The organism is Planosporangium flavigriseum (genome assembly GCF_011947225.1).
In the GTDB taxonomy this organism is placed as follows: Bacteria; Actinomycetota; Actinomycetes; order Mycobacteriales; family Micromonosporaceae; genus Planosporangium; species Planosporangium flavigriseum.
In genome coordinates this window covers 57,672-113,988 of the sequence record NZ_JAATVW010000001.1, presented here as the reverse complement: position 1 = coordinate 113,988, position 56,317 = coordinate 57,672, and the positions used below count along the sequence as shown (strand labels likewise).

At 69.9% G+C, this 56,317-nt stretch carries 56 protein-coding genes, 2 pseudogenes and 1 riboswitch (1 of these 59 running past the window's edge); of the genes and pseudogenes, 37 read left to right on the top strand and 21 right to left on the bottom strand.

Annotated elements, in window-relative coordinates; translation table 11 throughout:
- From HC028_RS00495 to HC028_RS00475, 5 genes are all read right to left on the bottom strand, one after another.
- Positions 1-163: the 5' end (the start) of an AGE family epimerase/isomerase gene (locus HC028_RS00495; protein ID WP_168071717.1), read on the bottom strand. Its footprint begins 1,052 nt before the window's first position; the window shows 163 of its 1,215 coding nt (coding positions 1-163); it begins with the start codon at positions 161-163; its stop codon lies off the left edge, out of view.
- 124 nt (positions 164-287) lie between these two features.
- Entirely contained in the window at positions 288-920 is a 633-nt protein-coding gene (locus HC028_RS00490; RefSeq protein WP_168071716.1) for a response regulator transcription factor, read from the bottom strand.
- Positions 917-2,062 (bottom strand): GAF domain-containing sensor histidine kinase, encoded by a 1,146-nt coding sequence (locus tag HC028_RS00485; RefSeq protein ID WP_168071715.1) that lies wholly within the window; start codon positions 2,060-2,062, stop codon positions 917-919. Before HC028_RS00485 ends, HC028_RS00490 begins: the two co-directional genes overlap by 4 nt.
- 156 nt (positions 2,063-2,218) lie before the next feature.
- Complete coding sequence (gene mctP / locus HC028_RS00480) at positions 2,219-3,922, bottom strand: monocarboxylate uptake permease MctP (protein ID WP_239075383.1); 1,704 nt, start codon at positions 3,920-3,922, stop codon at positions 2,219-2,221.
- A gap of 3 nt (positions 3,923-3,925) precedes the next feature.
- Entirely contained in the window at positions 3,926-4,399 is a 474-nt protein-coding gene (locus HC028_RS00475; RefSeq protein WP_168071714.1) for a DUF3311 domain-containing protein, read from the bottom strand.
- Positions 4,400-4,788: 389 nt separating this feature from the next.
- Here HC028_RS00475 and HC028_RS00470 point away from each other — a divergent pair, with 389 nt between their 5' ends.
- From HC028_RS00470 to HC028_RS00380, 19 genes are all read left to right on the top strand, one after another.
- Positions 4,789-5,043 carry a hypothetical protein gene (locus HC028_RS00470; protein WP_168071713.1) on the top strand — a complete coding sequence of 85 codons (255 nt, stop codon included), beginning with the start codon at positions 4,789-4,791 and terminating at the stop codon, positions 5,041-5,043.
- 82 nt (positions 5,044-5,125) lie between these two features.
- Positions 5,126-6,166 (top strand): glutathione S-transferase family protein, encoded by a 1,041-nt coding sequence (locus HC028_RS00465; protein ID WP_168071712.1) that lies wholly within the window; start codon positions 5,126-5,128, stop codon positions 6,164-6,166.
- 9 nt (positions 6,167-6,175) lie between these two features.
- Positions 6,176-6,313: an EAL domain-containing protein gene (locus tag HC028_RS00460; RefSeq protein ID WP_168072159.1), complete on the top strand. Its 138-nt coding sequence runs from the start codon at positions 6,176-6,178 to the stop codon at positions 6,311-6,313.
- A gap of 34 nt (positions 6,314-6,347) precedes the next feature.
- The gene (locus HC028_RS00455) at positions 6,348-7,493 is read left to right on the top strand and encodes an inorganic phosphate transporter (RefSeq protein WP_168071711.1); all 1,146 of its coding nucleotides are present in this window, start codon (positions 6,348-6,350) and stop codon (positions 7,491-7,493) included.
- 270 nt (positions 7,494-7,763) lie between these two features.
- Positions 7,764-9,338, top strand: coding sequence for a PucR family transcriptional regulator (locus tag HC028_RS00450; RefSeq protein ID WP_168071710.1), 1,575 nt, complete (start codon positions 7,764-7,766; stop codon positions 9,336-9,338).
- A 118-nt stretch (positions 9,339-9,456) separates the two neighbouring features.
- A complete protein-coding gene (locus HC028_RS00445; RefSeq protein ID WP_203981215.1) occupies positions 9,457-10,746 on the top strand; it encodes an aminotransferase family protein in 1,290 nt (429 codons plus the stop codon).
- Positions 10,747-10,813: 67 nt separating this feature from the next.
- Positions 10,814-11,965, top strand: coding sequence for an FAD-dependent oxidoreductase (locus tag HC028_RS00440; RefSeq protein WP_168071709.1), 1,152 nt, complete (start codon positions 10,814-10,816; stop codon positions 11,963-11,965).
- Entirely contained in the window at positions 11,965-13,575 is a 1,611-nt protein-coding gene (locus HC028_RS00435) for an amidohydrolase (RefSeq protein WP_168071708.1), read from the top strand. Before HC028_RS00440 ends, HC028_RS00435 begins: the two co-directional genes overlap by 1 nt.
- A gap of 175 nt (positions 13,576-13,750) precedes the next feature.
- The gene (locus HC028_RS00430) at positions 13,751-14,683 is read left to right on the top strand and encodes an ABC transporter substrate-binding protein (RefSeq protein WP_168071707.1); all 933 of its coding nucleotides are present in this window, start codon (positions 13,751-13,753) and stop codon (positions 14,681-14,683) included.
- 232 nt (positions 14,684-14,915) lie between these two features.
- Positions 14,916-15,800 carry an amino acid ABC transporter permease gene (locus HC028_RS00425; RefSeq protein WP_203981216.1) on the top strand — a complete coding sequence of 295 codons (885 nt, stop codon included), beginning with the start codon at positions 14,916-14,918 and terminating at the stop codon, positions 15,798-15,800.
- Positions 15,797-16,558, top strand: coding sequence for an amino acid ABC transporter ATP-binding protein (locus tag HC028_RS00420; RefSeq protein ID WP_275408228.1), 762 nt, complete (start codon positions 15,797-15,799; stop codon positions 16,556-16,558). Before HC028_RS00425 ends, HC028_RS00420 begins: the two co-directional genes overlap by 4 nt.
- Positions 16,559-16,568: 10 nt before the next feature.
- The gene (locus HC028_RS00415; protein ID WP_168071705.1) at positions 16,569-18,029 is read left to right on the top strand and encodes an aldehyde dehydrogenase family protein; all 1,461 of its coding nucleotides are present in this window, start codon (positions 16,569-16,571) and stop codon (positions 18,027-18,029) included.
- 3 nt (positions 18,030-18,032) lie between these two features.
- Positions 18,033-18,998, top strand: coding sequence for a 2-hydroxyacid dehydrogenase (locus HC028_RS00410; protein ID WP_168071704.1), 966 nt, complete (start codon positions 18,033-18,035; stop codon positions 18,996-18,998).
- A 34-nt stretch (positions 18,999-19,032) separates the two neighbouring features.
- Entirely contained in the window at positions 19,033-19,749 is a 717-nt protein-coding gene (locus HC028_RS00405) for an RraA family protein (protein ID WP_168071703.1), read from the top strand.
- A complete protein-coding gene (locus tag HC028_RS00400; RefSeq protein ID WP_168071702.1) occupies positions 19,746-20,966 on the top strand; it encodes a CaiB/BaiF CoA transferase family protein in 1,221 nt (406 codons plus the stop codon). Before HC028_RS00405 ends, HC028_RS00400 begins: the two co-directional genes overlap by 4 nt.
- Before the next feature lie 109 nt (positions 20,967-21,075).
- Entirely contained in the window at positions 21,076-22,248 is a 1,173-nt protein-coding gene (locus tag HC028_RS00395) for a hypothetical protein (RefSeq protein WP_168071701.1), read from the top strand.
- Entirely contained in the window at positions 22,245-24,293 is a 2,049-nt protein-coding gene (locus HC028_RS00390) for a CoA transferase (RefSeq protein ID WP_168071700.1), read from the top strand. Before HC028_RS00395 ends, HC028_RS00390 begins: the two co-directional genes overlap by 4 nt.
- An 8-nt stretch (positions 24,294-24,301) precedes the next feature.
- Positions 24,302-25,933 carry an acyl-CoA dehydrogenase family protein gene (locus HC028_RS00385; protein ID WP_168071699.1) on the top strand — a complete coding sequence of 544 codons (1,632 nt, stop codon included), beginning with the start codon at positions 24,302-24,304 and terminating at the stop codon, positions 25,931-25,933.
- Between the two features lie 9 nt (positions 25,934-25,942).
- Positions 25,943-26,551, top strand: coding sequence for a helix-turn-helix domain-containing protein (locus tag HC028_RS00380; protein ID WP_168071698.1), 609 nt, complete (start codon positions 25,943-25,945; stop codon positions 26,549-26,551).
- A gap of 32 nt (positions 26,552-26,583) precedes the next feature.
- Here HC028_RS00380 and HC028_RS00375 read toward each other — a convergent pair whose 3' ends face one another.
- Positions 26,584-26,964 (bottom strand): STAS domain-containing protein, encoded by a 381-nt coding sequence (locus HC028_RS00375; RefSeq protein WP_168071697.1) that lies wholly within the window; start codon positions 26,962-26,964, stop codon positions 26,584-26,586.
- A 203-nt stretch (positions 26,965-27,167) separates the two neighbouring features.
- Between HC028_RS00375 and HC028_RS00370 the strand changes: the two genes are divergently transcribed.
- Positions 27,168-27,692: a 2'-5' RNA ligase family protein gene (locus HC028_RS00370; RefSeq protein WP_168071696.1), complete on the top strand. Its 525-nt coding sequence runs from the start codon at positions 27,168-27,170 to the stop codon at positions 27,690-27,692.
- Positions 27,693-27,737: 45 nt separating this feature from the next.
- Here the strand turns inward: HC028_RS00370 and HC028_RS00365 are convergent, their stop codons facing one another.
- The gene (locus HC028_RS00365) at positions 27,738-28,508 is read right to left on the bottom strand and encodes a motility protein A (protein WP_168071695.1); all 771 of its coding nucleotides are present in this window, start codon (positions 28,506-28,508) and stop codon (positions 27,738-27,740) included.
- 120 nt (positions 28,509-28,628) lie between these two features.
- On the opposite strand from HC028_RS00365, the gene cds1 reads away from it, so the two are divergent.
- Complete coding sequence (gene cds1, locus HC028_RS00360) at positions 28,629-29,744, top strand: L-cysteine desulfhydrase Cds1 (RefSeq protein ID WP_275408229.1); 1,116 nt, start codon at positions 28,629-28,631, stop codon at positions 29,742-29,744.
- 83 nt (positions 29,745-29,827) lie between these two features.
- Positions 29,828-30,118 carry a PGPGW domain-containing protein gene (locus tag HC028_RS00355; protein ID WP_168071694.1) on the top strand — a complete coding sequence of 97 codons (291 nt, stop codon included), beginning with the start codon at positions 29,828-29,830 and terminating at the stop codon, positions 30,116-30,118.
- A gap of 37 nt (positions 30,119-30,155) precedes the next feature.
- Here the strand turns inward: HC028_RS00355 and HC028_RS00350 are convergent, their stop codons facing one another.
- The 4 genes from HC028_RS00350 to zwf all read right to left on the bottom strand — a co-directional run bounded on the left by HC028_RS00350 (position 30,156) and on the right by zwf (position 34,927).
- Positions 30,156-30,476, bottom strand: a complete 321-nt coding sequence (locus tag HC028_RS00350) for an STAS domain-containing protein (protein ID WP_168071693.1) — start codon at positions 30,474-30,476, stop codon at positions 30,156-30,158.
- Positions 30,477-30,978: 502 nt separating this feature from the next.
- Positions 30,979-31,602, bottom strand: a complete 624-nt coding sequence (gene eda, locus HC028_RS00345; RefSeq protein ID WP_168071692.1) for a bifunctional 4-hydroxy-2-oxoglutarate aldolase/2-dehydro-3-deoxy-phosphogluconate aldolase — start codon at positions 31,600-31,602, stop codon at positions 30,979-30,981.
- Positions 31,599-33,455 (bottom strand): phosphogluconate dehydratase, encoded by a 1,857-nt coding sequence (edd, locus tag HC028_RS00340; protein WP_239075384.1) that lies wholly within the window; start codon positions 33,453-33,455, stop codon positions 31,599-31,601. The genes eda and edd overlap by 4 nt, the downstream gene beginning before the upstream one ends.
- Positions 33,452-34,927 carry a glucose-6-phosphate dehydrogenase gene (zwf, locus tag HC028_RS00335; RefSeq protein WP_168071691.1) on the bottom strand — a complete coding sequence of 492 codons (1,476 nt, stop codon included), beginning with the start codon at positions 34,925-34,927 and terminating at the stop codon, positions 33,452-33,454. The genes edd and zwf overlap by 4 nt, the downstream gene beginning before the upstream one ends.
- 146 nt (positions 34,928-35,073) lie before the next feature.
- Between zwf and HC028_RS00330 the strand changes: the two genes are divergently transcribed.
- Positions 35,074-36,297, top strand: coding sequence for an ROK family transcriptional regulator (locus HC028_RS00330; RefSeq protein ID WP_203981217.1), 1,224 nt, complete (start codon positions 35,074-35,076; stop codon positions 36,295-36,297).
- A 9-nt stretch (positions 36,298-36,306) separates the two neighbouring features.
- On the opposite strand, the gene HC028_RS00325 is transcribed toward HC028_RS00330, so the two are convergent.
- Positions 36,307-37,836, bottom strand: a complete 1,530-nt coding sequence (locus HC028_RS00325) for an alpha/beta hydrolase family protein (protein ID WP_168071690.1) — start codon at positions 37,834-37,836, stop codon at positions 36,307-36,309.
- A gap of 206 nt (positions 37,837-38,042) precedes the next feature.
- Between HC028_RS00325 and HC028_RS00320 the strand changes: the two genes are divergently transcribed.
- Together HC028_RS00320 and HC028_RS00315 are read left to right on the top strand one after the other, a co-directional pair.
- Complete coding sequence (locus HC028_RS00320) at positions 38,043-38,945, top strand: SIS domain-containing protein (RefSeq protein ID WP_168071689.1); 903 nt, start codon at positions 38,043-38,045, stop codon at positions 38,943-38,945.
- Between the two features lie 94 nt (positions 38,946-39,039).
- A complete protein-coding gene (locus HC028_RS00315; protein WP_203981225.1) occupies positions 39,040-39,393 on the top strand; it encodes a (2Fe-2S) ferredoxin domain-containing protein in 354 nt (117 codons plus the stop codon).
- 3 nt (positions 39,394-39,396) lie between these two features.
- On the opposite strand, the gene HC028_RS00310 is transcribed toward HC028_RS00315, so the two are convergent.
- Entirely contained in the window at positions 39,397-39,858 is a 462-nt protein-coding gene (locus tag HC028_RS00310; protein WP_168071687.1) for a MarR family winged helix-turn-helix transcriptional regulator, read from the bottom strand.
- A 91-nt stretch (positions 39,859-39,949) separates the two neighbouring features.
- Here HC028_RS00310 and HC028_RS00305 point away from each other — a divergent pair, with 91 nt between their 5' ends.
- The 3 genes from HC028_RS00305 (at position 39,950) to HC028_RS00295 (ending at position 42,633) form a co-directional block, all read left to right on the top strand.
- Positions 39,950-40,840, top strand: coding sequence for a pirin family protein (locus tag HC028_RS00305; protein WP_168071686.1), 891 nt, complete (start codon positions 39,950-39,952; stop codon positions 40,838-40,840).
- A 52-nt stretch (positions 40,841-40,892) separates the two neighbouring features.
- Positions 40,893-41,741 (top strand): Rieske (2Fe-2S) protein, encoded by an 849-nt coding sequence (locus HC028_RS00300; RefSeq protein WP_168071685.1) that lies wholly within the window; start codon positions 40,893-40,895, stop codon positions 41,739-41,741.
- A gap of 184 nt (positions 41,742-41,925) precedes the next feature.
- Positions 41,926-42,633 (top strand): DUF2470 domain-containing protein, encoded by a 708-nt coding sequence (locus HC028_RS00295; RefSeq protein ID WP_168071684.1) that lies wholly within the window; start codon positions 41,926-41,928, stop codon positions 42,631-42,633.
- Positions 42,634-42,705: 72 nt separating this feature from the next.
- Here the strand turns inward: HC028_RS00295 and HC028_RS00290 are convergent, their stop codons facing one another.
- From HC028_RS00290 to HC028_RS00275, 4 genes and pseudogenes are all read right to left on the bottom strand, one after another.
- On the bottom strand, positions 42,706-43,293 hold the full coding sequence (locus tag HC028_RS00290; protein WP_168071683.1) for a TMEM165/GDT1 family protein: 588 nt from the start codon (positions 43,291-43,293) through the stop codon (positions 42,706-42,708).
- Between the two features lie 353 nt (positions 43,294-43,646).
- Positions 43,647-44,213: a TetR/AcrR family transcriptional regulator gene (locus tag HC028_RS00285; protein WP_168071682.1), complete on the bottom strand. Its 567-nt coding sequence runs from the start codon at positions 44,211-44,213 to the stop codon at positions 43,647-43,649.
- 122 nt (positions 44,214-44,335) lie between these two features.
- On the bottom strand, positions 44,336-45,004 hold the full coding sequence (locus HC028_RS00280) for an HAD family hydrolase (protein ID WP_168071681.1): 669 nt from the start codon (positions 45,002-45,004) through the stop codon (positions 44,336-44,338).
- 68 nt (positions 45,005-45,072) lie between these two features.
- Positions 45,073-45,783 (bottom strand): annotated as a pseudogene (locus tag HC028_RS00275) (CDP-alcohol phosphatidyltransferase family protein); the annotation flags it as partial.
- A 94-nt stretch (positions 45,784-45,877) separates the two neighbouring features.
- On the opposite strand from HC028_RS00275, the gene HC028_RS00270 reads away from it, so the two are divergent.
- The 7 genes from HC028_RS00270 (at position 45,878) to HC028_RS00240 (ending at position 52,462) form a co-directional block, all read left to right on the top strand.
- Positions 45,878-46,858, top strand: a complete 981-nt coding sequence (locus tag HC028_RS00270; protein WP_168071679.1) for a zinc-dependent alcohol dehydrogenase — start codon at positions 45,878-45,880, stop codon at positions 46,856-46,858.
- Between the two features lie 5 nt (positions 46,859-46,863).
- Complete coding sequence (locus HC028_RS00265; RefSeq protein WP_168071678.1) at positions 46,864-47,262, top strand: 6-pyruvoyl trahydropterin synthase family protein; 399 nt, start codon at positions 46,864-46,866, stop codon at positions 47,260-47,262.
- Positions 47,259-48,293: a glycosyltransferase family 4 protein gene (locus tag HC028_RS00260; RefSeq protein ID WP_168071677.1), complete on the top strand. Its 1,035-nt coding sequence runs from the start codon at positions 47,259-47,261 to the stop codon at positions 48,291-48,293. Before HC028_RS00265 ends, HC028_RS00260 begins: the two co-directional genes overlap by 4 nt.
- Positions 48,290-49,099: a class I SAM-dependent methyltransferase gene (locus tag HC028_RS00255; RefSeq protein WP_168071676.1), complete on the top strand. Its 810-nt coding sequence runs from the start codon at positions 48,290-48,292 to the stop codon at positions 49,097-49,099. Before HC028_RS00260 ends, HC028_RS00255 begins: the two co-directional genes overlap by 4 nt.
- Before the next feature lie 65 nt (positions 49,100-49,164).
- On the top strand, positions 49,165-50,160 hold the full coding sequence (locus HC028_RS00250; protein ID WP_168071675.1) for a lysylphosphatidylglycerol synthase transmembrane domain-containing protein: 996 nt from the start codon (positions 49,165-49,167) through the stop codon (positions 50,158-50,160).
- Positions 50,161-50,172: 12 nt separating this feature from the next.
- Positions 50,173-50,835 carry a GTP cyclohydrolase II gene (locus tag HC028_RS00245; protein WP_168071674.1) on the top strand — a complete coding sequence of 221 codons (663 nt, stop codon included), beginning with the start codon at positions 50,173-50,175 and terminating at the stop codon, positions 50,833-50,835.
- Positions 50,789-52,462, top strand: coding sequence for an alkaline phosphatase family protein (locus HC028_RS00240; protein WP_168071673.1), 1,674 nt, complete (start codon positions 50,789-50,791; stop codon positions 52,460-52,462). The genes HC028_RS00245 and HC028_RS00240 overlap by 47 nt, the downstream gene beginning before the upstream one ends.
- 114 nt (positions 52,463-52,576) lie before the next feature.
- Here the strand turns inward: HC028_RS00240 and HC028_RS00235 are convergent, their stop codons facing one another.
- From HC028_RS00235 to HC028_RS28315, 4 genes are all read right to left on the bottom strand, one after another.
- Positions 52,577-53,371 (bottom strand): TerC family protein, encoded by a 795-nt coding sequence (locus HC028_RS00235; protein WP_168071672.1) that lies wholly within the window; start codon positions 53,369-53,371, stop codon positions 52,577-52,579.
- Positions 53,372-53,436: 65 nt separating this feature from the next.
- The gene (locus HC028_RS27220; protein WP_168071671.1) at positions 53,437-53,751 is read right to left on the bottom strand and encodes a cupin domain-containing protein; all 315 of its coding nucleotides are present in this window, start codon (positions 53,749-53,751) and stop codon (positions 53,437-53,439) included.
- Between the two features lie 100 nt (positions 53,752-53,851).
- A complete protein-coding gene (locus tag HC028_RS28035; RefSeq protein ID WP_275408230.1) occupies positions 53,852-53,980 on the bottom strand; it encodes a hypothetical protein in 129 nt (42 codons plus the stop codon).
- On the bottom strand, positions 53,965-54,711 hold the full coding sequence (locus HC028_RS28315) for an SDH family Clp fold serine proteinase (protein ID WP_205860902.1): 747 nt from the start codon (positions 54,709-54,711) through the stop codon (positions 53,965-53,967). The genes HC028_RS28035 and HC028_RS28315 overlap by 16 nt, the downstream gene beginning before the upstream one ends.
- A 135-nt stretch (positions 54,712-54,846) precedes the next feature.
- On the opposite strand from HC028_RS28315, the pseudogene HC028_RS00220 reads away from it, so the two are divergent.
- Together HC028_RS00220 and HC028_RS00215 are read left to right on the top strand one after the other, a co-directional pair.
- Positions 54,847-55,092 (top strand): annotated as a pseudogene (locus HC028_RS00220) (S-4TM family putative pore-forming effector); the annotation flags it as partial.
- Positions 55,093-55,250: 158 nt separating this feature from the next.
- Entirely contained in the window at positions 55,251-55,619 is a 369-nt protein-coding gene (locus tag HC028_RS00215; protein ID WP_168071670.1) for a hypothetical protein, read from the top strand.
- Positions 55,620-56,129: 510 nt separating this feature from the next.
- A riboswitch (cyclic di-AMP (ydaO/yuaA leader) is annotated at positions 56,130-56,272 on the top strand.
- Positions 56,273-56,317: the final 45 nt, after the last annotated feature.

The following is a 56,317-nucleotide window of genomic DNA, read 5'->3' as shown; positions in this document are numbered from 1 at the left end:
TCATCCGGGCGTTGGCGTAGAGCGGGCGCGGCAGGGACGGGTCGACCGCGCCATTGACGTCGAGCCAGCCGAATCCGCCTTCAGGCAGGGCGCTGCCCCGCGCGAACGCGATAAGCCGGGCCGCTTCGGCAGTGCGCCATTCGGCTGATCCTGGTTGATTCACCGGCGTTCCGTTCTATCTATGGTGAGTGCTGGCAAGCAACTCCCATACCTGGCGAAATCCTGTTCTAGCAGCTTAGGCGCGTCTCAATTGGCGGACCTGTGGAGGTCGCCGCTCGCCGGCACGGTCAGAGAATGCCGAGCTGGTTGGCGCGCGCCAGAGCTTCCACCCGGTTGTGGGCGCCGAGCTTCTGCATGGTCCGTTGCAAGTACGTCTTGACCGTGTTGCGGGTCAATCCGAGCGCTGTAGCGATTTCGGGGTTGGTCTGGCCCATCGCCACATGGCGGAGGATCTCGTACTCGCGGCGGGTCAGCCCATGCTCGCGCAGCTTACGGTGGAGGATGTCTCCTCCGTCGTGCCCGGTGTTGGCGTAGACCACACGTTCGCCGGCGGCGACCCGCCGGATCGCGTCGACCAGATCGGCCTGCTCGATGTCCTTTACGACGGCGCCGTGTGCTCCGGCGGCGAGGGCGGCATCCAGTGCGGCGTGGTCGGGGTACGCGGTAAATATGATGATCTTGATCGTGGGATCCTGGGCCAGCAGCGCTCGGATCGTCTCGGGGGCCAGCATGTCGGGTAGCCGCAGGTCGAGCAGGACCACGTCAGGATGGGATTGGCGCGCTGCTTCGATCGCTTCTGAAGCGCTGCGGGCGTAGCCGGCGACCGTGACGAACATGGTGCGCTGGAGGGCCAGCGCCACCCCGTCGAGGACCACCGGATGGTCGTCGACGACCAGGACGCGTAGGGCTGGAGTACTCATGCGGGTACCCAGGCCTGCACCGTCACCCCACCGTCGTCGTTTTCGGTGACGCCGAGCGTGCCACCGACTCGCGCGAGCCGATCGGTGACCGCAGCCAGCCCAAGCCCGTCATGGCAGGTCTGGTCGGCGGCGATGCCCTCGCCGTCGTCGGAGACGGTGACCATGACGCCGTCGCGGGTCGCGAAGGCGCTGACCACCACGGATTGCGCCCGGGCGTGCTTTTCCGCGTTGAGCAGCGCCTCCCGCGCAGCGTCGGCGAGCGCGCGGAGGCGGGCGGGGGCGAGGCCAGGTAGCTCGGTCAGGGTGATCATCCGGGCGATGACGCCGGTACGCTCGGAGAACGCCCGGCAGTGTTCGCGCAGTGCGACGCCCAGGGCAACCTGCTCGGGTGGCGCACTGAGCACGTGGAGAGACCCGCGCAGAGCCGCGATGGCTTCGCTGGCCTGCTGGTCGATCATGGCCAGTCGGGCGCGTACCGTGTCGTCGAGGTTTGGCTCGTCGTGCAGTCGCCGGATGCCGGCTCCCAGAGTGAACAGCATCGCGCCAACGGTGTCGTGCAGTTCGAGGGCCATCCGGCGGCGTTCCTCGTGGGCGGCCACCTCGGCGGCGTGCCGGGAGCGCTCGGCGATGACCTGAGCGGCGGCCATCCTCGCCGCTACCTGCTCAAAGGCGTGAATGGTGCGGTCGTCGAAACGGTGCCTGTATCGGTCGGCGCCGTAAAGCACACCGAGTAGGCGGCCGTCGTGGAGGATCGGCGCGGCGATCATCGCGTGCACCCCCTCGGCGGTTACGTGGGGCATGAAGTCCAGGCCGATTTCGGGCGATTCCCGATAGTCGCTGACCCACAGCGGGCGGCGAGCCATCAGGACCTTGCCGCCCAGACCTGCGCCGGCTGGCACGACGAGCCCGTTGGCCACGCCGGTGTAGTCGTTCACGAAATCGCCGAGTACGAGCTGTTGCGAGCCACGGGGCGAGCCGACGAAGGCGACCTCAACACCCGTCAACTTCGGCACGGCGGACGACAGGCGGCGCATCGCCGTGTGGTGGTCGAGCAGCGCCAGGATTTCGGTGTACTCCTCGTTCAGCTCGGCAAGCACGTCGAGCCGGGGACGACCGTTTCTGCGGCAACCCGCATCGGACATCTGGCCACGGCCTCCGATCGAAGATCCAACTGCCGGAGCCGGCAGGTACTGGCCGGCGGCGGGTTGGTGGGGCACCCTGAGGCGTCATTCTTAACCCGCCCGCCTGCTGCGTGGTACCTCCGGATGGAGGAGATCTTCGGCGGCGTCCGCGGGGGCTTATCCAAACCGCGCAGCGCCGGCCCCCTCGCCTCCGAACCGGGCAGCAACGGCTCCCTCGCCACCGAGGGGTGCGGGGAGTTCGTCGGCTCGCGGATCGGCCGCGTCGGCGGTGTAGTCCTCCGGACGCGTGCGGTCATGTCCCGCCGGGACGCCAGCGATCCGGAGTACGACAGTGGCGGCGACGGCGACGGCGAGATTAATCAGCAAAGCCGCGAAGCCGGCATAGACCGTCACTTTCGTGTCAAAGCCGAAGTGCCACAGTGGATAGGAGGAGCCGCCCCAGTGGGGCCGGACGATGGTGGCGCCGTTCGGGCCGCCCCGCTGGGGAATCTGGTAGATCATGACGATGCCGGCGACCAGGCCGGCGACCAGGCCGGCCACCAGTCCCCAACGGTGCAGCCACCGGGTGTAGAGGCCGAGGAAGACCGCAGGTACCACCTGCATGATGACGACCCCTCCGATGAGCTGCACGTCGATGGAGAACTGGGGGTCGAGAAAGAGGATGAGCGACACCGCCCCGAACTTCACCAGCAGCGAGACCAGCTTGCTCACTCGCGCTTCCTCCGCGGCGCTCGCCCTGGGGTGGATGAACTCCCGGTAGACGCTGCGGGTGAACAGGTTCGCGGCACCGATCGCCATGATGGCGGACGGCACCAGAGCCGCGATACCGATCGTCGCGAACGCCACTCCGGTGAACCAGGGCGGCCCGATCCGGTCGAACAACCGCGGAACCACGGTGTTGAGGTCGCCGACCTTACCGTGCGCGGCGTCGGCGCCGACCGGCTGGATGCCCTCCGTCAGGGCGATGTAGCCGAGCAGGCAGAGCAGCCCGAGCAGGATCGAGAACACCGGGAGGGCGATCATGTTGTGTTTGATGGTCGTCCGGCTGCGGGCTGCCAGAAACCCGGTCGTGGCGTGTGGGTACATGAATATGCCCAGAGCCGAGCCGATCGCCAGGGTGATGAAGTTGAGCTGCTGGTTGGAGTTCAGTAGTAGCCCGTCGAATGCGGACGACGTCTCGTCGAACCTGGCGGCGGCGCGCTGGAACACGTTTCCCCAGCCGCCCTGGGTGAACGGCAGCACCAGGACCGCCGCGACGATCGTGAAGCAGACCAGGGCGTCCTTGACGAGCGCGATCAGTGCGGGCGCGCGCAGCCCGGCGTGGTAGGTGTAGAGGGCCAGTACCACGAAGGCGAGGGTGACCGGCCACGGCCCGGTCACGCCCATGGTCTTGAACACCGCCTCGATGCCGACCATGTTCAGTGCGACGTACGGAATGGTGGCGGCGATCCCGGTCAGCGCCACGAGCAGGGCAAGGGTGGGCGAGCCGAACCGGGCACGCACGAAGTCGGCGGTGGTGACGAACCCGTGTACGTGCGACACCGACCATAACCGCAACAGCGGTAGGAAGAGCAGCGGATAGGCCATGACCGTGTACGGCACGGCGAAGAAGCCCACCGCGCCGGCGCCGTACATCAGAGCCGGCAGCGCCACGAAGGTGTACGCGGTGTAGAGGTCGCCGCCGAGCAGGAACCAGGTGTTCCAGGAGCCGAAGCTGCGCCCGCCCAACCCCCACTCGTCCAGCGAATCCATCGACTGCGGCCGGCGCCACCGGGAGCTGGCGAACCCGAGCACGGTCACCGTCGCGAAAAGGATCATGAAGATGACCAACTGCGTGTAGTGGTCTTGAAGCCGGGGCATTGGTCACCGCCCTCGCTTCGTCGCGAGGTGCACGGTCAACATGCATGCCGTGGCGAGCAGGTTCAGTGACAGGGGAAACCAGTAGAAGAACGGCATACCGCCGAACTCCGGCTCCATGCGGTTGTAGAAAGGGACGAGCAGCGACATGACGATCGGTACGAGCAGCAGCAAGTGCCACCCGCTACGGCCGTTGTGGCGCTGGATTGCGGTATTGGTGTGCCGGTGCCCAGAACCGGCATCGCGGACCGGCTCCCGCAGCCCCCACGTGTCAGGTGATCGCTGATAGCCAAGCTCGGCGCTCGCGCCGTAGCGGTGTCGCCCGTCGGGCGCCGCTGGCGGTTGCTGTCCAGGACGGGACGCGAGCGGAGGCACCGGCGCTACCCCGGTCGGTCGATGCACCGGCGCAGTTCCAGCGGCGGGGCTGTCGGCCCCGTGCGTTCTTGATGCCTGGCCGGTCGGGCGAGGGATGTCGTACATGGCGGGCGGTCTCTTTCGGAGCGAGGTGAGCGACGTCGGACCGGGGAGTCCGGAGCGCGGCGATACCAAGCCGAGGTGGGGTAGGTCAGCGGGCACGGTGGGCGGTGCTGGCCGAGGATTCGGGGTGTGGATCGTCGGCCGGGCGTCGTGGCGAGGGCTTAAGCCGTCATCGTCGCGCAGATCATGTTGCCGCGACATCTCCGTGTGGAGACCTCCCTATGGGGTCTCTGACTACCGAGGCCCGTGCCGCCGACCAGGTCACGGGGCATGCGACGCTGGTGGCGCGACCGTCTCCAGGTGGAGATGTCCGCGGCGCGGTGGTTCGCCGAATGGCAACTTCGTGCAGTGGCCGGTGACACTGCGAGCCTCGCGCCCTACAGTGTGCGTCGATGGATGCACCCATAGCGATGGACTCCTCGCTGCATGTCACCGTCGGTGGCCTTTACGCCGGGCTCGTTATCGGGTTCGGAGGGGGCTGGTTGTATGCGGTGTGCCGGCGGGCGTGGCGGGATCTGGCCGGGGCGAAGAGTACGGCTGCGGCGGCGGGAAAGACCGCATGGGCCCGGACGTTGGACCTGATCGTCTTGGGATTCCTCCTGGCTGTGGCCGCGGCATTGATGCTCGGCAATATCGGTGGCGGGTAGACCCCTGGCCAGGGGTGGCCGGCACCCCGCCGGTCGGGGGGTGCCCTGCATACCCGCCGACAGAACCGGGAAAACTAGCACCATGGTCGAGACGGCAACCGGCGGCGACGCGAGACCGGCCGGCGAGTTCAAGCGGGATTCGAACTACATCACCACCCGTATCACCGCCGACGGGCGCGACGGGTACCCGGTGGAGGCCGGGCGGTATCGCCTGGTGGTCAGCCGGGCCTGCCCGTGGGCGAACCGAGCGATCATCGTTCGCCGCCTCCTGGGTCTGGAGGACGCGCTGTCCATGGGCGTGTGCGGGCCGACCCACGACAAGCGGAGTTGGACGTTCGACCTCGACCCCGGCGGGCGCGACCCGGTGCTGGGCATCGAGCGGATCCAGGACGCCTACTTCGCTCGCTTCCCCGGCTACGAGCGGGGCATCACCGTCCCGGCGCTCGTCGACGTTCCCTCCGGCCAGGTCGTCACGAACGACTACGCGCAGATCACCCTCGACCTGTCCACCGAGTGGCGGGCCCACCACCGACCAGGCGCGCCCGACCTGTACCCCGAACGCCTGCGCGACGAGATCGACGACGTCAACCGCGTCGTGTTCGCCGACGTCAACAACGGCGTGTACCGGTGCGGCTTCGCCGGCACCCAGGAGGCGTACGAGGCGGCCTACCGTCGCCTGTTCGACCGGCTCGACTGGCTCGCCACCCGCCTCGAGCGGCAGCGTTATCTCGTCGGCGACACCATCACCGAGGCCGACGTCAGGCTGTTCACCACCCTCGTGCGCTTCGACGCCGTCTACCACAACCACTTCAGATGCAACCGGAGCAAGCTCACCGAGATGCCCGTGCTGTGGGCGTACGCCCGCGATCTGTTTCAGACGCCCGGCTTCGGTGACACCATCGACTTCGACCACATCAAGCGCCACTACTACGAGATGCACCGGGACATCAACCCGAGTGGCATCGTGCCGGTCGGCCCCGACCTGGCGGGATGGCTGAGCCCACATCGCCGGGAAGCGCTCGGCGGACGCCCCTTCGGCGCCGGAACCCCGCCGCAGCCACCGAAACCAGACGAAACGGTTTCGGCAGAGCACACACCTGCCGGCTGGGCATCCCGACGCTGACGGCCCACCATCGCCACCGCCGTGATCCACGTGGCGAAGGCTCTGCGCCTGGACGTCGTCGCCGAAGGCGTCGAAACCTCCGAGCAGGCGAGCCGGCTGCGTCTGCTGGGATACCGGAACGGGTGGGGGATGTTCCTCGGCTGTTAGCCATCCGGTCATCTGCGCAGGGAAGGCGCCAGGGATGTCGCTGATGCTCGCGGCGACCATCGGTGTCGTCGTCCTCGCGCTGGTTTTCGACTACACGAACGGCTTTCACGACTCCGCGAACTCGATCTCGACCGTCGTGGCCACCGGCGTCCTGCGTCCGCGCTGGGCCGTCGCGTGGGCGGCGCTGTTCAACTTCATCGCGTTCCTGTTCTTCGGTACGGCCGTGGCCAACACGATCGGCCAGACCGTCAAGCTCGGCGTCGCCGGTACGGCCGTGGTCTTCTCGGCCCTGCTCGGCGCGGTGACGTGGAACTACCTGTCGTGGTGGATGGGGCTGCCGACCTCGTCGTCGCACGCGCTGATCGGCGGCCTGGTCGGGGCGGGCATCGCGGCCGGCGGGCTGAGCGCGATCCACTGGGGCAGCGTGCGCAAGGCAGCCCTGTTCATGGTTATCTCGCCACTGGCCGGGCTGATCCTGGCCGTCCTGCTGGTGCTCATGGTCCAAGGCATCCTGCGGGTCACCAGGTCCGACGGCAGCGGACGACCGATCAAGGGCCTGCAACTGCTGTCGTCGGCCGCCGTCTCGCTCGGGCACGGCACCAATGACGCGCAGAAGACGATGGGCGTCATCGTCGCCCTGCTCATCGCCAACGGATACCTGCACCAGTCCGGGGACAAGCTGCGGATCCCGCTCTGGGTGGTACTGGCGGCACATGCCGCGATCGCCGCCGGCACCCTCTCGGGCGGGTGGCGCATCGTGCGTACGCTCGGCACCCGCATCACCCGGTTGCGCCCGGCGGACGGCTTCGCCGCGGAGGCCTCGGCCGCGACGGCGCTGTTCACCTCCACCGCGCTCGGCGCGCCCGTGTCCACCACCCACACGGTCGCCGGCGCGGTCACCGGCGTCGGCGTGGCGAAGGGCGCGGTGCGCTGGAACACGTTCGGCGCGATGGCGGTGGCCTGGGTGGCGACGATTCCGGCGGCGGCGGTGGCGTCCGCCGCGGTGTACGGGCTGGTGAGGTTGCCAGGGCCGGTGTCGGCGATCTCCGTCTTCGCGGTACTCGCCGCGCTGGCCGCCGCGATCACGGCCGCCACGCGCCGCACGCTCCGCGCCGCGGACCTGGAACGCGAGATCAGCGAAACCGGCCGTCGATCAGCCCCAACCGCGACGCCGGTGTGACGGTTCATTTCTACGTCACCGAGCGTGAACTCGGCGCGGCTCTAACGGTGAGAAGGCTAGCGGCCCGACGTCGCCCGGGTCTTGCGCGCAGTAATCGTTGATCTTTAAAGTTCCGCCACCGGTGGTCGGGTGCGGCGGCGGCCTGGCCTGCGTATGCGGTGACCTGGGTGCGCGCTTGCCTTGGCGGTCCGGGTGTCGCAGTCGACCCTCGGCTGGAACTCGCCATGGACGGCATCTCCATATGGTCCCCATGTCCACCCGGGAGCGGTCGTGACGAAGCGGTCAAATGCTACAGAGGGCGCTTTCCTGCTCGGAGATCTCCTGGCCCACCCGGAGTTCAAGACGCAGCTCCTGACAGGGGCGGAACAGGGTCTTCTCCGCCCGGTCGCCGGCGCGCACGCCATGGAGACCGAGAATCCGTCGTCATGGGTGCCCCGTGACTGGATCATGCTGACGACAGGGATCCGGCTGCGAGGTCGCGCGGACGCGCAGCGGGCGCTGGTGCGTGATCTGAGCGAGGGCGGAATGGCCGCGCTCGGGTACAGCACCGGGGTAGCCACCAAGAACGTGCCGCCCGCCATGGTCGAGGAGGGCGAGCGGCTGGGTTTCCCGATCTTCTCGATCCCGTTCGAGATCCCTTTGCGCTCGGTGGTCACGTTCGTGCAACGGGTCGTGCTCGCGGAGGATCCCGAAGTCGTCCGGCGGGTGATGGCGACCCAGGACTACCTGCTCGACGTGGCCGGGAGTGCGGACCTGGGGGTGGGGCAGCAGGCGCCGGAGAGTTTGATCCTGACCCGGTTGAGTTCTCTGCTCCGTCTCGGAGTCGCGATCCTGGACGTCGACGGGACGCCGCTCTTCGCCGAGGGGTTCGTCGAGCCCAAGGACCTGAGTAAGCTGCTGAGGCGCGTCCCGTCAACCGCGCCGAGCGAGGTGTCGACGAGCACCGGGCGGCTGCTCGTGCTGCCCATTCGTTCCGGGGAACGTACGACCGGATGGCTGGCGGTGTCGCTGCCGCGTGCCGGGGATGCGAAGCCTACGACCATGGTCGTCGCACAGTCCGCGGCGCGGCTGTTGGGTCTGGTCACGATGAGCCGGGAGTCCGGTCCGCAGCGCCGCGAGATCCTGGGCGCGCAACTGCTGGCCCAGGCGCTGCAGGAGTCCGCGACCGGTGAGGACTCGCTGGAGGCTCCCCGGGGCCAGGACGACCTGGAGATACGGGCCCGGGACCTGGGGATCAGCTTCAGCGAGCCGGCTTTCGCGCTGGTGATTCCGGGTGATCGGGACGTCGCTCCGGAGCCGTGGCGGTACGTGGTTCGCGCGTTCAACGAGACAAAAGCACCCTATCTCGTTCTCAAGAACAGAACAGAGTGGATCGTTCTCATGCAGGGCAATGAGGATCAGGTGTACGACTTCGCCACGTCGCTCGGCCGGTTGGTCGGGATCGGGCGCCCGGTGAATGGAGTCCGCGCCTTTCGCCGATCCGTTGCGGACGCACGTTTCGCGCTGGTACGCCATCGATCTGACCGCGCCAAGAGTCTTGTCGCGCGGTTCACGTCCCTGCCACTGGCGCACTGGCTCATCGGCACCGCGTCAGGCGGTGATTTCGAGGAGATGTGCGAGCGGGTGCTGGCGCCGCTGACGGATCAGCAGTTACTGCTGGAGGCGGTTATCGCGTACCTGGCCGCGGAGCAGGACATTCTTCGCGCGGCGAACAGCCTGCACCTGCACCCCAATTCGCTGCGCTATCGGCTATCCAAAGTAGAAGAGCGCATCGGGGCGCCGCTGCGGCGCCCGGAGACTGTCTTGAGCCTCTACGCGGCGCTCTCCGCCCGTGGATACGTTTGAGTCAGCTTCTCGCATCGCACGATCGCGGCCGCGACTCTTTTGACAATCTCCAAATATGGATTCCTTGGTGCTCGCGCAAACTGGTGGCCACTCAGAAAACGGCACCAAGGAGGAAGTAGTGCGGCTACCCGATGGTCAAACGAAGGGCGCTCAGGGCGACACCGCGCTCTGGCATCCCTTCGCCGACATGCACGCGGTGCGCCGCGACGAGTTCATCGTGGACCGTGCTGACGACGTCTGGGTATACGACACCGAAGGCCGGCGATACCTCGATGCGACCGCATCACTCTGGTACTGCAACATCGGACATGGGCGGCGGGAAATCGCCGAGGCTGTCGCGGCTCAGCTGACGCGGCTCGAAGCCTACTCGGTATTCGGGGACTACTCGAACACCCCGGCGAGAGAGCTCGCGCACCGGCTGGCGGGGTACGCGCCGATGGCTGACGCCAAGGTGTTTCTCACCTCGGGCGGCGGTGACTCGGTCGACACCGCGGTGAAGATCGCCCTGACGTACTGGCGGCATCAGGGACGGCCGGAGCGCACTCACGTCATCAGCCGGGTTGGCTCGTACCACGGTATGCATGGAATCGGCACCGGGCTCGGGGGAATTGACGCCAACCGCAACGGCTTCGACGGAGTCTTCCCGACGGCCAGTCGGGTGGCCAACAACGACGCGGCGGCGCTCCGCGCGGAGATCGAGCGGCTGGGGGCGGACCGGGTGGCCGCGTTCATCGCCGAACCGGTGATCGGGGCCGGCGGGGTCGTGCCGCCCGCACCGGGCTACCTGGAGGCCGTGGCCGGCATCTGCGAGCAGTACGGGGTGCTGTTCGTCGCGGACGCCGTGATCTGCGGCTTCGGCCGGCTCGGAACCTGGTACGGGGTTGAGCGCTGGGGCCTGCGCCCCGACATGATCACTTTTGCCAAGGGCGTCACCAGCGGATACCTGCCGCTCGGCGGGGTGGTCGCGTCGGGCGACGTGGCCGCGCCGTTCTGGGACGAGCCGGGGCGCCCCTTCCGGCACGGACAGACGTACGCGGGCCACGCGACATGTGCCGCCGCGGCGATGGCGAACCTCGACATCATGGAGGCCGAGAACCTCCTTGACCGGGCCCTGAAACTCGAGACCGAACTGCACACGGCGCTGCTCGAACTAACCGGGCACGACGCGGTCACCGAGGTCCGGGGAGGAATCGGCGTCCTGTCCGCGGTCGAGATTCATCCGGACGTGCTGGCCAGGGACCCGGGCGTGCTGGGGAAGCTGCACCTCGCGGCCCGCCGGCGCGGCGTCCTGATCCGACCGCTGATCACCTCGCTGGCGATTTCGCCACCTCTGACGATCAGTTCCGAATACTTCGCCCACATCACGGAGGTCATCGCAGACGCTCTGGATGAAGTCACGGTCCCGTGACGCGTGATGACGGTAGTGGGCCCGATCAAACCAAGTAAGCACAGTGGACGGCAGGAGTGGGAGCGCAATGACGACTGAGGCGGTAGTGGCTGGTGCCGGTATAGCCGGGCTCACCGCGGGCTTGGCCCTGGCACGTCGCGGGGTGAAGGTGACCGTGTTCGAGCGGAGCAAGGATCCGCGCGAGTTCGGTGCGGGCATCTACCTCAAGGAGAACAGCCTCCCCGTCCTGGAGCAGTTGGGTGTCCTGGACAAGGTGATCGCGAACGGCGTCCCCCTGAAGGCGGCCCGCATCGTTGACGAGCGCGGGGAAGTCATCGTCAACCGGCGGTTCACCGAGGAAAGAATGATCACGGTTCTCCGTCGGGAACTGCACAACAGTCTGCGGGAGGCGGCGGTCGACGCCGGCGTCGAACTGGTCACCGACAAGATGGTGGTCGCGGCGAAGCCCGAGGGCGTCCTGGTCTTCGCCGATGGTTCCCAAGTGCGCGCCGACCTTGTCATCGGCGCGGACGGTGTGCGGTCGAGGGTGCGGGAGTCGCTCGGCCTGACCAAGTCCTACCGGACCATGGAGGACGGGGCGACGCGCCTGCTGATCCCCCGGCAGGAAGAGCCGATGGGGACCGAGTACTGGGCCGGTAACAAGCGGATCGGCGTCGCCCCCTGCTCGCCTGACCAAACGTACGTCTTCATGATCGGCCCTGAGCAGGACCGCCAACTCCGCCGGCTGCCGGTCGACACCGAGTACTGGAGCACGTTCTTCCCCCAGCTGGGGCACGTGTTCGACCGCATCACCGACGATGCCGGGGTCCACCACGTGCACGAGCACGTCGTGTGCAAGCGTTGGGTTGACGGGCGCGTGGCGATGATCGGCGATGCCGCGCACGCCCAGCCGCCGAACCTCGGCCAGGGCGCCGGGCTCGCCATGGTCGCGGCGTGGGAGCTGGCGCGGACGGTCGCCGAATCCCGGGACGTGCCCAGCGCGCTGCTCGACTGGGAAAGGCGGGTGCGGCCGGCTGCCGACCGGGTCCAGAAGCTCACCACGCTGTACAGCCACACCGGCTACTACTGGCCGGCGCCGCTGCTCGGCGCGCGCGCGAAGTTTTTCCACTTTCTCTCGGTCGTTCCGGTGACCTCCCAGGCCTGGGAGTTCTGGTGGCGGGGCGGCACGTACGCTCCCGCTCCCCGGTCGAACGCGATCACGGGCCCAGAAACCGACTGATGCGCGCCGACGTGGTGCTGCGGAACGGTCGGATCGTCACGATGGCAGACGACACCCCTGCCGCCTCGGCGATCGCCATCCGTGGAGACCGGATTCTGGCCGTCGGCAGTGACGGCGACCTGCTGCGCACCGCCCACGACGACACGAGGGTCATCGACCTCGGTGGGCGCACCGTCGTGCCCGGCCTGATCGACGCGCACACCCATCTGGAGTTGGCCGCGTACGCCAGGCACCGCTGGACGGACGTACGCGGTCTCTCCCGCGCCGAGGTCCTCGGCCAGGTACGGGAAAAGGTGGCCGGCTCCGCGCCCGGCACGTGGATCGTCATGCAGGGCACTTTCGGTCAGGACTTCCCGGACCGGGCTGAGCTCGACAAGACCGCGCCGGACAACCCGGTCGCCGTCCGGTGGACGATGCACAAGTTCCAGTTGAACTCGTGCGCCCTGGAGCTCGCCGGCATCGACCGGACGACGGTGGCGCCACCGGGCGTGCGGATCCACCACGGTGCGGGCGGTCATCCGACCGGACTGATCGAAGAGGGCTGGGATCTGCTGAACTGGCCCTCGCCCATGGGGGACGCCCTCGCGGACGAGATCGCCGAGACGGCGCGGGAGCTGTTCCTCCAGCACGGCGTGACGACGATCCACGACATCGCCGCCAGTGCGGCAGGGGTCGGCGCCTACACCCGGCTTGCCGGCTCTCCCGCGGTGCTGCCCCGCATCGGCCTGGCGTTCACCGCCGAGCCAGGGCACCAGCCGCTCATCCGGACGCCCGAGTTCGTACGCACGGGGCTGCGTACGGGGTTCGGCGGCCCGATGCTCCGGCTGTCCGCCATCAAGATCTTCGTCGACGGCGGACGGGACGGCGCCTTCCGCTCGACGGGCCTGGGCTCGCGGGGCGACCAGTGGGGCCTGCCGACGAGAACGCCGCAGGGGCTCGCGCGCGAGATTACGGCGGCCGTGGCCGCCGGCACCCAGGTGTGGGTGCACGCCATCGGCGATCTCGCCCAGGAGATGACGATCAGTGCGATCGAGCAGGCCGTCCGGGCGAACCCCGGGGTCGACCACCGCACCAGGATCGAGCACTTCGGCAACGAGATCTACGACGCGCGAAGCCTCCAGCGGCTGGTGCGGTGCGGCGGCATTCCCGCGCCGAACCCCAGTTTCCTGTACGCCGAGCCGGACGACCCGGACCGGCGGATCCCGCCGGGCGTCCAGAAGTACGGGCTGCGCACATTGCTGGAGGCGGGCACCCGGCCGCCCGGCAACTCGGATACGGCAGGCGCTCAGCCACGGGCGTGCAATCCCTGGTTCACGATGCAGCGGATGGTCGAGCGAAGGAACCAGCACGGCACGGAGATCGACGCGGGCCAGCGGATAAGCGTCGCCGAGGCGCTGCGTTCCTTCACCGTCGACGCCGCGGTGGCCACCTTCCTCGAGCACGACCGTGGATCCCTCGTGCCGGGCAAGCTCGCGGACCTCGCCGTCCTGAACAAGGACCCGTTCTCGGTTAGAGAGTCCGAACTGGAGAGCGTGACCAGCGTTCTCACCGTTGTCGGGGGAAGGGCGGACGGAGGTGAACTCTGGAATGACGAACTAGCGCGGACCTGACGATCCCCCGGGCCTGACGGAGCCGTCGCTTGAGCGGCGCGGGAACGTCGTTGGCCGCTTACCCCGAATAGCTGGCGCCGCGCTGGCGCCTCGCGTTCTCCCGCAAGCAATGACGAGACCAGGTGGAGAACCGCTTACGTCCCATCGCCAACGCACTCTTCGTCAAGGAGTTCATGTGACCACTTCCGCAACCCGACCTCGTCGGGCAATCTTCTGCGCAGCCTTCTTAGCCGTCACGGCCGCTCTGGCGAGCGCCTGCGCCTCATCGACGGAGAGCAACTCCGGTGGTTCGTCGGACACCGCGTCCGCCGGATCGTCGGCGGGTGGCGGCGCCCTCAACTCCAAGCTGCCGGCCGACCTCCGCGGCAAAGACAGCATCGACGTGGCTATCGTCACCGACTACCCGCCGATGAGCTACATGGACAAGGACCGCAAGATCATCGGCTTCCACGTCGACCTCCTGAACGCGATAGCGGGGGCCCTCGGCACCAAGTTCAACTACAAGGACACGTCCTTCGCCTCCTTGATCCCTGAACTTCAGAGCGCTCGGGTGCCGATGGCACTCGGCGGCACCACGGACACCGACAAGAACCAGGCCGTCGTCACCCTCGTGGACTACGCGTTCCAGTCGTCCAGGCTGACCGTCATCCCCGGCAACCCCGCGAACATCCAGGGACTCGACACCGCCTGTGGCAAGAGGGTCGGAGCGCTGGCGGGGTCGCCGGTCGTCCAGGATCTGCTGGATACGGCGTCCGCCGAGTGCGTGAAGGCGGGCAAGCCGAAGATCGACTGGAGCGCCTTCAAGAGCGCCGACCAGTCGGCCCTCGCGCTGACCTCTGGCCGGGTGGACGCGACGCTGGACAGCACGTTCGGGCAGACGTACCGGGTCAAGGAGGGCCAGAAGATCGAGATCGTCGGGCCCAAGTACCTCCAGCTCCCCATCGGCATCCAGGTGGCCAAGGACAATCTCGAGCTCGCCAAGGCGCTGCACGCCGCGCTGCAGAGCCTGATCGACAGCGGCGAGTACAAGAAGATCCTCGAGAAGTGGGGCATCGCCGACGCGGCCATCCCGGCAGCCACGATCAACGCCGGAAAGATCAAACCCTAGGGGCGATATTCGCCGGGTGCGAGCCGGTGCTCCAGGGAGGTCCGTGGAGCACCGGCCGCTCAATCTGGATCGTCTCTAGCCGCGAAGGGGCAGCTGTCCGATGCAACCAAAACTGACGAATCCCGAAGCTGATCGGTCCGAACGTGTCTCGCCGGTCGACGATGACGACGTCATAACGCCCCCTGGGCGAGTCCGGAGGCTCCTTCGGGCACAGACGCCAGCCCACTGGGCCGTGAGCGCCGTACTCGTCCTCATCGGCATTCAGATGGCTATCTCTGTCGCCCGGAACAGTAACTTCCAATGGGACGTCGTCGGCGACTACATGTTCTCCCGGCCGATCCTGACGGGCCTGGCGCGTACTCTCGAACTGACGGCCATCAGTGCCGTCGTGGGGTACGCGTTGGGGGCGCTGCTGGCCGTCATGAACCTATCGGGCGCCTACCTGCCGGCAGCCGTCAGCCGCGCGTTCGTCTGGTTCTTCCGGGGCACGCCCCTGCTGGTTCAGCTGCTCTTCTGGTTCAACCTGGGCGCGCTGTACCGGTCCATCAGCGTGGGGGTGCCGTTCGGGGGCCCGACGTTCTTCAGTGTGGACTCGAACTCGGTGATCACGCCCTTCACCGCGGCGATCCTCGGCCTCGGACTCAATGCGGGCGCCTACTTCTCGGAGGTCGTCCGCGCCGGGATCCTGTCGATTCACCACGGTCAGGTGGAGGCGGCCAGCGCGCTCGGGCTGAGCCGGACACAGACGCTGCGAACGGTGATCATGCCGCAGGCCATGCGCGTGATCATTCCCCCGGGCTTCAACGAGATCATCGGTATGTTGAAGTACTCCTCGATGGTCAGCGTCCTGGCCGTTCCCGAGTTGCTCTACACCGCCGAACTGATTTACGCGCGTACTTTCCAGACGATTCCGATGCTGATCGTCGCGAGCATCTGGTACCTCATCCTGACGACGATCCTGAGCATCGTGCAGCACTACATCGAAAAGCACTTCGGCAAGGGATTCCGCAATCCGAAGGTGAGCGATCGAGCCGGGGATCGGGCGACGGCGTACCAGCTGGAGGGCCCACCCGAAGGCGAACGGATGCTCGGCGGCGAGTCGGGAGGAAATCGATGACCGAGATGGTGATCGCGAAGAAGATCCGGAAGCGGTTCGGCGACACGGAGGTCCTGCACGGTCTGGATCTGACCGTCCAGGCCGGCGAGGTCGTCTGCCTGATCGGACCCTCCGGATCGGGCAAGAGCACGCTGCTGCGCTGCATCAACCACCTGGAGCGCCCGAACGGCGGAACCGTCACCGTGAACGGCGAGCTGGTGGGCGTGGTCCGCAAGAAGAGTGGACTGACGCCGATGCGCCCGGCGCAGCTGTCCAAGCAGCGCACCGACATCGGCATGGTCTTCCAGAGCTTCAACCTGTTCGCGCACAAGACGGCGCTCGAAAACGTCGCGCTGGCGCCCCGGCTCGCTCGCCGCGAGTCCCGCGAGGAGGCCGTTCGGCGTGCGGAAAAACTGCTCGCACAGGTCGGGCTGGCGGCGTTCCACAACTCCTACCCGGCCGAGATGTCCGGCGGGCAGCAGCAGCGGGTCGCCATCGCGCGTGCGCTGGCCATGCTCCCCAAGGTGATGCTCTTCGACGAGCCGACCAGTGCGCTCGACCCCGAGCTCGTCGGCGAGGTACTCGACGTCATCCGCACCCTCGCACGGCACGGGATGACGATGATCATCGCCACCCACGAGTTGAGCTTCGCGCGCGACGTGGCAGACCGGGTGGTCTTCATGGACGCGGGTCAGATCGTGGAGTCGGGGCCGGCGCGAGAGGTGCTGGCGCAACCTCGGGAGGAGCGCACCCGTGCCTTCCTGAGCAGGATCTTGTGAGGAGCGAAATATGAGCGTCCGGGAAGTAACCGAACGAAAAGAACTGGCCAACTTCATCGGCAACACGTGGCTCGCCAGCAAGGGGGACGAGGTGCTCTGCCGGGACCCGGCAGCGGAGGACCGCGTCGTCGGTGCCGTTCCCGACTCGACGGACGAAGACGTCGACGCGGCGGTCGCGGCTGCCGCGGCAGCGGCGGCCGAGTGGGCGGCTCGCCCGGCGCCCGAGCGAGGCGACCTGTTGAGCCGGTGGCGCGAGTTGATCGCGGAGAACGCCGACGAGCTCGCCCTCCTCATGACCCGCGAGATGGGCAAGCCGCTGAGCGAGTCCTACGCGGAGCTGGGACGCGCCCGGGGCGAGCTGGACTACACGGCCGGGGAGGGGACGCGGATCCTGGGCGACACCATCCCCAGCCGCGTGGCCGGCCAGCTGGTCTACACGCTGCGCGAGCCACTCGGTGTGGTCGCCGCCATCACCCCCTGGAACTTCCCCGCGGTCGCGCCCATCCGCAAGATTGCGCCGGCGCTGGTCGCGGGGAACACGGTGGTGCTGAAGCCGGCCCTCGAGACGCCGTTGACGGCGCTGGCCCTGGCCACGCTGCTGCGCGACGCCGGGGTACCCGAGGGCGTCCTCAACGTCGTGTGTGGACGGGGGAGCAGCGTCGGCTCCCGGCTCATCGCGGATCGAAGGGTCAACGGCGTCTCGTTCACCGGGTCCACGGGCGTCGGGCGCACCGTCGCCGAGACGGTGGCGCGGCGTTTGGGCAAGGTGCAGCTCGAGCTCGGCGGAAAGAACGCCGCGTACGTACACAGCGCCGCCGACCTGCGCCGCGCGGTGGACCACATCGCGACAGCCGCGATCCAGGCCACCGGCCAGCGCTGCACCGCCGTGAGCCGGGTCCTGGTGCAGGACGAGATCGCTGACGACGTCGTCGAGCTCCTGAGCGGCCTGTACTCGTCCTACCGGGTGGGCCCGGGAGTCGACCCCGACACCCAGGTCGGGCCCCTCATCAACAAGGCCCAGTTCGAGCGGGTGAGCGGGTACATCGAGACCGGCCTCGAGGAGGGGGCGGTACGGACGACGGCGCGGCGCAGCCTGCCCGACGGACTGTACGTCGAGCCCACCGTCCTCGACCGGGTCACCCGGGACATGGTCGTGGCGCGCGAGGAGATCTTCGGCCCCGTCATCAGCGTGCTCCGGGTCTCCGATGTGGATGAAGCCATCTCGATCGCGAACGACTGCGACTACGGCCTCGCATCCGTCGTCTTCAGCGAGCGTCTGGACGTGGCCATGCGGTACACCCAGGGGGTGCAGGCCGGCATGGTGCACGTGAACCACGGGACGATCAGTCAACCGCATGTGCCGTTCGGTGGCGTGAAGGACTCCGGCTCCGGGGCGTTCTCCATCGGCTCCACCAACCAGGACTTCTTCACGAACACGAAGACCGTCTACCTCAGCCCCACGGTGATCTGACGCATGCGAGTCGTCGTCACGCAGCCCATTCACCGGGAGGCCAGCGAGAAGCTGCGCTCCGCCGGCCTCGACGTCGTCGAGTCAGCCCAGGCCCGGCCCGTCGGGGGGCAGGAGCTCGCCGACCTCTGCGCCGGCGCCGCCGCGGTCATCACGCACCTGACCGACCGGGTCGACGCGACCGTGTTCACGGCGAACCCGCAGCTTCGCGTGGTGGCCAACGTGGCAACCGGTTACGACAACATCGACGTGGCGGCGGCCAGCGGTGCCGGAGTCGCGGTCACCAACACCCCCGACGTCCTCACGGACGCGACCGCCGATCTCACTCTCGCGCTCATGCTGGCCGTCGCCCGCCGGATACCCGAGGGCGACGCGATGCTGCGCCGCGGCGAGTACACCGGGTGGCAGCTGATGCAGCACCCGATGGGTCTGGACGTCTCCGGGAGGACGATCGGCATCGTCGGCATGGGCCGCATCGGCAGGGCGGTCGCGCGACGTGCGCACCTGGGCTTCGGCATGCCGGTGCGGTACGTGGGGCGGTCACCCGGGCATCCGGCGGACGACGCGGAGATCGGCGCCCGGCGCGTGGGCCTGCCGGAGCTGCTCGCCCAGTCGGACTTCGTGAGCCTGCACTGTCCGCTCACACCGGAGACCCGGCACCTCATCTCCGCCGCGGCGCTCCGGGCGATGAAACCGACCGCGGTACTGGTGAACACCGCCCGTGGCCCACTCGTCGACGAGCGGGCACTGGCCCGGGCGCTCCGGGCGGGTGAGATCGCGGGAGCGGGGCTGGACGTCTTCGAGCGTGAACCCGAAGTGGAGAGCGAGCTGCTCGACCTGCGGGAACGGGTGGTCCTGATGCCACATGTGGGCAGCGCGACCGAGTCGACGCGCCGCCGGATGAGCGAGGTGGCGGTGGCGAACGTCCTGTCCGTGCTCGCCGGCGACCCACCCATCAATCCGGTTTCCTGACGAGAGTTTTCTGACGCGAGCGTGAGGAAGGCGCATGCCTGCTGACTGCTATGTCCACCCAGCCACCCCGTTACCCCCGCGCGGCCTCATCGAGCGCGCGGAGCGGCTGTCGACATCGTTGATCTCCGACGTCTTCGGCCGGTGGGCGGGGGCGCCCGGCATCCTCCCGATCACCGGCCTCGCCGCCGGTCAGGTGGTGGCCGGTCCGGCCTTGACCGTCCGGACCCGACCAGGGGACAACCTCGTCGTCCACAAGGCCCTTGACGTCGCCCGCCCCGGCGAGGTTCTCGTGGTCGCGGCCGGGGGGACGATGGAGCGCGCCACCCTGGGGGGCCTGATGGGTCAGTACGCGCGAACGAAGGGCCTGGCCGCGCTCGTCGTCGACGGCGCCGTTCGGGACCGCTCGGACCTCGAGGCGGCCGCGCCGCCGGTCTTCGCCGTCGGCGTCAGCCAGCTGGGGCCTTACAAGGACGGCCCCGGTGACCTGCGCTGCCCGGTCTCCCTGGCCGGAGTGGTCATCGAGGACGGCGACCTCGTGGTCGGCGACGAGTGCGGGATCGCGGTCATCCCGCGGCACCGAGCCGAGGACGTGATCGCGGCGGCCGAGGCGAAACGCGTCGCGGAGGAGGCCGAGAGCCGCGCGATCGCCGAAGGCACCTGGGACCGCGAATGGATCGACCGCTCCCTGCGGATTCACGACGTCCCGGCGGTCGCAGCCGCTGAATCCCGTACGCGAGGAGACTTTTCGTGAGCGCGAACCTGCCGCTGTCCGGGCTGCGCGTCCTGGACCTGTCGCACCTGGCGGCGGGGCCCTGGTGCACGATGGTCCTCGCCGACCTGGGCGCCGACGTCGTGAAGGTCGAGCGGCCCGGTAGCGGAGACATGTCCCGGCAGGCGGGCAGCGTCTACGCCGGCGGGGAGAGCGCCGTGTTCCTCGCCCTCAACCGCAACAAGCGCAGCATCGCGCTCGACCTCAAACGCCCCGAGGCGCGCGAGGTGCTCCAGCGGCTGGTCGGGACGGCCGACATCCTGGTCGAGAACCTGCGGCCGGGAAAGACCGCCGAGCTGGGCGTCGACTACGACACGGCCGCTGCCGTCAACCCCGGCATCGTGTACGCGTCCATCTCCGCGTTCGGCCAGAGCGGCCCGTACGTGGACATGCCCGGCAACGATCCGATCATCCAGGCGATGTCGGGCGTCATGAGCATCACCGGCGACGCCGACGGCCCCCCGGCGCGCCAGGGCGTCAGCGTCCCGGACTTCGGCGCGGGCATGATGGCCGCGTTCGCGATCCTCGCCGCGGTGGTCGGCCGCACGCGTACCGGCCGGGGCGCGCATCTGGACCTGAACCTGCTGGACGTGGAGGTCTTCGCGCTCGGCCCGCGGGCCCAGGAGTACCTGATCAACCGGGAGGAGCAGCCCCGCCTGGGCAGCGCGCACCCGCGGTTCGCGCCCTACCAGGCCTACCGCTGCAAGGGCGACCGGTACCTGTACATAGCGGCGATCAACGACAAGTTCTGGCAGAAGCTGTGCCTCGCGATCGGGCGACCGGAACTCGCCGACCATCCGGACTTCGCCACGAACGTCGAACGGACGAGGCGCCGGGAGGAGCTGGTCGCGTTGCTGGAACCGATCCTGCTGGAGCGCGACCGGGACGAGTGGCTGGAGCGGATGCACGCGCACGGCGTGCCGTGCGGTCCGGTGAACGACCTGGGTGAGGCGCTGTCGGACCCGCAGGTGATCCACAACGAACTCGTCCAGCGGATGCGCCATCCCGCGGCGGGTGACCTCGACACCATCGGCCTCCCGATCCGCGTCGACGGAGCGGCGATGCCGGTGCGCTCGGCTCCGCCGCTGCTCGGTGAGCACACAGTGGACGTACTGGCCGAGTGCGGGTTCTCGCCGGAGCTGACCGCGTGGCTGTTGACGTCCGGGGTCGCCGCCGCGGCGCGCGACTCGGTCGAGTGAGCGTGAGCGGGCGTCGCGGAACGGCGTGGGCGTCGCGGAACGGCGCGGGCATCGCGGAACAACCGAGAAAAGGACGGGAATGGCAGAGGCGACCGTTGACCAACGGGACATGGCGAGAGTCGATGCGGCACGTCGCGCCATGGAGCGGGTGCGCTCCGGCTGCGAGCCCGTACTCGACCTGCTGGAGCAGGCTCCTGCCGGCGCCGTACCGAAGTTCAGCTACCTCACCGGCGGGTACACGCTGGACACCGAGTACCGGCCGGACGCGTGGGCCACGTTCCAGTGGACCGGGTTTCTCGCCGGCCGGCTCTGGCTCGTGGCGCGTCATTTCGGCGACGACAGGGTCGCGGCGGCGGCCGGCAAGCTGACGCGTACCGTCGCCGACCGCCTGCGTCAGCGGCCACCCGGGTTCTCGGCCGCCGGCAGCGACCTGTTCTACGCGGTCTGCCTCGGTAGCCGCTGCGTGGAGGACACGGCGCTGGTCGAGGCCGGGCTCGACGCGGTCGACCGGTACGCGGAGAACTTCGACCCCCCACTGGGGATCTTCTTCCAGGTGCCCGGCGTCAACCGGGCGGTGATCGACACGGGGCTCAACCTGCTGCCCTTCTACTGGTCGGCCGGCTTCCGGCCGGGCGGGGCGCGGATCGCCGTCGACCACAACACAAACCTGCTGCGATACGGGATCGTCCGGCCGGACGGATCCACGTACCAGGCGATCGAGTTCGACCTCGCCTCCGGTGAGCCGGCCCGGCGGTGGAACATGCAGGGGTACTCCGACGAGTCGACGTGGGCGCGGGGGCAGTCGTGGGCCCTGCACAACTACGTCAACGTGTACGAGGCGAGCGGCGACCCGCACTTCCTCGACGTGGCACGGCGTGTCTGCCGGTGGTACGTCGAGAACCTGCCCGCCGACAGCGTCCCGTTCTACGACTTCGCCGACCCCGCCGCGCCGGGCGTCCCGCGGGACTCCTGCAGCGCGACCATCGCCGCCAACGCGTTGCTGCGGCTGGCGCGGCTGGACCCCGAGTCCGCGGCCTGGGCCCGCTCCGCCGGCGAGGCCATCGTCGACGAGCTGCTGGCGAACTACCTGTCGCCGGGCGGCGTCCTGCTGCACAGCAGCTGGGGCCGGCTGCCCCCGGAGAAGGCCGGAGCGGGCATCTCGCGGTTCCCACTCGAGGACGTCATGCCGTACGGGAACTACTGGATCGTCGAGGCGCTCTACCGCCGGCTCCATGACGACTGGGGACTGCTGTCCTTGAGCCCGGAGAAGCGAACGGTATGACGGCACCGTTCACCGGCATCACCGTCCTGGACCTTACGCACTTCGTGGCCGGTCCCTGGTGCACGATGCTGCTCGCGGATCTCGGCGCGAATGTCATCAAGGTCGAACCACCGGGGCGGGGCGAGATCGCCCGGACCATGGGCAGCGTCTTCGCCGGCGGCGAGAGCGCGATCTACCTAGGTTTCAACCGGAACAAGCGCAGCCTGGCGCTCGACCTGAAGACCGACGAAGGGCGCGAGGTCGTTCACCGCCTGGTCCGCACGGCCGACGTGCTCGTGCACAACCTGCGCCCCGGTACCGCCGAGCGCCTCGGCGTGGGGTACGAGCAGGTGGCGGGGCTCAACTCCGACCTGCTCTACTGCCACATCTCCGCCTTCGGCCAGACCGGGCCGTACGCCGACCAGCCGGCCAACGACCCGATCATCCAGGCGATCAGCGGCGCGATGCTGGCCGGACTCGCCGACGGTGCGGCACCGGTCCGGATGGGGGTGAGCCTGCCGGACTTCGCGGGTGGTGGCCTCGCCGCGGTCGGGATCACGGCCGCCCTGTACCGCAGACTGCGCTCCGGGATGGGCGGCAGCGTCGACGTCAGCCTCCTCGGCGCGCAGATGTTCGCCCAGCTCGACCTCTTCGCGGGCCGGCCTTCCGACGCGTCGCGCGCCGTCGCATGTGGAGGCGGTACGTTCCTCGTCGCCGACGTCGGCCCGCACGTGGCGTCGGAGCTGGCCGGCGTCTCCCGCGACGAGGCACTGGCCCTGCTCCGCGCGAGCGGCGTCGCCTGCGCCCCGGTCAACACGCTCCCCGAGGTGTTCGCCGAGCCCAACCCGCACACGGTGCCGGTGCGCCACCCGACGGTCGGGGACCTCGCCCAACTGCGGAGCCCGTTCACGGCCGCGCCGTCGTGGCCCGTACGCGTGGCGCCGCCGCCGTTGCTCGGTGAGCACACCAGCGAGGTACTGGCCGAGTTGGGGTACAGCGCCGAAGCGATCGAGGACTTCGCCCGTCGCGGGGTTACCGGGGACCCGTCGTCGCCGCCGTGGCGGGTTCTCCTAGCGCCGGACAAGTTCAAGGGCACGCTCACGTCGCGGGAGGCGGCCGACGTCATCGCGGCGGAGGCGGAGCGGCTGGGCGCGGTGGTGCGCACGCTTCCGATGGCGGATGGGGGAGAGGGCACCGTCGAGGCCTTCGGCGGACCGAACCGGTACTCCGTGGTGACGGGCCCACTCGGTACGCCGGTGCGGGCGGGCTGGCGGCTGGTGGACGGTCTGGCCGTCCTCGAGTCGGCGGCGGCCTCCGGTCTCGTCGTCGCCGGCGGGGCTGCCGCCAACGACGCCTGGGCGGCGACGAGCGCCGGCACCGGGGAGCTGATCCGGGAGGCTATCGACGCCGGCGCCGACGAGGTCATCGTGGGCATGGGCGGGTCGGCGACGACGGACGGCGGTGCGGGAGCGCTCGCGGCCCTGGCGGGCTACCTCCCCTTCCGGCCGGGACTGGTTCGGGTGATCACCGACGTCGCGACGCCGTTCAAAGACGCGGCACGGGTCTTCGGCCCGCAGAAGGGCGCCGACGCCCGCCAGGTAGCGCTGCTCACCCGGCGGCTGCGGCGAATCGCGGACGAGTTGTCGGCCAAGTACGGCGTGGACGTGTGGGATCTGCCGCGGTCGGGCGCCGCTGGCGGCCTTGCCGGCGGTCTCGCGGCGGCGGGGGCGGTGCTGTCGGATGGCGCGTCCGTGATCGCCGAACGCCTGGGCCTGGCGGAGCAACTGGACTGGGCGGACCTGGTCGTCACCGGAGAGGGACGGTTCGACGCGACCTCGCTGCTGGGCAAGGCGCCCGGCCTTGTCGTACGGGAGTCGCTCCGGCGGGGACTGCCCGTCCTCGTGCTCGCCGGTGCGGCCGACGAGGGGCTCGACACCGACGCGCGGGTCGTCACGCTGGTCGAAACCGCCGGAGACGTCGCGGCGATGGAAGACCCGGCGGCCAGCCTGGCCAAGGCAGCCAGATCAGGCCTTCATGCGATGTCGCCAACGCGGCAGGAGAGGTGATGGTGACGATGGAGCACACACGAGCGTTGATCGCGGCCGCCCGGGCGGTCGTGGATCAGGGGATCCTGCGGCTGGCGAACGACTGCCGGGGAACGGACGGGCGCGTCGATCTGGCGGCGCTGGACCGCGAACAGGCGTACGCGTACGACCTGGCCGCGGCGGCGTGTCTCGTCGGGGCGGCCGAGGCGATGCTCCCCTGGGGCGACTCCGGTCCGCTGCAGGAGATGTTGACGGCGGCGTTCACCGGGCACGTCGTTGCGGAGATCGGCGCCATGCTGCAGGGGCGGGAGCGCCACTGGAGCGCTACCGGACTTCCGTGGCACAGCGGAGAGCTGGCGGAGGCGCTCGCCCGGGCTCGGTCACCTCAGCTGCTCAGCGCGGTAGGCGAGCAGGTCGCAACGGTCGGGCTGCCGTCGGTTCCGTTACCGGAAGAACTCGACCTGGCGCGACGCGTCTTCCGTGACTTCGCCACGACGAAGGTGGCCCCGCTGGCGGAAGAGGTGCACTCTCGGGACACCGACATCCCCGAGGAGATCATCCGCGAGTTCTCCCGCCTGGGTCTGTTCGGCATGGGTATCCCGGCCGAGTACGGGGGTTCCGCGTCGGGCGGGCCGTCCGGCTACAGCGAAGACGATCTGCTCGCCATGCTCGTGGCCACCGAGGAGATCACCCGTGGCTCCATGGGACTGGCCGGCCCGTTCATCACGCGACCGGAGATCCTGGCCACCGCCGTCCTCACCGGCGGTGTCAAGGAACAGGCGGCCCGGTGGCTGCCCGGGGTCGCCGCCGGGGACCTCATGGTGGCCGTGGCGGTGACGGAGCCGGACTACGGCTCCGACGTCGCCAATCTGACGGTCCGGGCGACGCGCGACGGCGACTACTACCGGATCAGCGGGGTCAAGACGTGGTCGACGTTCAGCGGTAGAGCCGACCTGCTTCTGCTGCTGGCTCGAACGGGCACACGCGAGGACAAGCACCGGGGACTGTCGCTGTTCGTGATCGAGAAGCCGCCCTTCCCGGGACATTCCTGGAGCTACGAGGGCGAGCACGGGGGACGCATCGAGGCGCGGGCGATCAGGACGATCGGCTACCGGGGCATGCACAGTTTCGAGATCAGTTTCGAAGACTTCGTCGTGCCGGCGGCGAACCTGATCGGCGGCGAGGCGGGGCTCGGCAAGGGCTTCTACCTGCAGATGAAGGCCTTTGCGAACGGCCGGATGCAGACGGCGGCGCGCGCGGTCGGCCTCATGCGGGCGGCGTTCGAGGCGGCCGCCGGTTACGCCCGGGAGCGTCACGTGTTCGGCGCGGCCCTGGCCGACTACCAGTTGACGAAGGTGAAGCTCGCCAGGATGGCCTTCCTCCTCGCCGGATGCCAGGCGTACACGTACGCATGCGCCCGCCTGATCGCGTCGGGCGGAGGACAGCTCGAAGCCTCGATGGTCAAGTCCCTCAGTTGCCGGGCGGCCGAGTGGGTGACCCGGGAGGCACAGCAGATGCACGGCGGATACGGCTACGCCGAGGAGTACCCGGTATCGAGGTTCTTCCTCGACGCTCGCGTCCTCTCGCTCTTCGAGGGTGCCGACGAGACGCTCGCCCTGCGCGTCATCGCGCGAGGCCTCGTCGACAATGCGCCCAGATAGCGGCGCGCTATGGCGCATGACGGGGTCTCCATTGCCACCGATGAGGCGGTGGGTCCGGCTTCGGTCGGCACCGCCATCCGCGCGGCCCGGATGCGCCGGCGGATGACGCTGCGGCAGCTGTCCGCGGCCACTGGCCTGTCGGAGAGCTTCCTGAGTCAATTCGAGCGGGGGTTGAGCCAGGCGAGTGTCGCCTCGCTGCGCCTCATCACGAGCGCTGTGGGGATCACTCTCGCGGACGCCTTCAGCGCCAACGCCACCGCAGCCGTACGTGTCATGCGGGAGTCCTGGCGGCCGACGTTGCCATTCGGCAGCAGCGCCATGAAGTTCCTCCTGACGCCGCAGCCGCTGCGGCGTCTCGAGGTGTTCGCCATCAAACTGGAGCCCAACGGATCGACCGGCGAGACGCGATACGCACCCGGCGATTCCGAAGAGTTGCTGCTCGTCACGTCCGGCGCGGTGAAGGTGGAACTCGCCTCGGACCTCTTTCTCCTGGAAGCCGGCGACTCGGTCGTTTTCTGCAGTGACACCCCGCACCGGGTCGTCAACGTCAGCCCGGGCCGGTCGGAGGTCCTCTGGGTGATCAGTTCGTCGGGCGATCGAGGGGCGTACCGGCCGTAAGGTCGCCGGCGGTGCCGTCCAGGCGCGTCGGCTCAGTCAGCACCGGCCAGGGCGGCGGTACTGAGGTGGGCCGGTGGTAGTCCGTGCATGACGTCCACGCCGAGCGTGCTGAGGAGGTGGGCGGCGAAGGCGCTGACCGCGGTCAGCCGGAGCCGAACGCCTGCCTGCGCGCTGATGCGTTGGGCGATCACGATGGTGCCGATGCCGGTGGAGTCGATGGAGTTCAGCCGGCGTAGGTCCAGGCCGATGGTGCGGACGCCCTCGCGGTTGAGGATCGCCGTGATCGCGGTTCGGAGTCGGTGGGCGGTCCCGGCGCCGAGTTTGCCGCCTACGGTCATGATGACTTCGTCGCGCCCGGCAGGCTCCACCCCGATCTGGAGCTTTGCCTGATCTCCAGGGACTACGTTGTCCATTTTCGGCCATCCTTCTCATCCGACGCACAGGACGTATGAACAGGATGATCAGGCACGTTCCAAAATGGAAGGCGTAAAAAGCGGTTTAAAGTAAATGCTAAGAATGACTTAATAATGTTATTGCTAACCATCGATGGTGATGGGTGCCGTCCTGTTCCGGGCGTCGGCGGGCGTACGGGTCGGCCCTGTGCATACTGTCGCTCGTGGCCTTAGCCGTGTGTCTGCTCTTCGACGGCCGCACCGAGCGCGCCCTGCGCAGCCTGTGGGACAAGCTCGAACAGCGGGGCGTGGCGACGCTCCGCTCGCACACGCACGGGCGGCACCATCCCCACCTGTCGTATGTGGTGCTGTTGCGGTGGCGGCTCGACGCGGTGCGGGAGGCGGTGGCTGCGCTGCCCGACCGGGGCTCGTTCCCGTTGGTCTTCGACGCGCTCGGTGCGTTTCGCCGTGGCCGGGTCTGTCTCGTTCCCGGGGTGCCGGCCGATCTCGTGCCCCGTCAGGAGGTCGTGTTGGCGGCGGTCCGGGATACCGGCGCCGTGGTGCACACCCACTACGAGGTGGGCGGCTGGTTGCCGCACTGCTCGGTCGCCCCGCGGGCCCGGCTCGATCAGCTACCCCTCGTCGCCACCACCGTGTACGACATCCTGCCGCTCACCGCGCGGATCGACCGCGCCGCCCTCGTCGACAGCTCCACCGGCGAGGTGTGGCCGTTGCCGAACCTGCCGTGAACCCGCCGCGGCAGGCTCCGATGACCCGCTCCGGCCTGGTCGTTGCTAGGCGGCTCTGGCGCTTTTGTTGCTGTCGGGAGGCAGCAGGCTGCGCAGTTTCTTGGCGAGCAGTCGCGGGTTGGCGCCGGCCTGGATGTCGACGATCCCGGCGATCACCAGATCCATCTGGTCGCACTCGATCTCCGACAGGCGCTTGAGCCGTTTGCCGATCGGTAGGAAGATCGCGTTCGCGGTCAGGATGCCCCACAACGTCGCCACGAAGGCGGCCGCGATGAGGGGGCCGAGGGTCGCCGGCTGGCTGAGGTTGGACAGTACGTGGACGAGGCCGATGACCGTACCGATGATGCCGATGGTCGGCGCGAAGCCGCCCATGTCGGTGAAGATGCTCGCGGCTGACCTGTCGGCGATGCGCTTCGCGTCGACCTCACCTTCGAGGATCTCGCGCAGCTCCTCGGAGGTGGCCCCGTCGATCGCCAGTCGCAGACCGTGTTTGAGGAACGGGTCGGCGACGTCGTCCAGCGCGCTCTCGAGGGCGAGCAGGCCCTCGCGGCGAGCCTTCTCCGCGAGTTTGACCATAACGTCAACCAGTTCGTCGGGCCTGCCGAGCTTGGTGAGGAACGCTCGCCTGGCCTGGTTGATCGTGCCGCGGGCGTCGCGGATGAGGCCGCTGGCGATGCCGGCGCCGGCCGTGCCGAAGACGACGAGGATGAGCGGCGCCGGCAGCAGGATGGCCGACACCGGAGTGCCCTCCAGGGTCATGGCTATGAGGATGGCGGCGAACGCGAGTCCGACGCCGATGAGGCTTGCCGGATCCATCAGCGCTCCATGCACCAGTCAACTGCTGCAATTTTGCCTTCTGTGCACCATGCGTATCGGTCGACTTCGGTCGAAGATGAGGAATTGGGGACCATTGGATCTCCCACTACGCTCTAGCGCGTGAGCCATGCCTTGGATAGCCAGCCGGTCCGGTCGGTCGATCGGTACAGCGGGTCCGCTCGTGCCTGGGTGGACGAGGCGATTCGACGAGTCGAGGCGGACGCGAACCGCTCCGCAGACACCCACCTGCATGTCTTCCCGCTGCCGGCGGAGTGGGGCATCGACCTGTACCTCAAGGACGAGTCGGTACACCCCACCGGCAGCCTGAAACACCGGCTGGCCCGTTCGCTCTTTCTGTACGGACTGGCCAACGGCTGGATCCGGGAGGGAGTGACGGTCGTGGAGGCATCGAGCGGGTCCACCGCGGTCTCCGAGGCGTACTTCGCCCGGCTGCTCGGCCTGCCGTTCGTCGCGGTCATGCCGGCGTCGACGAGTCCGGAGAAGATCGCGCTGATCGAGTTCCACGGCGGCCGGTGCCACCTCGTCACCGACCCGACGGCCGTGTACGGCGAGGCCCACCGGATAGCTCGGGAGACCGGTGGCCACTTCCTCGACCAGTTCACCTTCGCCGAACGGGCCACCGACTGGCGCGGCAACAACAACATCGCCGAGTCGGTCTTCAACCAGATGGCGCTGGAGCGGCATCCGGTACCGAGCTGGATCGTCGTAGGCGCGGGTACCGGCGGCACCAGCGCCACGATCGGGCGGTACGCGCGGTACCGCAGGTACGCCACCAGCCTTGCCGTGGTGGACCCGGAGAACTCGGCCTTCTTCGACAGCTGGGTCGACGATGACCCGACCCGGACCACCGGACGGGCATCGCGCATCGAAGGCATCGGCCGGCCGAGGTGCGAGCCGAGCTTCATTCCGGCGGTGATCGATCGGATGATCCAGGTGCCCGACGCGGCCTCGATCGCGGCGATGCGCCTGCTCGCCGAGGTGACCGGCCTGCGGGCGGGTGGCTCGACCGGCACCAACCTGTGGGGCGCGTTGAGCGTCATCGCCGGCATGCGCGCCGCCGGGCAGGTGGGCAGCGTGGTGACGCTGCTGTGCGACGGCGGGGAACGCTACGCCCACACGTACTACAACGACGAGTGGGTCGTCGGCGAGGGGCTCGATCTGGCGCCGTACACCGAGACAATGCGTCGCTTTCTCGCTACCGGCGAGTGGCGGTAGGCGCGCGGCTGTGACGTAGTCGGCATTGGATATTGCGGTGGGTGCCGACTGTGGAATTGCGCGCATTTGGCACAGTGGCTGTCATGCGCGAGATCAACGACGACCGTCCCCGCCCGCTGAAGGCGCTGTCCGGCTTACCGGCCTCGGTGCGGCGGCCGCTCGTCGCGGTGATGGGCGGGACCCTGATCGTGGCCGGCCTGGCCGCGGTCGTGCTGCCCGGCCCGTGGACGATCCCACCGATCCTCGCCGGCCTGGCGCTGTTAGCCACCGAGTACATGTGGGCGCGCCGCTGGCAGCGCCGGGTGCAGGACAGGGCCAGGGCGGTGAAGGAAGCGGTGAACTCGCGGCGCAAGGCCAGCAGCGGCGACAGGTAGCCGCTGGGCTGGTTCGGTCCCGCGCCCGCGGTACGGGCTACCCGTCACTCACCAGGACGTCGTACAGACCCGTCACTCGCAGCTGCGTCGTGATGAACGGACTCGGATTGCGCACGGTGAACCCGACGCCGATGGCCTGAGCCGCATTGCGCCCGGCCACCAGGGCGCCGATCCCGGTGGAGTCGATGAAGGTCAGATACTGCAGATCGACCACGACCCGGGTCGGGGTCAGCTCGGTGGCGGTGTCGACCAGGATCTGCCAGAGCCGGGGCGCCGAGCTGATGTCGACCTCCCCGTGGATTTCGATCACCGTACTGCCGTCGCTGACGTCACGGGTGTTGATCAACATGTCGGCCATGCTGCTCCTGACTCTCCGCTCCGGCCCCGGCGCGGTGGCATAGGCCCCAAGGGGGATGCCGGATATCGTACGAACGGACGATGCGTCGCTGGTAGGCCGGTCTGAACATGACCGGCGGTGGGCGCCGACGCGGTGCGGCCAGAAGACGACAGGTGGCTTCGCCGCCAGGGTGCGTACGCTGTCGACGGCGCGATCGACCGTCTTCCCCCGCGTCGATGAGGAGCGTCATGAGCCGTCCACCGCTGACCGAGGCAGCTGACGAACCGGTGCCATGCGCCGCCGCCCCCGCAGTCGGGGGATGGCGGCACGTGCATCCCGAGGGGATGTGCAGATGCTTCGCGGGTGGGCCCGCGCCCGTACGGGTCACGGCCCCGGAGGTCGCGGTCCTCGCTGACCGACCCGGCGTGTTTGACACGTCCTGGGTCGGTCAGCGGACCCGCCGCAGTGCCCGGGACCGGGTACGGTCCTGGCTTCGCGGGCTACTCCGCCGCTGAGGTCCTCGTCAGCGGAGTGCGTCGGTGGCGAGCTGCGTGATCTGCGCCCAGTCGGCGGCGGCGATCAGTTTGGCCGGCGTGAGCCAGCTGCCGCCGACGCAGCCGACGTTGGGCAGCGCGCGGTACAGCGGCGCCGTGTCGGGCGTGATCCCGCCGGTCGGGCAGAACCGGGCGTCGGGCAGCGGCGACGCGAGGGACTGCAGGAACGCCCGGCCGCCGGAGGCCTCGGCGGGGAACAGCTTCATCTCCTGCTGCCCGCGCTCGAGTACGCGCAGCGCCTCGGAGACCGTGGCGACGCCGGGCAGGTAGGGCACGCCGCTGCCGGCCATGGCGTCGAGCAGCGTCTCGGTGGTCCCCGGGGAGACGAGGAACCGCGAGCCGGCGGCGATGGCCTTCTCGACGTGAACGGGGCTGGTGACGGTACCGGCGCCGACGACCATGTCCGGCACGTGCTCGGCGATCGCGCTGATCGCGGCCAGCGCGGCGGGGGTCCGCAGGGTGATCTCGATGATTGGGATGCCGCCGGCGAGCAGGGCTTGCGCGAGCGGTACCGCCCGGTCGGCGTCGTCGAGGACGACGACGGGGATCACCGGGCTCAGGGTGAGCAGGTCGGCAGAGGTCAGCGTGGTCATGCGAAGGCCTTCGGACGGGAGTGGATGACGCTGGCACCGTACTCGGCCGGGCCGACGTGCTGACGGAAGGCGGCGAACAGTTCCCGTCCGGTGCCGAACGGGGCCTGCTGCTGCGGCGGTTGGTCCGCGACGGCGCGGGCGGCGAGCTCCTCGTCACCGACGGCGAGCTCGAGCGTTCCGGCGCGGGCGTCGAGGCGGAGCAGATCCCCGTCCTGGATGCGCGCGATCGGTCCGCCGGCCGCAGCCTCGGGGGTGAGGTGGATGGCGGCGGGGACCTTGCCGGAGGCGCCGGACATCCGCCCGTCGGTGACCAGTGCGACCCGGTGACCGCGATCCTGCAGCACGGCGAGCGCCGGGGTGAGCTTGTGCAGCTCCGGCATGCCGTTGGCGGCCGGGCCCTGGTACCGGATGACGGCGATGAAGTCGTGGTCGAGCGTACCGGCGGCGAAGGCGGCCAGGAAGTCGTGCTGGTCGTCGAAGACCGCGGCCGGCGCCTCCACCACGTGGTGCTGTTCGGCGACGGCAGAGACCTTGATGACGGCGCGGCCGAGGTTGCCGCGCAGCATCCGCAAGCCCCCCTCGGCGGCGAACGGCTTGCTCACCGGTCGCAGCACGTCGAGGTCGAGGCTGTCGGCCATCGCGGACTCGTAGATCAGTTCATCGCCCTCGAGGGCCGGGGCGAGGCGGTAGGCGGAAAGCCCGTGCCCGGCGACGGTCCGTACGTCCGGGTGCAGCAGGCCGGCGTCGAGCAGTTCCCCGATGAGGAAGGCGGTGCCGCCAGCGGCGTGGAAGTGGTTCACGTCGGCGGGGCCGTTGGGGTACACCCGGGTGAGCAGCGGTACGACCGCGGACAGGTCGGCGAAGTCCGCCCAGTCCAGCTGGATGCCGGCCGCGGCCGCTATCGCCGGTAGGTGCAGCGTGTGGTTGGTCGACCCGCCGGTGGCCAGCAGCGCCACCACGCCGTTGACGACGGCCCGCTCGTCGAGGACGTGGCCGATCGGAGTGTAGGTGTCGGTGAGCGCGGTCAGCTGCAGGACCTGGGCCGCCGCGCCGCGGGTCAGCGCGTCGCGCAGCGGGTCGTGCGGGTGCACGAAGCTGGCGCCGGGCAGGTGCAGGCCCATGACCTCCATCAGCATCTGGTTGGAGTTCGCGGTGCCGTAGAACGTGCACGTGCCGGGGGAGTGGTAGGAGGCCATCTCCGCGGCGAGCAGTTCGTCGGAGCTGGCCAGCCCCTCGGCGTGCCGCTGCCGGACCCGGCTCTTCTCCTTGTTGGGCAGGCCGGAGGCCATCGGACCGGCGGGCACCAGGATCGTGGGCAGGTGCCCGAAGGCCAGCGCGCCGATGACCAGACCCGGGACGATCTTGTCGCAGACGCCCAGCATCAGCGCCGCGTCGAACATGTCATGGGACAGCGCCACCGCGGTGGCCATCGCGATCAGGTCCCGGCTGAACAGCGACAGCTGCATGCCGTCGCGGCCCTGGGTGATGCCGTCGCACATCGCGGGGACACCGCCAGCGAACTGCCCGATCCCGCCGGCCTCGCGGAGCGCCTGCTTCAACAGCGCGGGGTACGTCTCGAACGGCTTGTGCGCCGAAAGCATGTCGTTGTACGCGGACACGATCGCGACGTTCGGCTTGACGAAGGAGCGCAGCGCCTCCTTGTCCGGCGTACCCATCGCGGCCAGCCCGTGCGCGAAGTTGCCGCACGCCAGCCGGGACCGGGCCGGGCCCTGCTCGGCCGCGGCCGCGATGCGGTCGAGGTACGCCGCCCTGGTCACCGCGCTGCGCTGGCGGATCCGGTCGGTGACCTCCTGTACAACGGGGTGCACCGTGCTGTTCGTCGGTTCGTTCACGCGTTGTCCTCGTTCCAGTGGCGGCCATCGGATTCGATCAGCGTGTGCGCGGCGGTCGGGCCGTCGCTGCCGGCCGGGTACCGGTGCACGGGGGCGTGCCCGTCGCGCCAGGCGTGCAGGATGGACTCGGTCCATACCCAGGCCGCCTCGACCTCGTCGCGGCGCATGAACAGCGTGGGGTTGCCCCGTACGACGTCCATCAGCAGCCGCTCGTACGCGTCCGGGATGCGGTCGGGGATCTGGTCGGCGAAGTTGAGTCCGAGATTGACCGGCCGGAGTTGAATTCCGCCCGGGCCGGGCTGTTTGGCCAGCATGTGGAGCCGTACGCCCTCGTCCGGCTGCAGGCGGATGACCAGCCGGTTCGGGGTCATCGTCGGCTCCAGCCCCGGCCAGATCGAGTGGGGGACCGGCTTGAACGCCACCACGATCTCGGAGCGCCGGGCATCGAGCCGCTTGCCGGTCCGCAGATAGAACGGAACCCCGCGCCAGCGCAGGTTGTGTACCTCCGCCTTCAGCGCGACGAAGGTCTCCGTGTCGCTCTCGGCGCCGTCCAGCTCGTCGCGGTAGCCGGGCACCGGCCGGCCGTCGAGCGCTCCGGCCTCGTACTGCGCCCGTACGGTGTGCGTCGCCGCGAGCTGGCCGGTCACCGGCTGCAGTGCGCGCAGGACCTTCAGCTTCTCGTAGCGGACGCCGTCGTCGGTCACGCTCGCCGGCGGCTCCATGGCCACCAGGCAGAGCAGCTGCAACAGGTGGTTCTGCACCATGTCCCGGAGCGCGCCCGAACCGTCGTAGTAGCCAGCTCGCTGCCCCGCGCCGAGCGACTCGGCCACGGTGATCTGGACATGGTCGATCGCCGAGGCGTTCCACAGTGGTTCCAGCAGCATGTTGGCGAACCGCAGCACAAGCAGGTTCTGTACCGCCTCTTTGCCCAGGTAGTGGTCGATGCGGAAGACCTGCGACTCGGCGAAGACCTCGCCGACCTGGTCGTTGATGTCGCGGGCCGACTGCAGGTCGACCCCGATGGGCTTCTCCAGCACCACCCGGGACTGCTCGCTGACCAGTCCGCTGTTTGCCAGCGTCCGGCTGATCGGTCCGTACAGCCGAGGCGCGCAGGACAGGTAGAACACGCGAGTCCGGTCCGGCGCTTCGGCCAGCAGGTCGACGAGCTTTTGCCAGTCCCCGCTGCCGGCGGCGGCGTCCGCGCTGACGAAGTGCAGCCGGCGCAGGAACGAGGCGACCGCGGTGGCGGACAGCGCCGCCGCCGGCACGTGCGTACCGAGTTCGGCTTCGACCTTTCCCCGGTAGCCGTCGTTGTCCAACCCGGCGCGCGACACCCCGACGATGCGGAACGCGGGCGGCAGTTGACCGTCGACATCGCGCAGGTACAGGGCCGGTAGCAGCTTGCGCATGGCCAGGTCACCGGTACCGCCGAAGACGACGAAGTCGCACGGGACGACTTGCGTGAAGGACATTCCAGCACCCACCGCTTCTTCCGAACAAACCACCGTCACGTTAAGCCACTTCCGACGGCTAGCACAAGGACTTCCGCACTTCGAAGACATAAGTTAACCATTCGGATTACTTGTCGTACCTAACTCGGCGGTGATGTACTTCTTTCGTGACACTCTCCGATGCCGCCGGCGACCGCCGCCGCTTCGCCGACCACCCGCCCACGGCCGGTGAGATCATGCAGCTGGTCCTGGCCGAGAGTGGCCTGAGCCGCACCGACATCGGCCGGACGACCGGCCTGTCGCGCACCGCGGTGACCGCGCGGGTCGGCCAGTTACTCGCGCTGGGGCTGCTCGTCGAGGAGTCGGGCGCCGAGTCGACCGGCGGGCGGCCGGCCGCCCGGCTGCGGTTCAACGCGGCGGGTGGAGTCGTGCTGGCGGCGTCCGTGGGCCGGAGCCGGATCCAGCTGGCAGTCGCCGACCTGGGCGGTTCCGTGCTGGCCGAGCACTCGATGGAGGTCGATCAGACGATCGGCCCGCAGCACTGCCTGCCGCCGGTGGTGGACCAGCTGTACCGGATGGTCACCGACTGCGGGCGTCAGCTGTCCGAGGTGCGCGGCATCGGCGTCAGCGTGCCGGGCAGCGTCGACCCCGAGTCGGGCGCGATGGTCAGCTCCGCCGCGCTACCGGCCTGGGACGGCATCCCGCTGCGCGAGCTGTTCCGCCGCGACCTGGACGTCCCCGTCCTGGTGGAGAAGGACGTCAACGTCATGACGATCGCCGAACGGCGCGGTCCGCTCCGCGGCGTCTCGGACATGATCATGGTCAAGGCCTCGACCGGCATCAACATCGGCATCGTGATGGGCGGCGTGCTGCAGCACGGTGCGCTGTCCGCCGCTGGTGAACTCGGTCACGTACCGATCCCGGTCGAACCGCCCGTGCGGTGCCGGTGCGGGCAGACCAACTGCGTCGAAGCGGTCGCCGGCGGATGGGCCATCGCCAAGGCGCTCCAGGGGCTGGGGCGCGACGTCAAGCACGTCCGCGACGCGGTGGCGATCGCGCTCAAGGGCGACCCCGAGGCGCTCGGCATGATCCGGGATGCCGGCCGCCGCGTCGGAGAGGTGCTGTCGGCCGCGGTCACCCTGCTCAACCCCGAGGTCGTCGTCATCGGTGGCGACCTGGCCAGCGCGTACGAGCCGTTCGTCGCGGGCCTGCGCGAGACCGTGTACCAGCGGTCGACCACGCTCGCGACCCGCCAGTTGCGCATCGTCGCCAGCACGTTCGCCGACCGTCAGGGCATCATCGGCTGCGCCGCCCTCATCAACGACTGGATCACCTCCGCGTCCGCCATCGACGCGGCCACCCACGCGACACGGAACCTGAATCTGGCGTAGCCGCTACCGTCAGGCGCAGCCGACGCCCGCGATGTCGTCGTTCACCTGTCGGCCGGTGCCGGTCGTGAGGGCGTAGCCGGAGCAGAAGTAGAACGACAGCCGGTCGGACCGGTTCAGCGTCACCGGCCGCCACGCCCCGCTGCTGGTCGGCTCCAGGTACCGGAAGGACGTCGCGAGCAGCGCGGCGTCGGCCGCCGGGTCGTGCTTGAGGTACCTGTCCAGCCAGGCCTGCGTGTAGTGGCTGGCCACGTCCTGGCCGTACCGGGAGGCGGGCAGCACGTACGGGATGTCGGTGTACTCCAGATGCGTCGACGCCCGCGGCACGACCACCATCGTGTCCACCCCGGCGGCCTTCCAGCCGGCGTACCCGGTCTTCTCCTCCCGGTACGGGTCCGGCGCGCTCGTCGGCGACCCGACCCCCGACTGATCGAACAGGCCGGGGTTGGCCCAGTACGGCGCCACGGTGAAGCCGTACTCCGACTGCACCCCGAGGCCGGGGACAACCGGCCGCAGCGGGCCCTGGGCATCGAACGGTGGCGAGGTGCTTCCGATCGCGGCCCGCGTCGCGAGCTTGTCGAGGGCGACGACCGCCGCGACCCGCTCGTCGACGCCCTGCACGTACGAGACGGCGAGCGCGCCGAGCGAGTGGCCGACCAGCGCCAGCCGCGTGGTGCGGCCCGGCGTGACGGTCTGCTGATCGGGCGAGCGGTCGAACAGTCGCCACATCGGGTTGTACGCGTCGACATCGGCGCTGCCGGCGGACGGGGTGGGGTACGGCGCGCCGGGCGTGGAGAGGAAGAAGTCGATCGCGTCCTCGGTGCCGTAGACGAAGTTCGCCGTCTGCTGGGACGGCACGCCGGGGCACGGGCTCTGTTCGCCGGTTGGCGCTGCGGCGGCGAGGTTGCAGTAGGGCAGGTCCTCGATGGGGCTCTGGTGGGGCAGCGTCTCGCTGGTGCCCTGGCCCTGGACGTCGTAGGTGAGCACCACGTACCCGCGCTCGGCGAGGTCCTGCGCCAGCCACCAGTACATCCGCTCGCTGCCCTGCACCGAGCCGGTGGTGATGACGACGCCGGGGTACGGCGCCGTAAGCGCGCGGCCGGTGTAGGGGTCGCGGGCGTCGGGCAGCGGCGCGAAGACGTCGCCGCGGACCAGGGCGCCGTAGCGGTTGGTGAAGGCGACCGGGGTGATCGTGCCGCGGGTGCCGGCCCAGTCTTTGCGGTACGGGTTGCCGCTGTTCCAGCCCGGCGCCAGCAGGCCCGGGGAGAGCGCCGGCCGGGTGGGCGTGGCGGCCTGGGCGGCGAGCTGGCCGGCGTAGACGGGGCCGATGTACTGGGCCTCGGCCAGTCCGTACGCCAGCGAGAGTTGGCCGTCCGGCGCGGTCTGCCGGCCGTAGGCCTCGGCGATGTTCCGGGTGTCGCGGGCGAGGTACTCGACGGAGCCCGGTGCGGGGGCGGCGGTGGCCGCCGCGGCCGCGGCGTTACCGGAAACGAGGGCGGCGACGACGACGGCGACGGCGAGCCGGGCGGGGCGACGGCGCATGCTGGCTCCTTGCGCGGCGGGGAGGAGGGGCCGGAGCATCGCGCGCCCGACGCCACTCTTAAGTTTAAATAAACTGATTACTTTCGAGTAACTTACTTCCCTCGGCCGGTCCCCGCCAGGGGTCCGCACGCCAGGCCACCGTGACCTTGCCTGGATAGCCGCAAACAGCGCTTGACGGTGCGTAAAACTAGCCAGATCATCTGCCGATGAGCACAACCGCGGAGGAGATCGCAACCCAACCGGACCTGTGGCGGCGTGCCGCGCAACTCGCGCCTGAGGTCGCCGAGCTGTTGCCGGCCGAGGGTGCGGACGTGTGCTTCGTCGGCTGCGGAACCTCGCTCTACATGGCGCAGGCGGCGGCCGCTCTACGCGAACGGGCGGGGCATGGCCGGTCGGACGCCTACCCGGCGTCCGAGTTGCCGGCGGGGCGGCGTTACGACGTCATGGTGGCGATCACGCGGTCCGGTACGACCTCTGAGGTCGTCCACGTTCTGGGCCGTGGTCTCGCCGGACGCTCGGTCGCGCTCACCGCGGTACCGGACGGGCCCGTCGGTGCCGCGGCCGACGACGTGATCGCGCTGCCCTTCGCCGACGAGCGGTCGGTGGTCCAGACGCGCTTCGCCACGACGGCGCTCACCCTGCTCCGCGCGCACGCCGGCGACGGCGGCGCGGCCGCCGCCGCGGCCGACGCCGGCCGGGCACTGGCCGTCGAACTGCCGGTCGACCCCGGCATCGTGCCGCAGTGGACGTTCGTCGGGCGGGGGTGGACGGTCGGTCTCGCCCAGGAGGCCGCCCTGAAGCTGCGGGAGGCGGCGCAGGCGTGGACGGAGGCTTACCCCGCTCTCGAGTACCGCCACGGGCCGATGAGCGTGTCCGGCCCCGGCAGCGTCGTGTGGTCGTTCGGTCCGCTCAACCCGGCCCTCGCCGCGGAGGCGCGGTCGGTCGGCGCGACGGTGGTGGACCTTCCGCTGGACCCGCTGGCTTCGCTGGTCGTCGCGCAGCGCGCGGCGGTCGCGCTCGCGGAGTCGCGTGGCCTCAATCCCGACTCGCCCCGCAATCTCAGCCGGTCGGTCGTGCTGACCGGCCCCGCACGCGCGGTCCTGCCGTAGGTGCCTACCGTGCGCGGCTGACTGCCGCACCGGTACGGTCGTCGGCGTGAAGCGCGCACGTTCGAGCGGCGGGGACGCCGGGGCCAGATGTACGGTGACGGTCTGCCGCGGCTGCTGCTGTGGCACCACCGCCAAACATCCGGGCGTCGACCACGCCGCGCAGTTGGCGCGGCTGCGCGCGAAGCTCGCCGGCGTCGCGCAGCTCCGGCTCAGCGACTGCCTGGACGTCTGCGAGTACTCGAACGTCGTCGTCATCAACCCCTCGCCCGCCGGCCGGAGCGCCGGCGCGCGGCCGGTGTGGCTGGGCTTCGTCCTCGACGACGGCGCGGTCGACGACATCACCGCCTGGGTGGGCGCCGGCGGGCCCGGCATCGCCGATCCGCCCGCCACCGTCGACCTGTACGCCTTCAAGCCGTCTCGCCGGGTGGCCCGGACGGTCGAACGCTGACGGTCAGGGGGCGATGTCCGCGCCGCTGTCGCGGACCCGCGTCGAGATCGCGGTGAGGGTGTCGATCTCCTCCGGGCTGAGGAGGTCGACGAAGTGGCGGCGGACGGTTTCGACGTGCCCGGGGGCGGCCGCCTCGACGGCTCTCCTCCCGGCCGGGGTCAACATGATCATCGTGCCCCGGGCGTCGGTCGGGCAGTCCCGGCGGGTGATGAGTCCCCGTTGCTCCATGCGGCGAAGCTGGTGGGACAGCCGGCTACGGTCCCAGTCGACGTGGCTGGCGAGGTCACGCGCGCGCAGTCCGTCGCCGGGCGCTTCGGAGAGCGGGACGAGCAGGTTGTAGTCCGCGGTGGACAGCCCGGCGTCGGCCAACTGGCGCTCGATCGCCTTGTCCAGGTGGCGGCGCATCTCGTGGAACGCGCGCCACATGCGCGCCGCGCGCTCGTCCAGCCACCTCGGGTTGCTCACCGGGTCACATTACCGCGCAGATTGCTGACACGTCAGCATTCCCGGCGGTAGATTATTGACGCGTCAGCAAACGAATCGAGGACGGCACATCATGGGTACTCCCACGCTCGCCCAGGGTCGCACCGTGTCACGGGTGACGACCAAGCAGCACTTCGGCCCGGACGCCCAGGTCGACGACAAGGCGCTCATCATCGCGCCGGTCGACCCGTCGCTGACCGACCCGTTCCTGCTGCTGTCGGAGGACTGGTTCTCCGAGCCCGGGTTCGAGTGGCACCCGCACCGCGGCCTGGAGACGGTCACCACGGTGCTCGACGGCGTCCTCGAACACGGCGACAACCTCGGCAACGCCGGCGCGCTCCAGGCCGGAGACGTCCAGTGGATGACGGCCGGGCGCGGCATCATCCACCGTGAGCTCGCTTTCCGGAACGAGCACGCCCACACGCTGCAACTGTGGCTGAACCTGCCCGCCCGCTCCAAGATGGCCGCCACCCGCTACCAGGATGTGCTGGCCACCGGCCGGCCGCGCCTGACGCTGCCGGGCGTGGTGATCGACGTCGTCTCCGGCACGATCGCCGGGGTCACCGGGCCGGCGCTCAACCACTGGCCGGTACAGGGCGCGATCGTCACGCTCGATCCCGGCGCGTCGACCGAGTACCCACTGCCGGCCAACCACCGGGCCTTCGCCTACGTGATCTCCGGCGAGGTCATCGTCGCTGGCCGGACCGTCCAGGCTGGGCAGACCGCCTGGTCCGACCCCAGCGGCCGCACCGCAGCGGATAGTCTGCTGAAGGTGGCCGCCCCCGACCGGGACGAGCAGAGCAAGGTAATGATCTACAGTGGCCGGCCGATCCGCGAGCCGGTCGCGATGGGCGGCCCGTTCGTAATGAACAAGCGCACCGAGATCGCGCAGGCGTTCACGGACTTCCACGCCGGAAAATTCGGCCAGGTGCCGCGCCAGGCGCGGCTGAAGTACGGCCGCTGACAACAGTCGCTGTTTGCCCGCCGCTCGCGGCGGGCAAAGGCACGCCATGGCGATGCGGAAGCTGCTGGACCGGGTGGAAATGGCCGGCGCACTGGACCGGGTAGGCGATCCGCTGCGGCGCGGGGTGCGGGCCGTGCTGCCGGATCGGGTACGGGACGCGCTGCACGGCGTGTGGCTCGGCCACCCGCTGCACCCCGCGGCCGTCCAACTGCCCGTCGGCGCCTGGATGAGCGCCGCCGTGCTGGACGCGCTTCCCGGCACCGGAAAAGCGGCGACGGTACTGGTGGGCGTCGGAACCGCAACCGCTGTGCCGGCCGCCGTCGCCGGATTGACCGACTGGGCGTCGCTGTCGCGCAAGCAGCGCCGCGTCGGCCTCGTGCACGCGGCCGCCAACGCGATCGCGCTCGGCCTGTACGCCGGCTCCCTGGCCGCGCGGCTGACCGGCAACGGCCGACGCGGGAGGTGGCTGGCGTACGCCGGACTGGGCACGGCGAGCCTCGGCGCCTACGTCGGCGGCCATCTGAGCTTCCGGCAGGCCGCCGGGGTCAACCAGGCCGAGCCGTTTCTGCGGCAGATCCCCGAGGGCTGGCACGACCTGTGCGAGCACGCCGAGCTGACCGAGGGAAAGCCGATGGTGGCCCGCATCGGCGACGTGCCGGTGCTTGTCACGCGTCTCGGCGACGGGGTGACCGTGATGATCGAACGGTGCGGCCACCACACCGGGCCGCTCGGCGACGGCGAGCTGACCCGCGTGGGCGGCGCCGACTGCGTGGTATGCCCCTGGCACGGCAGTACGTTCCGGCTGGCCGACGGTGTTGTCGTGCGCGGACCGGCCGCGACCGACCAGCCGCTGTTGCGTACCCGCGTGGTGGACGGCCGGGTCCAGGCGTCGCTTCCCTAGCCTCAACCACCCTCGGGGCGGACGATCCAGGTAGCCGGTGAATCGGCGGGAGTTGCGCCCGACGACGGGCTGTTCGTTGTAGACGACCGGCACCTCCGCCCGCTCCGGCAGTCGGACCTCGGGTCGTGGCTGGCCCATGTCGTGGCCTTCAACTAAGGTGAGCCTAACCTAAGTCGGAGGTGCCATGTCCCGCAAGCCTGACCCCGAGCCTGCCGAGCGGCTGCGCTCGTTGCTCGTCGCGGCCTCATCGCTGCGACTGCGGACCCCCGGTCATCACGCCGACCTCGTCGGCCGGCATCACGTCGACGACACCGGCCGGCTGATGCTGGAGTTCCCCAACGGCAGCTGCCTTGCCCAAGAGCTCCTGCACCAGGGGGAGCTCGTCGCGATGATCGAGCTGACCGATGTCGCCCCCGTCGCTGTGCGCAATCGTGTCCGCTGCCGCGCAACGCTCACCGGTTGGCTGAGTTCGGGAGACGACCCGGCCGTGACAAGCGGCGCCGAGCAACTCGCGGTGCTCGACCTCGCCGCCGCTGAACTCGTCGAACCGCACGGCGCCACCGACATCGGTCCGGCCGATTTCGCGTCCGCCCGGCCGGATCCTCTTGCCGTCGCTGAGGCGGAGCTGCTGTGCCACCTCGTCGACGGCCATCCGCAGGCGATAGAGAGCCTGTCACGCCTGGTACCGCCACACCGCCTGCACGGCGTTCGGCGCATCCAGCCCGTACGGCTCGACCGCTTCGGCGTCGTCTTGCGGCTGGAGTTTGCCAGCCACGATCGGGATGTGCGACTGCCCTTCGCGAATCCGCTGGAGCAGGCCCACCAGGCGGCGGAGCGCATGCGCGAACTACTCGCCCGCGCTGGGCGTTGCCGGCGCTCGATCGGGCACTGATGCCACTGCAGACAGCGGTGGGTGTCGCTGGTTCCAGCGACACCCACCGCTGTCGACGGCGATCGGCCGCTGTCAGGTGAGCTGGCCGATTGCGTCTACGAGGAGCCACACCCCGAAGATGGCGAACAGCGCCGCCGCGCCGTACTTGATCGCCTTCTCCGGCAGGCGCTTGCCGAGCGCCCGCCCGACCAGGATCGCGAGCGCGTCGGCGGCGACCATGCCGACGGTCGAGCCCAGCCACGTTCCGAACCAGCCGTGCTGGGTTGCCAGGGTGATGGTCGCCAGCATGGTCTTGTCGCCCAGCTCCGCGAGGAAGAACGCCACGCTCACCGCGACGACCGCGCCTCGGGTGGTGCGTTCGGCCTTCGACTTTTCCTCGTCCGTGAGGGAATCGCCGCGCAGCGTCCACGCGCCGAAGGCGAGGAACGACAGGCCGGCGATCAGTGCGATCCAGCCGGTGGGCAGCGTCGCGCCGAGCCCGTAGCCGATCCCGACGGAAACAGCGTGTACCACCGCTGTGGCGATGGTGATGCCGATGAGCACCGGCAAGGGCTTGAACCTGGTGGCGAACGTCATGGCCATCAGCTGAGACTTGTCACCGAGTTCAGCGACGAAGATGACAGCGAAACTAACCGCCAGGGCGGTGAGGAACCCGCTCATGTAATCCTTCCCGGTCGTGCCGGGTCGGATTCCGTGTCGACGAAACCTCGGCCCGGCTTTGCATAGCCATAAGCCGAAGGTCTCGCCCGCCCCATCGATGAGGCCGTCGGGCCGGACGCGTACGAACGCGTCAGTATGTCGACCACGACGTTGGGGGCTACTCCCCTTCGTGATCTAGAAATCTACCAGTCGCGCGGCGCCCGCCCGTTCGATCGTGATCGACAACACCCCAGGCAAGCGGGCAATGTGCGAGGTGGACCAGGGCCCTGGCCGGGAAATCGGGCGCGCTGGCGCTCCAGGCGCATCGTGGCCTGCCGTCCGGGCCGGGTAGCGACGTGCTCGGGTGGGATGCCTCAGGGGAGGAGAAAGCTCAGCCAGTCGCACAACTGCTGCACCTCTCGCTGGACGAGCTCCTCGTCGCGAAAGGCGTTCGACAGCGTGGCGATGCCCTGGCTGAAGGCGAGTACGTGCATCGCCAGCGCGTCGGCCCGGTCCGCGTGTCCGAGCAACGCGAACTGATCGCGCAACCACTCCCGGTAAAGCGTGAACAGGCTGGTGGCCGCGGCCCGGGAGGGGTGGTCGAGCTTTGCCAGCTCGGCCGTCAGGGTGCCGACAGGGCATCCGTAGTTCTGGATGTCGACCTGGTTGGCCACCACGATGTGGATGAACTTCTTGATGCGCCCGGCGGGGTCGGCGTCCTCGGTTTCCCATTGGTCCAGCAGCTGCCGGGTGGCGGCGAGGCGGGCCTCGATCACCGCGCCCAGGATGTGGTCTTTGGACTTGAAGTGGTGGTAGAAGTTCCCGCGCGAGATCTGAACCGCATCCGCGATGACGGCGAATGACGTGTGCTCGTATCCGTGCCGGTAGAACAACTGGTCCGCCGCGTCGATGATCCTGGCTCGGGTCGCCGCTCCGTTCACCGCGCTCGTCTCCTCGGTCGATCGGACCCGACGGCACGTGGCCGCCTGTAGGGCGAATGTCCTATGTGACACATTAGGGCGACCGTCCTAAGGTGTCAAGATCCAGACTGAGGCGTACCGGCTCAAACCAGCGACAGGACGTGCCCGAGCCCTCGCGGGCCGCTCTGCGCGGGTGGCGGCAGCAGGAGCACGTGCATGCCGGTGGTCACCGCGCCGGAGTCGGTCAGCGGGTTGTCGCCGACCATGAGGGTCCGCTCCGGATCGACCTGTAGCTGGTCGCAGGCGGTGAGGAAGGGCTTCGCGGCGGGCTTGCAGACGCCGTACTGGAACGACATCACGACGGTGTCCAGGAACGGCGACAGTCCCAGCAGATCCATCGCCGGGCGCAGGTCGAAGCCGGTGTCGCTGACGACGCCGATCCGCAGCCCCCGCTCGTGCAGGGCGCTCAGGGTCGGAACGGTGTCCGGGAAGGCTTCCCAGGACCCGGCGTCGACGGTGAGCTCGTACAACTCGTCGCTCAGTCCGGCAGCGAGCCGTTCGCAGCCGGCCGCGCCGTACAGCGCGGTCCACACCTCCCGGTGCCGGGCGTTCGACAGGTCACGGCCTTTGGCCAGTTCATCGGCCGTACTGCTGCGGTCGAGCACCCGCCGCCACACCTGCGCGACCTCCTCCGGGTCGAGCGGGTCGACCCCGAGGTTGGCCGCCGCCCGGTGCAGCAACGTCTCCCCGTTGCCGGAGAGCCGGATCAGGGTGTCACCCGCGTCGAACAGCACGGCCTCGAATTGACTCACGTCCGTGCCTCCTTCGCGCTGATCATCATCTCGGGGTCGCTCCGCGTCAATGGCGAGCAGGACGAGTGGGGCATCAACAGCGGCTGGGCGGACTGATGGTGATGCCACAGCCACCGGACGTCGTGGCCGAAGGACTCGACGAGCAGGGCCAGCGCTGCCGCCAGGGCGGCGACGGTCAAGGGCCGGGGCAGTACGCCGGCGGTGGCGATGACGAGGACGACGCCCTGGGCAGCCGCGACGACCTTCCGCCAGTAGCGCGGCGGTAACGCTGCGCGCATCCAGGGCAGCAGCCAGCCCGCCACCACGAAGGCGTACCGCATCGCGCCGATCACGAGTACCCACAGCCCGGCCGAGGGCGCGAGGTGGATGCTGAGCACCAGGATGAGGAACGCGTCGACCTCCATGTCGAAGCGCGCGCCGAGTGCGGAGACGGTGCCCGTACGCCGCGCCACCCAGCCGTCGACCGCGTCGAGCACGAGCGCCACGCTTGCGAGTACGACCATCGTCGCCACCGGTGCCGGCCGGCCGAAGGAGTCAACCGTCAGCGCCGCGACGCCGCCGACGAGCGTGGCCCGGGTCAGCGTCACCCGGTCGGCCGGCCCGAGGACGCGGGCGCCCGACCGGGACAGGCCCCGGGACAGCGCGGCGCAGACGACCAGCCCGTACCCGACGCCCGTCAGCCATCCCGCGGCGCTCAGGCCGGTGGGCAGGGCCAGGGCTGCCAGCAGGACAACCTGGACACTCAGTCCGATTACCGGACCGGTTCGAACCGCGGGCACCGGACCTCCGTGACTAGGGGGGGTGCAACTTGATCGAGTACACGCAAGAATCGACCATCCGGTTCACCGAGGGAAGAAGGTGAGGAGGTCGCCGATGAGGCGCGAGGCGTACGCCTTCTGGATCGGCTCGCCCGGCGCGGGCGAGATCCGGGCGGTGACGCTGCCCGCCCCCGGCCCCGACGAGGTCGGAGTCCGCACCGTGCACTCCGGCATCAGCCGGGGCACCGAGACCCTGGTCTTCGCCGGCGGGGTGCCCGCGAGCCAGTACGCCGTGATGCGCGCGCCGTTCCAGGAGGGCGACTTCCCCTGGCCGGTGAAGTACGGCTACCTCAACGTGGGCGTGGTCGAGGCCGGCCCGCCGGAGTTGCTCGGCCGTACCGTCTTCTGCCTGTACCCGCACCAGACCGCGTACGTCGTCCCGGCCAGCGCCGTGATCGCGGTACCCGACGGCGTCCCGCCCGCCCGGGCCGTCCTCGCAGGCACGGTGGAAACGGCGGTGAACGCGCTGTGGGACGCCGCGCCGCTCGTCGGCGACCGGATCACGGTGGTCGGCGCCGGCATGGTCGGCTGCTGTGTCGCGGCCGTCGCCGCGCGGTTTCCCGGGGTACATGTCCAGCTCGTCGACGCCGACCCGGCCCGGGCCGGCGTCGCCGCCGCGCTCGGGGTGGAGTTCGCGCTGCCGGCCGATGCTCACGAAGGCCGGGACCTCGTCGTACACGCGAGCGCAACCTCGGCCGGGCTCCAGCGCTCGCTCGAACTGCTCGCGCCGGAAGGCACGGTCATCGAACTGAGCTGGTACGGCGACCGCGCCGTCAGCCTGTCGCTGGGCGGCGAGTTCCACTCCGGACGGCTGACCATCCGCAGCAGCCAGGTCGGTACCGTCTCGCCGGCCCGGCGGGGGAGTCGTACGTTCGCCGACCGCCTGGCCCTCGCCCTGGAACTACTGAAAGATCCGGCGTTCGACGCGCTGATCACGAATGAGCTCCGCTTCGACCAGCTACCCGACGTTTTCGCGCGACTGGCCACGGGCGACCTGCCCGGGCTGTGCCATCTGATCACTTACGACGGAGATTGATCGACGTGTTCAGCGTGACCGTACGCGATCACATGATGATCGCCCACAGCTTCCGCGGCGAGGTCTTCGGACCCGCGCAGCGGCTCCACGGCGCGACGTACGTGGTCGACGCGGCGTTCCGGCGCGCCGAACTCGACGCCGACAACCTCGTCGTCGACATCGGCCTAGCGAGCCAGCAGCTGAACGACGTCCTCGGCCAGTTCACCTACCGCAACCTCGACGACGAGGCCGAGTTCGCCGGCGTGAACACGTCGACCGAGGCGCTCGCGAAGGTGATCGCAGACCGCCTCGCCGAGCGGGTACACGCCGGCGCGCTGGGCGAAGGCGCCCGGGGACTGGCCGGGATCGCCGTCACGCTGCACGAATCCCATATCGCCTGGGCGAGCTACGAACGGTCGCTATGACCGAAGTCCACGTCGTCCTGCCGAACGACATCGACGATCCGGCGACGCCGAGCGGCGGCAACGCGTACGACCGCCAGGTCTGCCGGGGGCTCGCCGCGGCCGGCTGGCGGTTACGCGAGCACGCCGTGCCCGGCGCCTGGCCACGGCCGTCCGCCGCGGAGTGCACAAACCTGGCCCGCGTCCTCGACCGGCTGCCGGACGGCGCGGTCGTCCTGCTCGACGGACTGGTCGCGTCGGCGGTGCCGGACGTACTGGTACCCGAGGCGCGCCGGCTGCGCCTGGTCGTGCTGGTGCACCTGCCGACCGAGGACGCTGCCGAGGGTGCGGCCTTGGCGGCGGCGCGCGCGGTCATCGCCACCAGCGCCTGGACCCGTCGCCGGCTGCTCGACCGCTATCGGCTGCCCGCGGACCGGGTGCACGTCGCCACGCCCGGGGTGGATGCCGCGCCGCTCGTACCCGGGTCGGACGCCGGCTCGCGGCTGCTCTGCGTCGCGGCCGTCACGCCGCCCAAGGGGCACGACGTGCTGGCCGACGCCCTCGCGAAGGTCGCCGACCTCACCTGGGACTGCGGGTGCGTCGGGGCGCTGAACCGCGATCCCGGCTTCGTCGAGCGGCTGCGCGGCCGGCTCGACGGCTACGACCTGGCCGGCCGCGTCCGCCTGGTCGGCCCGCGTACCGGCCACGCGCTCGACGCCGCGTACGCCGCCGCCGACCTGCTGGTACTGGCGTCGCGCGGCGAGACGTACGGGATGGTGGTCACCGAGGCCCTCGCCCGGGGGATCCCCGTACTGGCGACGGCCGCGAACGGGCTGCCCGAAGCCCTGGGTCGCGCGCCGGACGGCAGCCTGCCGGGCCTCCTCGTCCAGCCCGAGGACCCCGCCGCGGTGGCCGACGCGCTCCGCCGGTGGCTCACCGAGCCGGAGCTGCGGCGGCGGCTGCGACGCTCCGCCCGCGCCCGCCGCGCCACGCTGGCCGGTTGGGCGGTCACGTCCGGGCGGATCGCCGGAACCCTGCGGGAGGCGGCGGCATGACCCGCGCCTTCGTCGACTGGCTCGCGCTGCGGGAGGCCGCCGACGCCGCGGCCCGCGCGCCCGAGCTCGTCGAGCCGGTCCGCCGGCACCTGGCGGGCAGCCCGCGTCCGGTCATCCACGACCTCGGTAGTGGTACCGGATCGATGACCCGTTGGGTGGCCCCGCGGTTGCCCGGCCCCCAGCACTGGGTCCTGTACGACCGCGACGCCGACCTGCTGGCGCGCGCCACCGCCGAGCCGATCGCCGCCGCCGACGGCGCCCCCGTCACCGTCGAGACGCGGCAGCGCGACATCACCCGGCTGACCCCGGCCGACCTCGACGGCGCCGCCCTGATCACCGCTTCCGCGCTGCTGGACATGCTGACCGCCGACGAGGTCGAGCGGGTCGTGGCGGCGTGTGCCGGTGCCGGATGCCCGGCGTTGCTGACCCTCTCGGTGATCGGCCAGGTGGAGCTCACGCCGCCCGATCCGCTGGACGCGGCGGTCGCCGACGCGTTCAACGCGCACCAGCGCCGCACGACCGGCGGCCGGACGCTGCTCGGTCCGGACGCCGCCGACGCGTGCGTCGGCGCGTTCCGCGAGCGTGGGGTCGGCGTCGTGGTCCGGTCCACTCCGTGGCGGCTCGGCCCGGACCAGGCCGACCTGGCGGCCGAGTGGTTCGACGGCTGGCTGGGCGCGGCGTGCGAGCAGCGGCCCGAGCTGACCGGCAGGACGAAAAATTACGCGGCACGCCGGCGGACCGAGATCGCCGCGGGCCGGCTCGGCGTCGTGGTCGGCCACCACGACCTCCTGGCGGGCTGCCCATGAACCCGGCTGTACGCGAACCGGCTGTGCGTGAACCCGTTACCACGGCAGTGCGTGCTGGCAAGGAGATGCTCTTCGAAGGAGGCTCCTTGCGCAGCGAGTCGACACTGACGCTCCAGGCCCCGTCCCGGACACAGCCGGGGAAGCGGTCGTTCTGGTCCTGGGCCCGGCCGCTCGGCGGGGCGGCCATCCTCGGTTTTCTGCTGTGGCGGCTGGGCGCCGGTCCGTTCCTGCGGGGGCTGCGCGTGATCGACGCCGGCGTGCTCGCGGCGGCGCTCGGCATCGGCGTACTGACCACGTTCTGCTGCGCCTGGCGGTGGAGCCTGGTCGCCCGTGGCCTCGGGGTGCGGTTGCCGCTGCGCACCGCCGCGGCCCATTGCTACCGGTCGGTGTTCCTCAACGCGACCCTTCCCGGCGGGGTGGTGGGCGACGTCCATCGAGCGGTGCGCCACGGCCGGGACGCCGGCGACGTCGGCCGCGGCATCCGGGCAGTGGTGTGGGAACGCTCCGCCGGTCAGGTCGTCCAGGCCGCGCTGGCGATCATCGTGCTGCTCGTCTGCCCGTCGCCGGTGCGGCCGTACCTGCCGGCCGCGATCGCGGCCGCGGTGGCCGCCGGTCTCGGTGCCGCACTCCTGGTGCGGGCACGCCCGCAACGCGCGAAGCGCCTGCCGCGGGCGCTGCGCACGCTGAAGACGGACATCCGCGACGGGCTGCTCGCGCGCCGAAACTGGCCGGGCATCGTGCTCGCCTCGGTCGTGGTCGTGGCGGGCCACCTGGCGACGTTCGTCATCGCCGCACGCGCCGCGGGATCGAGCGCGCCCCTGTCCCAGCTGGTGCCGCTGACGTTGCTGGCGCTGCTCGCCATGGGGCTGCCGCTGAACGTCGGCGGCTGGGGGCCGCGCGAAGGGGTGGCCGCGTGGGCGTTCGGCGCCGCCGGGCTGACCGTCGCACAGGGAGTCGCAGCCGCCGTGGTGTACGGGGCCCTGGTGCTCGTCTCGAGCCTGCCCGGTGCCTGCGTGCTGCTGGCACCGCAGATCAGCCGGCTGCGGCGGATGCCCGTCTGAAGGAGGAGATGAATGTACGAGACACTGCCGGTCGCAACGGTCCGGACGCAGGTGACGGTGCCGATCCGGTTCCCCGACGGATACGGCACGACCGCGCGCGTGTTCTCCTTCAACGGGCTGGTGGACGGGCGGGAGCATCTCGCCCTCGGCCTTGGCGACTGGGCGGGGCCGCCGGACCGGCGCGCGGCCGGCGGGCCAGCACCGCTGGTCCGCCCGCACAGCGAGTGCATGACCGGGGACGTGTTCGGCAGCCAGCGGTGCGACTGCGGCCCCCAACTGCGCGAAGCGGTCGAACGCATTGCGGGTGTCGGCGGCTTCCTGCTCTACCTGCGACAGGAGGGCCGAGGCATCGGCCTGTACGCCAAGCTCGACGCGTACGCGCTCCAGGACGCCGGTCTGGACACCTACGAGGCGAACCTCGCCCTCGGACATGGCGAGGACGAGCGCGACTACACCGCAGCCGCCCAGATGCTCGCCGCCCTCGGCGTGGAGCGCTGCGCGCTGCTGACCAACAACCCGGACAAGGTCGAACAGCTCAGCCGGCTCGGGGTGACGTTGACCGAGCGCGTGCCGACCGGCCTGTACGTGTCCCCGGCCAATGCCGGCTACCTGGAGGCGAAGGCCAACCGTGCCGCCCGAAAACCAGACGCCCCGTTCGCCTGCTCGCGACCGTGACCGGCTGATCCGGGTACGGGCAACCGCAGCCCGGGTGGCCACCGTCCTGGCCGGACTGCTCGTGTTCGTCGCGCTCGTCGCGCCGGACCAGCTCGGTCGGATCACGCCCGGTGCGTTCGTACGCATCCCGGGGGAGGCGCTCTTCGGCGCCGCGCTCCTGCTCGCCCTCCCGGCACGGGTACGGCGGCCGGCGACCGCCGTCGCCGGCGTGACCCTCGGCCTGCTGACCGTCCTGAAAATCATCTCCGTGGGCTTCTTCGCGGCGCTCGGCCGTCCGTTCGACCCGGTGCTCGACTGGGGCCTGCTCGACGACGCCGTCGGTACCCTCGCGCGGTCGACCGGCCGGTTCGGCGCCATCGCCGCCGCGGTGGCCGCCGTGCTTCTCGCCGTCGCCGTGCTCATTCTCCTGTCGCTGGCGGTGCGGCGCCTGACCCGCGTCGTGTTCCGGCGCCGGACCGCCGCCACCCGTACCCTCGCGGTGCTCGGCGTCGCCTGGGGCGTCTGCGCCCTCCTCGGCGTGCAGGTCGTGCCGGGGGTGCCGGTCGCCTCGCGGAGCGCGGCCGCCTTCGCCTACGACGGCGCGCGGCAGGCGCGCGTGAGCCTGCGGGACCCGCAGGTGTTCGCCGGGGAGATCGCCCGCGACGCCTTCCGGGACACCCCCGGCGACCAGCTGCTGACCGCGCTGCGCGGCAAGGACGTCATCGTCACGTTCGTCGAGAGCTACGGTCGCTCCGCCATCGGGGACCCGCGGCTCGCGGCGATCGTCGATCCGGTACTCGACGCCGGTACCCGCGAACTGAGCGCCGCCGGGTTCGCGTCCCGGAGCGCCTTCCTCACCTCGTCGACGTACGGCGGCGGCAGTTGGCTCGCCCACGCCACGCTCCAGTCCGGCCTGTGGACCCACACCCAGCAGCGCTACCAGCACTTCGTGTCGAGCGACCGGCTGACCCTCACCAGTGCCTTCCGGCGCGCGAACTGGCGGACGGTCGCCGTCATGCCGGGCACCGCGGGCGCCTGGCCCGAGGGTGCGCTGTACCGCTACGACCAGGTGTACGCCGCCCAGCACCTCGGGTACCACGGTCCGTCGTTCACGCTGGGCACGATGCCCGACCAGTACACGCTGTCGGCCTTCGAACGCCTCGAGCACGGGAAGCCGAACCGCGCCCCGCTGATGGCGGAGATCGAGCTGACGTCGAGCCACGCGCCCTGGGCGCCCGTTCCCCGTACCGTCGACTGGACCGACGTCGGGGACGGCGCCGTCTTCGGGCCCATGGTCAAAGAGGGCGACCAGCCGGACCGGGTGTGGCGCGACCCCGCCCGGATCCGCACCGCGTACGCGCGCTCCGTCGCGTACTCGTTGAGTTCGCTCATCTCGTACGTGCAGACCTACGGCAACGACAACCTCGTGCTCGTCTTCCTCGGTGACCATCAGCCCGCGGTCGTCACGGCCACGGACGCCAGCCGCGACGTGCCGGTCACGATCGTCGCCAGGGACCCGGCCGTCCTGGACCGGATCTCCGGATGGGGCTGGCAGGACGGCCTGAAGCCCGGTCCGCAGGCGCCGGTCTGGCGGATGGACGCGTTCCGGGACCGGTTCCTGACCGCCTTCGGCCCGCCGGCCAGGTGACGGCGGTCCACTGCCTGCTCGCCTGCGCGGGCGCGGCCGCGCTGCTGACCCGGTTGGCCGCGATGTCCGCGGCTCCGTTCCGGCCGGTGCCCGACCGCTCGAAGCCGTGGCGACCTAGCGGCTGTCGGCGTGCGCTGACGCCACCTGCTCACCCTGCTCGGCCTTGACGTAGGTGGGGTGCAGGTGGACCGGCTCCGCCTGGCGACGCTGCTGGCGCGCCCGCACCCGCAGGTTGAGGAACTCCACGAAGATGGAGAACGCGATCGGGCCGTACACGTAGCCCTTCGGGATGTGCTGGTCGAAGCCCTCGGCGATCAGGCTGCCGCCGATGAGCAGCAGGAAGGACAGCGCGAGCATCTTCACCGTCGGGTGCTGGTTGACGAAGCGGCTGACCGCGCCCGCCGAAAACAGCATGACGACCATCGCGACGACGACCGCCGCCACCATGACGATCAACTCGTCCACCATGCCCACCGCGGTGATCACCGAGTCGAGCGAGAACACCACGTCGAGCACCAGGATCTGCGCGATCACCGCGGCGAACGACGCCGTCTTGCTCGACGTGCCGTGGTCCGATCCCTCGAGGTGCTCGTGGATTTCGTACGTGGCCTTGCCGAGTAGGAACAGTCCGCCGAGAAGCAGGATCAGGTCCCGACCGGAGATCTCCAGCCCCAGGATCGTGAACAGGGGAGCGGTAAGTCCGATCACCCAGGACAGCGAGGCGAGCAGGAGCAGCCTCGTCACCAGGGCCAGCGCGAGGCCGACGGTGCGGGCCCGGGCCTGCTGATGCTCCGGCAGTCGGCCGGACAAGATCGAGATGAACACGACGTTGTCGATGCCCAGCACGATCTCCAACAGCAGCAGGGTCGCGAACGCGACCCACAGCTCGGGGCTGGCAAGCAGCTCCATGTCACCCCTCGTTCGTGGTCTACCGGGCCGATCCGCCCGTCAATGATCTATCATGAACCATACTGTCAAATGTCCTTGTTTTTGCCTGATTGGGCATTTTCGCCGACGAGCTCGACCTCGACGAAGGCGAACGGGGCGGCGCCGGCGTTGTACACGTCATGCTCGGCCCCCGCGGCGCGGAAGTAGCTCTCGCCCGCGACGATGTCGTGATAGGTCACGTCGTCGCCCACCCGCACGCCCATCCGGCCCGACACAACCGGTACGACGACATAGGGAACCTCGTGCCGATGTATGCCGGTGTGCTGTCCGACATCGAACGTCCAGCGGGTCACCCTGACCCCGCCCTCGTGGATCTGCACCTCTGAACGCGCCGGTTCCACCCTGTCTCCGTTTCGTTGAATCCTGGTAGCCCGTCCAGGCTTTCACGAAGATCAGGTGGTTCGGGCACGAGTCCACGAAAGGGCGGAGGTGGGACGGCGGTCAGGAGGACGGGGACGGCTTCATGACGTGGGATGCCCGCCGCCCCTCGTACGCCGCGATCGAGCCGCGCGGAAAGCACCCGAGGGCGAAGTACCGCGTCCACAGCGCCCAGATCAGGTGCCACTCCACCGAGAGCGGCTGTACGTCGGCGACGGGTAGCCCGAGTTCTTTCGCGCGGTCCGGCGATACGACCGCGGCGTGGGAGTCGGCGCCATCGCACTGCGAGCCTGCTGGACCATCAACATGTTGACGTCCGCCAACAGGGCCGCGAAGAGCGGGTACGTGTCCGGTGCCCGCTTGAGTCGCTCCTCGGCTTCGTCCACGGCCCGCACGATGTCCTTGGCGCCGGCCAGGCTCTGTTTGTTGAGCAGGAACTGAGGGTCGATCGGCCCCAGATCGCCGGCCGGTCCCATGACGATGTGGTCGGCGCCGAGACAGATCAGCGTCGCGGCGCTCTTGGCCATGTCCGGCACGATGACGGTCAGTTCGGTGCACCGCGCGTGCAGCGACCTGACCATGCGGACGGCGGTTTCGCCGTCGCCACCGGGCGAGGCGAGGATCATGTGTAGCGGGGCGGAGCCGTCGAGGTCGTACAGGAGTTCATCGAGGTAGGTCACGCCTTCCTCGAAGATCTGATCGATCATCACGATCAGCCGGGCGCCGGTGTAATCCTCGTACTCCGCGATGATTTCCTGGCGCTCGTAGCGATCCGAGTTGCGTGCCGCGAAGAGGGGCGTCGGGACGCTCAGCCGCTTCGACGCACGACTCCCAGCGCCCGTCGAAACGTGATCTCCTTGCCTGCCCGCTGCCGGCGTGCCAACACCCGCGCTGCCTGTGCCCGCCTCACCCTGGCCCGCCACGGCTCCTGGTCGCCCGTGCCCGGGCGTTGTTCCGGCACTCCCATTACGATCATTGGCTACGCCCTCCAGCGCATCCTCGCTGTTTGAGTGTGGGCCATTCGCTAACGATCCCACGACGAGCTCACCGCGCGGCAACGCGCGAGCGGCGCCGAGCGCAGCCGCCTGGAGAGTCTGGTGACTGGCCGACTCACGGCGGAATCGCTGGCGCCGCCGGATGGCGTCGACCAGAACGCAGCTCGATACGCCATCCGAGAGATCCAGGACGGGATCTTTCTGGTGCGGCTCAGCGCCACCCGTGTGCCGTATCTGCTGTACGCGCTGTTCCGGCGACGCGATGAAGGCGACTTCGACCGGGCCACCCCGTCGGACATGTTCGGATAGTCAAAGTAGTGTCCAACTAGGACTGTCTGGCTCCGGAAACCGGTGCGGGCGCGGACGTCGACGGCGACCCGGTCGGGCTGCCGGCCGGGGCGGTTGAGGGCGTACCGGTAACGGGTGTCTGTGCCGACTGTGCCGACGGTGCCGGCGTCGGCGATGTCGTGGCCGACTTCTCCGAGGGCGCCGGCGTCGCGGGTGGCCGCGGTGAGGTCGGGTTCGGCGCTGGTGGGGCTGGCGGCGCTGGTGTGGCCGACGGTGTCTTCGGTGCGACGGGTTTCGGTGCCGGGGCAGGGGACGGTGCCGGTCTGGCCGGTGCTGCGGGCGGAGCGGGAGTCGTTGCCGCAACGGTGAAGCCGGTCAATGTGCCGGGCACAGCTGGCGCTGCTGCCGGCGCCACCGGGGTCGTGGCGGGCGCCGTCGGTGGTATCGCTGCCGTCGGCACGCCCGTCACGGTCGCTTCCATGGAGGGTGGCGCGGCGGTGGCGGAGTCGAGCGGCGGGGCGGTGGGTGAAGGCGTGGCGCGGTTGTAGTCCCGCGATCCCTTTGCGTCGGAACCTGCCCCGCGCGCCGAGTTGTCGGTCGGCATCAGGCTGTTGGTTGTGGTGGTCCCGGGAGAAGCGACACTCCAGGAGATGCCACCGATGGCTGCGAGAGCGACGCCGGCCGCGAGCGCGGCGGCGCGTGGGTTGATCGCCGACCGCCTGGCCTGGTCGCCAGGTCCGGACCGCCGAACATGGCGGGGGAGATACCGTCCGAAGTCTTGCTTACTGCCCTTGCTGCGTGGCACTCGGCGAGCTTAGGCCATGTTGTATCTGGTGTTGGTTTCGGTGTGACGTGTCCTGCGCCGCAAAGAGTCCGTCGGGAAGCAACGCGACCGCATGGAAGTCGTTGTGGATTAAGGGTTTCTTAGGTGCGGGTGAAAGCTGCCTTGGAACCGTGGATGAGTGTGTCTCGTAACAGGATCGGGCTCTTGGCAGGGTCGGTGACGATCAGTAGTGTCAACGCGTCTGGTCCGGATGCTCGTCACAGCGGGTGGCGCCGGAGCAGGCCCGCCGAGTCGTGCTCAACGAGCCGGGGACCCACCGCAAGTCAGGGGTGAATCCGCGGGCCGATGGCCTGTGGTAGGGCGACCTTTCGCGCCCGAATCCGTCAGCTAACCCGGTAGGCGGAAGCGTAAGGAGATCCGCCTGTGCCTGTCCTTCTCAAGTCCCAACCTCACCGATTCCTC

Excerpts from the sequence above, each read along its gene's own strand:
- HC028_RS00490 (WP_168071716.1), bottom strand. The coding sequence starts at position 920 with ATGAGTACTCCAGCCCTACGCGTCCTGGTCGTCGACGACCATCCGGTG.
- HC028_RS00485 (WP_168071715.1), bottom strand. The coding sequence starts at position 2,062 with ATGTCCGATGCGGGTTGCCGCAGAAACGGTCGTCCCCGGCTCGACGTG.
- mctP (WP_239075383.1), bottom strand. The coding sequence starts at position 3,922 with ATGCCCCGGCTTCAAGACCACTACACGCAGTTGGTCATCTTCATGATC.
- HC028_RS00475 (WP_168071714.1), bottom strand. The coding sequence starts at position 4,399 with ATGTACGACATCCCTCGCCCGACCGGCCAGGCATCAAGAACGCACGGG.
- HC028_RS00470 (WP_168071713.1), top strand. The coding sequence starts at position 4,789 with ATGGATGCACCCATAGCGATGGACTCCTCGCTGCATGTCACCGTCGGT.
- HC028_RS00465 (WP_168071712.1), top strand. The coding sequence starts at position 5,126 with ATGGTCGAGACGGCAACCGGCGGCGACGCGAGACCGGCCGGCGAGTTC.
- HC028_RS00455 (WP_168071711.1), top strand. The coding sequence starts at position 6,348 with ATGTCGCTGATGCTCGCGGCGACCATCGGTGTCGTCGTCCTCGCGCTG.
- HC028_RS00440 (WP_168071709.1), top strand. The coding sequence starts at position 10,814 with ATGACGACTGAGGCGGTAGTGGCTGGTGCCGGTATAGCCGGGCTCACC.
- HC028_RS00435 (WP_168071708.1), top strand. The coding sequence starts at position 11,965 with ATGCGCGCCGACGTGGTGCTGCGGAACGGTCGGATCGTCACGATGGCA.
- HC028_RS00420 (WP_275408228.1), top strand. The coding sequence starts at position 15,797 with ATGACCGAGATGGTGATCGCGAAGAAGATCCGGAAGCGGTTCGGCGAC.
- HC028_RS00415 (WP_168071705.1), top strand. The coding sequence starts at position 16,569 with ATGAGCGTCCGGGAAGTAACCGAACGAAAAGAACTGGCCAACTTCATC.
- HC028_RS00410 (WP_168071704.1), top strand. The coding sequence starts at position 18,033 with ATGCGAGTCGTCGTCACGCAGCCCATTCACCGGGAGGCCAGCGAGAAG.
- HC028_RS00405 (WP_168071703.1), top strand. The coding sequence starts at position 19,033 with ATGCCTGCTGACTGCTATGTCCACCCAGCCACCCCGTTACCCCCGCGC.
- HC028_RS00395 (WP_168071701.1), top strand. The coding sequence starts at position 21,076 with ATGGCGAGAGTCGATGCGGCACGTCGCGCCATGGAGCGGGTGCGCTCC.
- HC028_RS00390 (WP_168071700.1), top strand. The coding sequence starts at position 22,245 with ATGACGGCACCGTTCACCGGCATCACCGTCCTGGACCTTACGCACTTC.
- HC028_RS00385 (WP_168071699.1), top strand. The coding sequence starts at position 24,302 with ATGGAGCACACACGAGCGTTGATCGCGGCCGCCCGGGCGGTCGTGGAT.
- HC028_RS00380 (WP_168071698.1), top strand. The coding sequence starts at position 25,943 with ATGGCGCATGACGGGGTCTCCATTGCCACCGATGAGGCGGTGGGTCCG.
- HC028_RS00375 (WP_168071697.1), bottom strand. The coding sequence starts at position 26,964 with ATGGACAACGTAGTCCCTGGAGATCAGGCAAAGCTCCAGATCGGGGTG.
- HC028_RS00365 (WP_168071695.1), bottom strand. The coding sequence starts at position 28,508 with ATGGATCCGGCAAGCCTCATCGGCGTCGGACTCGCGTTCGCCGCCATC.
- HC028_RS00355 (WP_168071694.1), top strand. The coding sequence starts at position 29,828 with ATGCGCGAGATCAACGACGACCGTCCCCGCCCGCTGAAGGCGCTGTCC.
- HC028_RS00350 (WP_168071693.1), bottom strand. The coding sequence starts at position 30,476 with ATGGCCGACATGTTGATCAACACCCGTGACGTCAGCGACGGCAGTACG.
- eda (WP_168071692.1), bottom strand. The coding sequence starts at position 31,602 with ATGACCACGCTGACCTCTGCCGACCTGCTCACCCTGAGCCCGGTGATC.
- zwf (WP_168071691.1), bottom strand. The coding sequence starts at position 34,927 with ATGTCCTTCACGCAAGTCGTCCCGTGCGACTTCGTCGTCTTCGGCGGT.
- HC028_RS00325 (WP_168071690.1), bottom strand. The coding sequence starts at position 37,836 with ATGCGCCGTCGCCCCGCCCGGCTCGCCGTCGCCGTCGTCGTCGCCGCC.
- HC028_RS00320 (WP_168071689.1), top strand. The coding sequence starts at position 38,043 with ATGAGCACAACCGCGGAGGAGATCGCAACCCAACCGGACCTGTGGCGG.
- HC028_RS00305 (WP_168071686.1), top strand. The coding sequence starts at position 39,950 with ATGGGTACTCCCACGCTCGCCCAGGGTCGCACCGTGTCACGGGTGACG.
- HC028_RS00300 (WP_168071685.1), top strand. The coding sequence starts at position 40,893 with ATGCGGAAGCTGCTGGACCGGGTGGAAATGGCCGGCGCACTGGACCGG.
- HC028_RS00295 (WP_168071684.1), top strand. The coding sequence starts at position 41,926 with ATGTCCCGCAAGCCTGACCCCGAGCCTGCCGAGCGGCTGCGCTCGTTG.
- HC028_RS00290 (WP_168071683.1), bottom strand. The coding sequence starts at position 43,293 with ATGAGCGGGTTCCTCACCGCCCTGGCGGTTAGTTTCGCTGTCATCTTC.
- HC028_RS00270 (WP_168071679.1), top strand. The coding sequence starts at position 45,878 with ATGAGGCGCGAGGCGTACGCCTTCTGGATCGGCTCGCCCGGCGCGGGC.
- HC028_RS00260 (WP_168071677.1), top strand. The coding sequence starts at position 47,259 with ATGACCGAAGTCCACGTCGTCCTGCCGAACGACATCGACGATCCGGCG.
- HC028_RS00255 (WP_168071676.1), top strand. The coding sequence starts at position 48,290 with ATGACCCGCGCCTTCGTCGACTGGCTCGCGCTGCGGGAGGCCGCCGAC.
- HC028_RS00250 (WP_168071675.1), top strand. The coding sequence starts at position 49,165 with ATGCTCTTCGAAGGAGGCTCCTTGCGCAGCGAGTCGACACTGACGCTC.
- HC028_RS00245 (WP_168071674.1), top strand. The coding sequence starts at position 50,173 with ATGTACGAGACACTGCCGGTCGCAACGGTCCGGACGCAGGTGACGGTG.
- HC028_RS00235 (WP_168071672.1), bottom strand. The coding sequence starts at position 53,371 with ATGGAGCTGCTTGCCAGCCCCGAGCTGTGGGTCGCGTTCGCGACCCTG.